Below are 57,671 nucleotides of genomic sequence, written 5' to 3'. Positions count from 1 at the left end.
TCTTCGACAAGCCGTTGCGGGAAAGCGAGACCTGGGTCTTCGAGTTCGTCGCGCACGACCCCACACAGCTCGACAGCATCGAGTACGCGCACGGCGTGCGTTGTTTCCTCGCGCAGAGCCTGATCGAGGTGCACTTCGACCCGGCGGCGCTGCCCGTGGACCCGCACGTCTACTTGCAGGACTGGGAAGAGGAGGAACCGCACCGGACCATCGACCTGGTACCGGACCACACGAACTCCGTGCACCACTTCGAGACTGACGTGTCGGTCAATTGGGTAGGTATCCGCTGGAGGTGGGCCTGAATGATCACCACTGAGTACGTACCCGGAGCGCCGGCCTGGATCGACCTGGGCACCTCGGACGAGGCGAAGGCGGCCGAGTTCTACAGCGGCGTGCTCGGCTGGGAGTACCGGCCCCTCGACACCCCGGGCACCGGCGTCTTCACCCACGCCGGCCGGGCGGTCGCCGGGCACGCGACCTCGCGGCCCGGCTCGTGGACCGTCCACTTCGCCGGGTCCTCGCCCGCCGCGGAGGTCCGGCTGACCGACCCGCACGGCGAGGAGTTCGGCGTGTGGCAGGGCCCCGCCGGGCTCGGCGCGGTGTCGGTCCCGGGATCGCTGACGTGGCTGGAGCTCCACTCCCCCGCCCCTGCCGTGTCCGCGGACTTCTACCGCTCGTTGTTCTCGTGGGAGATCCAGGTGGTTCCCGGTGCGCCGGGCCAGTTCCTGCAGCCCGCGGGCACGGGCGCGGGCCGGATGTTCGGTGCGATCGTCGCGGACTCCCAGGCCTTCTGGCTGCCGTACTTCGAGGTGGCCGATGTGGATCAGGTGGCGGCCGCGGCACCGGTGCTCCTCGCACCCCACGACCTGGACGGAGTCGGCCGGATCGCGGTGCTCGTCGACCCGTTCGGTGGCCGGTTCGGCGTCATGCGTTCCGTTACCTCCTGAAGGCTCCCCAAATCGGGGAACGGCGGTTAGCGTGCGCTGGTGCAGTTGCCGTGGAGAGCCGCGCCCAGGGCCGCGCTGTCGAGCCCGCTCACGTTGCTCGTGAGCATCGCGACGACGTTGCTGCTGGGCTTCGTGGTGGCCGCGGCCGCCCTGCACTCCTCCGCCGCGGGCAGCGCCGCTCTCGCCTACCAGCAGAGCCGGATGTGCCCGCACTCCGTGCATCCCTCGCTGGACGGGGACGGGATGCCGCTGGCAGCGGCCGCCGAGATGGCGGCGCGCAGCGACCTGGGCGCGGCCTACACGCCCATCGGCCGGCCCGACTTCAACGGGCTCGCGACCTACGGCCGCTTCGGCTATCGGCCAGACGCTCTGTCTCATCTGACCGCGGTCCAGGGCGGTGGCACCGGGTTGTGGGTGCCGCAGACGATCGCCACCGCCGCGAAGGTGCGCGTCGGTGATCGGCTGACGGGGTCGTCACTGGTGGTGAGCGCGATCTATGCCGATCTGACGCAGCCGGTGTCCGGGTGGTGGTGCTCCGAGGCGAAGCACGTCGTGCCGAACCCGCTGGGCGGTGACGGCGCCAGCACCTCGGTGATCTGGGTGGCACAGGCCTCCGACCTCGCGGCGCTGCCGCCGGAGTTCACGGGGTATGCGTCCGTGTCGCTGCGCTTCCCGGTCGAGCCGCCGGCGACACTCGCCGAGGCAGAGGCGTTGCGGGACAACGGCAACGCGCGGCTGGCGGCGCTCGGGCTGTCGTTGACGCGGACTGATCTGCTGTCCGGCGCCGTCGCGGCGGCACGGACCTCGGAGCGCAACGTCTCCTCCTCGCTGCTGCCGTTGGTGATCATCAGCGTGCTGGTCGGGCTCGCGGGCGTGGGCACCGTGACCGTGCAGTGGGCGCAGCGGCGGCACTCCGAACTGAGGTTGCTGTGGGTGCGCGGCGCGAGTCCCCTGGCGCTGGGCCTGCGCGGCGTGCTGGAGCTGGGGTTGCCGCTGGTGCTGGGCGGCGTGCTCGGACTGGTGGCCGCACGGCTGCTGCTGCCGTTGTACGCGCCGGGTGTCGTGCTGGCTCCCGGAACGCTCTGGGTGGCGCTGGGGTTCGTGCTGGCCGTGGTCGTGCTGAGCCTCGCCGTGACGGTGCTGGTGGCGTCCTGGCGCGCGCACCGGACGTTCCAGCGGCAGGCCCGTTCGCGGCGGCTCGGGCTGGTGCCGTGGGAACTGGTCGTCGCCGGGCTGGCCGTGCTCGCGTGGGTTCGCCTGTCCCACAACGGGTTGGGCACGTCGTTGAAGCCCGGCTCGCTGCCGCGCGTCGACGTGGCCGCACTCGCGTTCCCCCTGCTCGTCGTGCTGGCGGCGGCATTGCTCGCGACCCGGCTGCTGCGCTGGTCGCTGGGGTGGTCCCACCACGTGCAGTGGTGGCGGGTCCCGGCCGCCCAGCTCGCGTTGCGCCGGCTGGCCGCCGCCGTCGGACCGGTGACCGGCGTGCTGCTCGTGGGCGTGCTGGCGGTCGGCACCATCGCCGTCGGCAGCGCGGTGGCGGGGGCGCAGCAGTCGGCGCTGGACTCCAAGTCGGGTGTGTTCGTCGGCGCGAACAGCACGGTCCAGGTGTCGCAGGACATCGCGCTCGGCCGGGTCGCGCTGCCCTCGTCGTTGCGGGGCAACACGACTCTGGTCGGGGTGAGCACGGGCGCACTGGTCGTGGACCCCGCGACGTTCACCGACGCCGCCGTGCTGAACGACGCCGCCGAGGTGCGCTCGCTGCTCTCGGGCCTGAAGCGCACCGGTGAGGTCGCGCCCGCCCTGCGCATCGGCCGCTCGGCGAACCAGGAGATCCAGATCGCCGGCCTGCCGCTGCTCAGGCCCGTGGCGGCGCTGCCGTCGTTCCCGAAGCTCGGCACCCGCGGGTACGTCGTCGCCCGCGACTCGGTGCCCGCCGTCGAGCAGGTGGGCTCGTGGCACCTGTGGTCGACGCTTCCGTTGTCCGCCTTGACCTCCGCGCTGCAGGCCGACGGCATCCACTACACGAACGTCGCCGACCGCGCCCGCGTCCTCGACGGCCTGCCGTTCCTGACCGTCGAGTGGACCTTCGGCTTCGTGGCGGCGATCGGCGTCGTCCTGGCCGTGGTCGCCGCCGTGGCGCTGCTGCTGGCCGTCGAGGTCCGCCGCCGCCAGAACGCCGTGTCCGGCGCCCTGTCGACGCGCATGGGCATGCGCCCGTCCGTGCTGTGGTCGAGCCATCTCCTGGAGGTGGGCGCGCTGGCGTTGCTGGCCGTGGGGATCGGCGTGGTGGCATCGTTCGTGAGCGCCGGGGCGGCCGTACCGCGCCTGGACCCCGCTCCCTGGCTGAACCCGGCGCCGATGCTGCCGGACCTGCTGCCGCTGCTGGGGTCGATGGTGGCGTGCGGCACCCTGGTGGTCGTCGTGGCGGCTTGGCTTGCTTTGCGCGGTGTGCGCACCGCGCGGATGGGAGAACTGCTCAGGTGATCCGTGCTTGTGGCGTAGGGGTGTCCTACGGTTCCGTGCACGCCGTCACGGACGTGTCGCTGTCGATCGCGCCCGGCCTCACCGTCCTGTCCGGACCGTCCGGCTCCGGCAAGTCGACCCTGCTGCGCGTCCTGTCGCTGGTCGAACGCCCTTCCGTCGGCGAGGTGTACGTCCACGACGTGCCGACCTCGTCGTTGTCGTGGTCGGAGCTGCGGGTGTTGCGGAGCAAGGAGATCGCGGTCGTCTTCCAGAACCCGGCCGACAACCTGATCTCGCACCTGACCGTGGGCGAGAACCTGCGCGCGGCCGGTGCCGCGGACCACTCCCGGCTCGACCGGCTCGGACTGGGCGGGTCCGCGACCTGGCGGATCGGCGCGCTGTCCGGTGGCCAGCAACAACGTCTGGCGTTCGGGTGCGCGCTCGCCCGCGGCGCCTCGGTCGTGGTGGCCGACGAACCGACCTCGCAGCTCGACGCGCGGTCGGCCGATCTCGTGCTGGAGACGCTCGGTTCGCTGCCGGTGCCGGCCGTGGTGGCGTCGCACGACCCGCGGCTGGTGGCGCTGGCGGACCTGTGCGTACCGCTGGCCGCGTCGTGATCCGGGCGGCCGGGGTGCACCGGGCCTTCGGCGGGGTGTCCGTGCTGCGCGGGGTGGACCTGGCGGTCTCCTCGGGCGAGCTGGTGACCCTGAGCGGGCCGTCCGGGTCCGGCAAGACCGCGCTGCTGTCCCTGTTGTGCGGGTTCGACTTCCCCGACAGCGGGTCGGTGTCGCCCGGACTCGCCTCGTGGTCCGCGTGTGCCGTGCTGCCGCAGTCGCTCGGGCTGGCCTCCGAGCTGACGCTGGAGGAGAACGTCGCCCTGCCGTTGCGGCTGGCGGGCCGGGACGTGGCCGGCGTCGCGGAGTTGCTGACCGAGCTGGGGATCTCTCGACTGGGGTCGCGGTATCCGGGGCAGGTCTCGTTCGGGCAGCAGCAGCGGGCGGCGCTGGCCCGGGCCGTGGTGGCACGGCCTTCGGCGTTGCTCGCCGACGAGCCCACCGCGCACCTGGACGCCGCCAGCGCCGAGGCCGCGGTCGGGCTGCTGCGGCGGGTCGCGGACGAAGGTGCAGCGGTGCTGATCGCCACCCATCACGACGCCGTGCACGCCGTCGCCGACCGGGTGCTCGTGCTCGCCGACGGACAGGTCCGCTGACGGCTTCCGGCTGGTGCTGCGGCGGGTTCTCCCCACCGCAGCAAGCAGGCCTGTGTCAGACCGCGGGCGGCCTGTCCTCGTACGGCGTCGACAGCACGACGGTCGTCCTCGTCGACACGTTCGCCGACTCCCGGATCTTCTGCAGCAGCTCCTCCAGCGCGACCGGCGAGCCGACGCGGACGCGCAGGACGTAGGAGGCGTCGCCCGCCACCGAGTAGCAGGCCTCGATCTCCGGCAGGTGTTCGAGGCGCTTCGGGTAGTCGTCCGGCTCGGCCGGGTTGATCGGGAACAGCGAGATGAACGCGGACATCGGCAGGCCGATCTCGGCGCCGTCCAGCCGGGCCGCGTAGCCCTTCACGATGCCGCGCTGTTCGAGGCGCTTCACGCGCTGGTGCACGGCCGAGACGGACAGGCCCACGCGTTCGGCGAGGTCGGTGAAGCTGCACCGGCCGTCCGAGGCGAGTTCCTTCAGTATCGCTCTGTCGATCTGCTCGAGGGTCAAAGCACCACCAGGTCGTGAGGTCGGTTGTTGAAGGACTCGACGCCGTCCGGGGTGGCGACCACGATGTCCTCGATGCGGGCGCCCCAGCGGCCGGGCAGGTAGATGCCGGGCTCCACGCTGAACGCCATGCCGGCTTCGAGCGGCAGCGAGTTGCCGCTCACGATGTAGGGCTCCTCGTGCACGTCCAGGCCGATGCCGTGGCCGGTGCGGTGGACGAAGAACTCGCCGAACCCGGCGTCGGCGATGACGCTGCGGGCGGCGGCGTCCACCTCTTCACAGGTGACGCCCGGCTTCACGGCGTCCACCGCGGCCTGTTGCGCGGCCTGCAGGACGGCGTAGGTGTCCCGGACGTCGTCGTAGGCGGGCTCGCCCATCACGTACGTGCGGGTCGAGTCGGAGTTGTAGCCCTCGGCGACCGGGCCGCCGATGTCGATGACCACGACGTCGCCCGCCTCGACCACGCGGTCGGAGTCGCGGTGGTGCGGGGACGCGCCGTTCGGGCCGGAGCCGACGATCACGAAGTCGGCGACGGTGTGGCCCTCTTCGACGATCGCCAGCGCGATGTCGTGCGCGACCTCGCGTTCGGTGCGGCCCACGCGCAGGAACTCGCCCATGCGCGCGTGCACGCGGTCGATCGCGGCGCCCGCCTTGCGCAGCGCGTCGATCTCGGCGGCGTCCTTGCGCATGCGCAGTTCGCGGATGATCGGGCCGGCCAGCGACTGCGTGCCGCCGATCGCCTGGCCGAGCTTGATGGTGTGCAGGGCGGGCATCATGTCCGCCACGGCCGTCCGCGAGCCCTTGAGCGCGGCCTTGACCAGCGCGTACGGGTCCTCGCCGTCGACCCACGTGACGACCTCGACCCCGAGCTCGTCGGTGGGGATCGCCGCGTAACCCGGCTGCTCCAGCTTCGGCACGACCAGCGTCGGCGTGCCGCCCACGGGCAGCGCGAGGCAGGTGAGGCGCTCGAAGGAGTCGCCACCGGCACCGATCAGGTACCGCAGGTCCGAGCCGGGCGAGATGAGGAGGGCGTCGACGCCCGCCTGCTCGGCGGCGGCGGAAGCGCGGTCGAGCCGCGCGCGCAGCGCGGACACGTCGATGGGCCCGGTGATCGTTGCCATGGACCAAAGCCTAGTGCGTGGGTGGCGCTGCCTGCCGGGCGCGTTCGGCACTCGGCGGGACACCTGCTGAGCACGGTGCGCGCCCGGCAGGCGTCAGGAGCCCGCTCACTAGTAGCTTGTTCGTTCGTGAGCTCTCCCCTGGTGCTGCTGGACTCCGCGAGCCTCTACTTCCGGTCGTACTACGCGCTGCCGGACTCGATGACCGCGCCCGACGGCACGCCCGTCAACGCCGTGCGCGGGTTCGTCGACACGATCGCCCGCGTCATCACCGAACGCGGCGCCGCGCGCCTGGTCGCGTGCCTCGACGCCGACTGGCGTCCCGAGTTCCGGGTGAAGGCGCTGCCGTCGTACAAGGCGCACCGGGTCGCCGCGGACGCCACCGACGGCTCGGAGGAGGTCCCGGACACGCTGACGCCGCAGATCCCGATCATCCTCGACGTGCTGGACGCCGCCGGCATCTGCACCGCCGAGGCCGTGGGCCACGAGGCCGACGACGTGATCGGCGCGCTCGCCCACCGCGAGACGAAGTCACCCGTCGAGGTCGTCACCGGTGACCGCGACATGTTCCAGGTCGTGCGCCACGAGCCGACACCGGTGCACGTCGTCTACGTCGGCCGCGGCTGGAACAAGGCAGAGGTCCTCGGCCCCGAGGAACTGGCCGCCAAGTACTCGCTGCCCGTCGAGAACGCGGGCTCGGCGTACGCCGACATGTCCGTGCTGCGCGGCGACCCGTCCGACGGCCTGCCGGGCGTCGCGGGCATCGGCGAGAAGACGGCGGCGAAGCTCATCACCGAGTTCGGCTCGCTCGACGCCGTCCTCAAGGCCGTGACCGACCCGATGGACCGCAAGCTCACCACCAAGGCCCGCAACGCGCTCATCGCGGCCGAGGAGTACCTGGCGGTGGCGCCCGTGGTCGTCCGCACGGCGCTGGACGCCCCGGTCGTGCTGGACCGCGCCGACGAGGTGCCGCGCGTGCCCGCCGACCCCGAGCGGCTGCGTGAGCTCACGCAGCGCTGGGGTCTCGGCAGTTCGGTGCCGCGCCTGGTGAACGCGATGGAGCGTCGTCCTTAGAAGAACGTCGAGCAGAGCGGGGCGACGGGGCCGGCGAACAACGCGTCGGCCTCCGCGAACCGCGAGCCCTCGATCCGCTTGGCGGCCGCGAGGTCGGAGAACCTCGTGTCACCGAGGTAGACGGCTCCGAGCAAGTCGATCGGGATCGTGATGTCGGGCTGCGCCTCGACGCGTTCGGCGCCGTCGGGCGAGACGCGGTAGCAGCCGTCGTTCGCGGGCAGCAGCTTGTCGCGCACCTCGACGACGACGGGGTCGGCGCTGCCGTAGGTGCGGGCGGCGAGCATGCGCGGGACGTCCACGAGTCGCAGCCAGATCTGGTCGTAGACGTCCTTCGTGTACACGACGCGCGGGTCTTCGAAGAGCCAGTGGAGCGGGTCGTCGAGTGCGGCGTCGGCCTCGATCGTGTCGACCAGGTCGAGCCGTGTCAGGTAGATCCAGAGGTCGCGCCACGCGTCGGCGTTGGCGCACGCGAAGTCCTGGATCTCCATGTGGTGCTTGAAGTCCTTGTCCTCGGACACCTTGTAGCAGACGTAGCCGTCGTCGCCGTCTGGTCCACTGTGGACGACGGTGACCCGGTTCTCGGCCTCGGTCTTGCGGTCGAGCGCCCTGGCCCACCAGCCCGGCCAGCGGGAGATCTGTCCCGGCCGGCCCATGCCGACCTCGGCGTGCAGCTCCGGCAGCAGCTTGTCCGAGGTGTCGGGGTCCAGCATCCGCACGCGCCCGGTCGGCGAGCCCGGGATCACGGCCTTGCGCGCGTCGATCCGCAGGAACCGCACGCGTCCGGCCAGGCCGTAGCCGAAACGGCCGTAGATGCGGCCCTCCGACGCGCGCAGCGTCGCGACGGGTTCGGGGAGCGTCGAGAGTTGTTCGCGCATCAAGGCGCTCAGCACGCCACGGCGCGTGTAGTCCGCACGCACACCCACGCGTGACACGGCCGCGTGCGGTACGACGGCGCCACCGGGTACCACCATGGCGCAGGCGTACGACTGGGTCGTGCCGACCATCTCGTCGCCCTCGAACGCCGCCAGCACGCGGCCGGACTCGTAGGACGGCAGCGTCGCCGGCCACTGTTCGTCCGTGGGCGGGCCCCAGTGCATCGCACGGCGGAAGAGCGTGTTGTGGGCGCGGTACTGCGCTTCGTCGGTGAGAACGCGGATCTCCGTCACGCCCGCGATCGTTGCTCAGGCCGACGGCGAACGCACCTCAGTTTCCTGCGAGACGCGGAAGGCGCCCCGCAGGAGATCCTGGGGACGCCTTCCGGGAAGAACAGGGATCAGCCGGTGGGCTGGCCGACCTCGTACTCGCCGTCCTCGGTCTTGACGACGATCTTGACCTTCTTGTCCTTGCCGCCGACCTGCACCTTGCACTCGAACGAGGTGTTGGGCTTGACCTCGTTCTCACCGGTGCACGTCGCCGCGCCGACGTCCGAGATCTTGTACTCGTCCTTCAGGATCTGGACGACGCCCTTCTGGACCTCGGTGTTGTTGAAGATCTTCTTCTTGAAGAAGGCCGGCGACACGAAGCCGGTGAACAGCACGCCGCCCACGAGCAGGACGACGACGACCGCGGCGACCCAGATCGCGGCGCTGGACTTCTTCTTCGGCGGCATCGGCGGGCCGTAACCCGGCTGCTGCCCGTACGGGTTGGGCTGCTGCTGGCCCGGCATGCCGTACTGCTGCGTCTGCTGGCCGTACGGGTCCTGGGCGGGAGTGCCGTACGGGTTCGACTGCGGCTGCTGACCAGGCACGCCGTACTGCTGCGTCTGCTGCTGCGACGGGTCGAAACCCGGGTACGGCTGCTGCTGGCCCGGCTGGGGCTGCGGCGGGCCGTACGGGTTCTGTCCCGGGTTCTGCGCCGGGAAGCCGCCAGACGGCGTGCCGGGAGGGAAACCGCCTCCATAGGGCTGCTGCGGCTGTTGCGGCTGGCCCCAGGGCTGCTGCGGATCGTTCCCTCCGGACGGTCCGTACGGGCTGCTCATCTGTCGACCTCCGTGTGTACGACGTTGCGGCGAAATCCAATCACACCGTTGACGTCAGTCTTTACTCCGACTCGCAAAACCTTCGTCAGGGCTGGGTCACAACTCGGGGTCACATCATCGCCACCACTCCGCGGCGCAGCGCGTCGACGGCCTTGGCCGCGGCCGCGCCGACCGGGTCCTGGCGGCCGACGACGTCGCGGATCTGGTCCAGGAGGTCGATCACCTGGCGGCACCAGCGCACGAAATCGCCCGCGCCGAGCTCGTTGCCACCGGCCTCGGCGGCGATCAGGACCTTCTCCAGCGACTCGCCGCGCGCCCAGCGGTACACCGGCCAGGCGAAGCCGGGGTCGGGCTGGCGGGTGATGCGTTCTAGCTTGTGGCGGCGCTCGTCGTCCTCGATCTCCGCCCACAGCCGCACGGTCTTGAGCATCGCGTCCGCCACCGGGCCCTGCGGCAGGCGTGCCTCGACGGGACCGTCCCGGCGCGCCTCGTAGACCAGCGACGACACGACGGCGGCGAGCTCCTCCGGCTTGAGGCCCTTCCACACGCCGTTGCGGATGCACTCGGCGGCGAGCAGGTCGGACTCGCTGTAGAGCCTGGTCAGCCGCTTGCCGTCGGCGGTGACCTCCTCCGACTCGCTCAGGTAGCCGCGCTCGCGCAGCAACGCGCGGATGCGGTCGAACTGGCGCGCCAGCGAGTGCGTCGTCGCCGCGACCTTGCGCTCCAGCTGCTGGTTCTCGGCCAGCAGCCGGTGGTACCGCTCGCCCCACCGGGCGTGGTCCTCGCGCTGGTCGCAGCCGTGGCACGGGTGGGCGCGCAGGGCGCGGCGCAGCGTCGCGAGCTCGGGGTCGTCGTCCGCGGTGGTCTGCCTGCGGCCCCGCGACGGCACGGTGATGCCCGTGTTGCGGATCGTGGACGCGAGGTCGCGCCGCGACTTGGGCGAGCGCACGTCGACCTGCTTGGGCAGCCGGATGTGGCCCAGCACCTCGACCGGCGACGGGAAGTCCGCCGACGTGAGGCGGCCGGACCAGCGGTCCTCGGTGACGACCAGCGGCTTCGCCTCGCCCATCGGCTCCAGGCCGGGGTCGACGACGACGGCGAGGCCGCTGCGACGCCCGGACGGCACCGCGATCACGTCGCCCTTGCGCAGCCGTTCGAGCGACTTGGCCGTCTCGATGCGGCGCGCGTTCGTGTTCTGCTTCGCGAGCTGCTTCTCCCGGTCGCCGATGCGGCGGCGCAGCGACGCGTACTCCGTGAAGTCGCCCAGGTGGCACGTCATCGACTCGGTGTAGCCCGCGAGCGCCTCCTTGTTGCGCTCGATGCGGCGCGCGAGCCCGACCACGGACCTGTCCGCCTGGAACTGCGCGAACGACTGCTCCAGGATCTCGCGCGCGGACGCGGCACCGAGCTGGTGCACGAGGTTGACGGCCATGTTGTAGCCCGGCCGGAACGACGACCGCAGCGGGTACGTGCGGGTGGACGCGAGCCCGCCGACCGCCTTGGGGTCGATCCCCGGCTGCCAGACGACGACCGCGTGCCCCTCGACGTCGATGCCTCGACGCCCCGCACGGCCCGTGAGCTGCGTGTACTCGCCCGGAGTGAGGTCGACGTGCGCCTCGCCGTTGTACTTCACGAGCTTCTCGAGCACGACCGTCCGCGCGGGCATGTTGATGCCCAGCGCGAGCGTCTCGGTCGCGAACACGACCTTGACCAGCCCGCGGACGAACAGCTCCTCCACCGTCTCCTTGAACGCGGGCAGCAGCCCGGCGTGGTGCGACGCGATGCCGCGCTCCAGCGCCTCGCGCCACTCCCAGTACCCGAGCACCGTCAGGTCGGCCTCGGGCAGGTCCCGCGTCTTCTCGTCGACGATCCGGCGGACCTGCTCGGTCTCCTCCGGCGAGTTGAGCCGCAGCCCCGCCCGCGCCGTCTGCGCGACCGCCGCGTCACAGCCCGCGCGGCTGAACACGAACACGATCGCGGGCAGCAGCGACGCCGCGTCGAGCCGCTGGATCATGTCGATGCGCGACGTCGGCTTGAACCCGCTGTTGCGCGCCGGCCGCCCCGGACCGCCGCCGCGGTTGCGCCCGCGGCTGAACGGCACGTGGTACCGCACGAGCTCCTCGGTCTTGCGCAGCACCTGGGAGTTGATCCGCGCGTGCGTCTGGTCGCCCTCGAACAGGTCGAGCATCTGGTTGCCCACCAGCATGTGCTGCCACAGCGGCACGGGCCGGTGCTCGTCGACCACGACGGAGGTGTCGCCGCGCACCTCGACCAGCCACTCGCCGAACTCCTCGGCGTTGCTGACCGTCGCGGACAGACCGACCACCTGCACGTGCTCCGGCAGGTGCAGGATGACCTCTTCCCACACCGGGCCGCGGAACCGGTCCGCCAGGTAGTGCACCTCGTCCATCACGACGTACGCGAGTCCGTCCAGAGTGGACGAACCCGAGTAGAGCATGTTCCGCAGCACCTCGGTCGTCATGACCACGACCGGTGCGCCGCCGTTCACGCTCGTGTCGCCGGTGAGCAGGCCGATGTTCTCCGGCCCGTACCGCGCGGTGAGGTCGGCGAACTTCTGGTTGCTCAGCGCCTTGATCGGCGTCGTGTAGAAGCACTTGCGGCCCTCGGTCAGCGCGAGGTGCACGGCGAACTCGCCCACCACCGTCTTACCGGCACCGGTGGGGGCGCAGACGAGCACTCCGTGACCGTCCTCCAGGGCCTCGCAGGCCTGGCGCTGGAACGGGTCCAGCTCGAACGAGATCACGGACAGGAAATCGGTCAGCTTGGGCCGCTGGGCGTTGCGCCGGGAGTGGGCGTAGGCCTCGGCCGGGGACCGCGAAGCACTTGACACCCCTCCAGGCTTTCACATCACACCGACAATTGCCGTCGAGATAGATTAACTTCAACCAACACTGAAACGACAGAGGGCGATGTCCTCAGGACATCGCCCTCCACCTGCGGTTTTGTCAGAACGTGCGCTGCACCCGGTCCGCCACCAGCTTGACGAAGCGGGACGGGTCGGCGAGCTCGCCGCCCTCGGCCAGCAGCGCCAGCCCGTGGATCAGCTCCGCGGTGTCGGCCAGCCCGTCGCGTTCGCCGGTCGCGAACGCCTTGTGCAGCCCCTCCACCAGCGGGTGCGACGGGTTGAGCTCCAGGATCCGCTTGATCTTCGGCAGCTCCTGCCCCATCGCCTTGTACATCTTCTCCAGCGTCGGGGTGATGTCGTACGAGTCACCGACGACGCACGCCGGCGAGGTCGTCAGGCGGGACGAGAGGCGGACCTCCTTGACGCTGTCCTCCAGCTGCTCCTTCATCCACGTGAGCAGGTCGGCGAACTCCGCGGCCTTGGCCTCGTTGGCCGACCTCTCCTCGTCGGTCTCCAGGTCCACCTGGCCCTTGGCGACGGACTGCAGCGTCTTGCCGTCGAAGGCGGGGACCGAGTCGACCCACATCTCGTCGATCGTGTCGGTGAGGATCAGCACCTCGTAACCCTTGGCGCGCAACGCTTCCAGGTGCGGCGACTTCTCGACGGACACCCGCGAGTCGCCGGTCATGTAGTAGATGTGCTCCTGGCCGTCCTTCATCCGGGAGACGTACTCGGCCAGCGTGGTGAGCGACTCCGACGACTCCTCCGTGTGCGTCGACGCGAAGGAGCACACCTCCAGGATCGCGTCGCGGTTGTCCGCGTCGGAGAGCAGGCCCTCCTTCAGCGCCGCGCCGACCTCGCGCCACAGCTTCGCGTAGTCGTCCGGGCGCGTGCCCATCAGCGACTTGATCGAGGACAGCACCTTCTTGACCAGGCGGCGGCGCATCAGCTGGATCTGGCGGTCCTGCTGCAGGATCTCGCGCGAGACGTTCAGCGAGAGGTCCGCCGCGTCGACGACGCCCTTCACGAAGCGCAGGTACTCCGGCATCAGCTCGGCGCAGTCCTCCATGATGAAGACGCGCTTCACGTAGAGCTGGACGCCGCGCTTGCCGTCGCGCATGAACAGGTCCATCGGCGCCTGCGAGGGCAGGAACAGCAGCGCCTGGTACTCGAACGTGCCCTCCGCCTGCATGCGGATGGTCTCGAGCGGCGCGTTCCAGTCGTGGCTGATGTGCCGGTAGAACTCGGCGTACTCCTCCTCCGTCACCTCGGAGGCCGGGCGGGCCCACAGGGCCTTGCGCGAGTTGATGTCCTCGCCGCCCAGGCGCACCGGCCAGGTGATGAAGTCCGAGTAGCGCTTGACGATCTCGCGGATCTTCGCCGGCTCGGTGTAGTCCGGCAGGCGGTCCTCGTCGTCGGACGGCTTGAGGTGCAACGTGACCGAGGTGCCCTGCGGCGCGTCGTCCACGTCGTCGATCGTGTACGTGGCCTCTCCGGTCGACTCCCAGCGCACGCCCTTCTCGGCGTGCGGGTACTTCGTCACGAGGGTGACCTTGTCCGCCACCATGAACGACGAGTAGAAGCCGATGCCGAACTGGCCGATCAGGTCGGACGCGCTGCCGGACTGCTGCTCCTTGAGCTGCTTCAGGAACTCCGCGGTGCCCGACTTCGCGATCGTGCCGATGAGCCGGACGACGTCCTCGCGCGTCATGCCGATGCCGTTGTCCCGCACGGTGAGCGTGCGCTCGGCCGGATCGGACTCGATCACGATGTGCAGGTCGTCGACGTCGACCTGCATGTCCTTGTCGCGGAACGACTCCAGCCGCAGCTTGTCGAGCGCGTCGGAGGCGTTCGAGACCAGCTCCCGCAGGAACGTGTCCTTGTTCGAGTAGATCGAGTGGATCATCAGCTGCAGCAGCTGACGCGCCTCGGACTGAAACTCCAGCGTCTCCATGAATCCCTACCGAAAACCGTGAAACGAACCGAACAGCCCCATAATTTAGCGACCCACGACCGTGAGGGCGCCGGGAACCGTGTGAACCGAGATGGGCAACGCCTCCTGGCGTTCGCCGTCGGCGTAAGCGATCCAGCCGTTGCCGCCGGACAGCGAGACCTCGCGCGCGCGGAACGTCCGCACGGCCGGGTGCTCGGTGTGCTTGCCCGTGCGCAACGTGGGCAGCATCCGCATCAGCATCGTGCGGCTGGCGCCCTCGACGACCGTGACGTCGAACAACCCGTCGCCGGCGTCGGCCGTGGGGCACACGGGGATGCCGCCGCCGTAGTTCGCTGTGTTGCCGATCGCGACCAGCGTCGCGTCCAGCTCGAACGTGCCGGACTCGGTGGTCACGACCAGCGGCGCCGGCCTCAGCGACGCGAGCTCCGCGACGATCGCCAGGTCGTAGCGGCGCGGACCGGCGGGCCAGCGCATCGCGTTCGCCCGCTCGTTGACCGCGGAGTCGAACCCGGCGCACAACACCGTGGCGAACCACTGCCCCGTTGACAGCCGCCCGAGGTCGAGCTGCCTGCGGGTGCCGTGCACGACGTCCTCGACCGACTGGGAGCCCACGGCCGCGGCCAGGTCGTTCCCGGTGCCCGCCGGGACGATGCCCAGCGCCGTGGACGTGCCCGCGACCGCCTGGACGCCCAGGTGCGCGGCTCCGTCACCGCCCAGGACGACGAGCAGGTCGACGCCGTCCGCGACGGCCTGGTGCGCCATCGCCAGCGTGCCCTCGGCGTCGTGCGCGACCAGCTGCGTCAACGACGACACGTGCGGCCTCAGCGCCGCGGCGGTCGACCCGGCCATCCGGGCCGCCCGCCCCTTGCCCGACGCGGGGCAGACCAGTAAAGCAGCGCGCGTCACGTGGCGTCGTCGTAGTTCACGCGCTTCGGGGGATCCGCGGCGATGGCCTTCTCGCCGGGGTCGTTGCCCTCCGCGTCGGACGCGACGTAGTTGAACGGCGCCGCCTCGTCGTCGTCGAGCGCGTCCCAGCCCTCGGCCGCGCGGAGCTTCGCCTTGCGCTTGTCGTGCACGCGGGAGATCTGGATCGCCATCTCGAACAGCACCGACAGCGCGATGGCCAGCACGACCATCGAGATCGGGTCGGTGCCCGGGGTCGCGATCGCGGCGAACACGAACAGGCCCATCATCAGGCCGCGCCGCCACTTCGCCAGCCGCTCGTAGGACAGCACGCCCGCACGGTTGAGCATCACCACCACCAGCGGCAGCAGGAAACTCACGCCGAAGATGAACAGCATGGTGATGACGAAGTTGATGTACTTGCTACCGGTGAGCGCCGTGACCCAGTTGTCGCCACCGAAACCGAGCAGGACCTTCAAGCCCTCCGGCACCACCAGGTAGGCGAGCACCGCGCCCGCGACGAACAGCAGCGCGCCGGCGCCGACGAAGACGCGCGCGAACTTGCGTTCCTTCTGGTAGAGGCCGGGCGTGATGAACGCCCAGATCTGGTACAGCCACAACGGGCTGAGCAGCACCGCACCCGCCGCCGCGCCGACCTGCAGCTGCACGAGGAAGATCTCGAACGGCTCGGTCTGCAACAACGCGCACTCACCGTTGTTGGTGATCTTCGCGCGGTACTTCTCCAGGTCCGGCTGGCAGTACGGTCCCGTCAGAATGTCGCCGAGCGACGGGATCGGGCCGAGCCTCACCTGGAACCAGATGAAGCCGAAGATGGCACCCAGGCTGATGACCAGCATCGCGAGACCGAGCCGGTACCTCAGCTCGTAGAGGTGCTCTTTGAGCGACATCGTGCCGTCGGCGTTGCCCCGACGGCGCCTGCCGCGTTCCCGGCGTTCAGCGACCCACCGGAACGGACTTGCCACCGCGTCGACCGTCCTTACAAGTCAGGAGACCGGAAGGTCAGTTGTTCGCCTTGTTCTGGGTGGTCTGCTCGATGGGAGGCGCGACCTGGGGCTGCTGCACCGGCTGCGGCTGGGCGGGCGGGAGCTGCTGGACCGGCTGCTGCACGGGCTGCTGCTGCACCGGCGCGTCGTCCGCGTCCTGGTCGCGCAGGCCCTTGGTCTCAGCCTTGAAGATCTTCGCCGACTTGCCGAGCGAACGGGCCATGTCGGGAAGCTTCTTCGCACCGAACAGCAAGATGATCACCACAGCGATGATGATCAGCTCGGTGGGTCCGAGGTTACCCATTGGTGATCCTCCTGTCTGCCCCGCTACGACGATCGTACGCGGGGTTTGCCCTGGTGCGGGCCTGTTCCTTGGGCCGCCGTCCGGCGATGGCCACCTTCAGCGCCGCGGATCGCGCCTTGAGCAGACCGACGCCGTTGCCGACCCCGTCCCCCACCAGAGTGCGGGCGCGGGCGAATCGACGCAAGGATCGGATGACTCGGATGGCGATCGCGATGAGCGCGATCAGGCCGAGCGCGATCATCGCCAGGGTCGGTGTGGACGGCACAAGCACACGTTATACGTCTTGGGTGGACAGCAGGTGATCTGCCCGGCGCAATGCTTCTGCCGCTTGGCGAACAACTTCCTCAGCGAGTTCCGACGGCTGTTCGACGTGCACGTCACCGCCCAGCCCGAGGAGCAGGCGAACCATCCAGGACGGGTCGTCGTAGCGCATGAGGACACGCGTGCGGCCGTCCGAGAGCTCGGCCGAGTGGTCGACCGGGTAGTACTCGGCGACCCAGTGCGCGTCCGGTTCGAGAAGCAGCACGGCGACCTTCTGGTCGTCCCTGGGGTGGAACAACCCCTCCGACGTATCGGTCAGCTGGGCGTGCGGAGGAGGCGACGACGGCTCGTCGAGCACCCGCACGTCGTCGATGCGGTCGAGCCGGAACAACCGCACGCCGAGCGCCGAGCGGCACCATCCTTCGAGGTAGCCGCGCCCTTCGACGAGCAGCAGACGCATCGGGTCGACCACTCGGTCGCTCATCGCATCGTGCGACTGTGAGTAGTAACGGATGCTCACCGCCCGTTCGCGCTTCACGGCGTCCTGAACGGCGGCGCGGACCTCAGCTGTCTCCCCGCGCTCGAACGCGCCGAGCCCGACGACCATGCCCGCCGGCTGCGCCTTGCCGACCGCCGCCTCGATCTTCGCCAGCGCCCGCTGCACCGCGTCCGTGTCGACGACGCCCGGTGTGTCCGCCAGCGCGCGCAGCGCGACCAGCAGCGACGCCGCCTCGGCCGCGGTGAGGCGCAGCGGCCGGTCGAGGCCCGCGTCGAACGAGACGGTGATCGTCTCGCCCTCGAACGACAGGTCGATCAGGTCGCCGGGCCCGTAGCCGGGCAGCCCGCACATCCACAGCAGCTCGAGGTCCTTGCGCAGCTGCTTGGGCGTGATGCCGAAGTCGGCCGCGGCCTCCTTGACGGTGATCGCGGGCCGGTTGAGCAGGTACGGCACGAGTGCGAGCAGCCGCGGCAGCCGTTCGTTCGACGCGGTCACCGCGCTCCTTCCAGTGCGCCCTGCAGGCGGTCGCGGACCGACTTGGCCAGGACCTCGGGCTCCAGCACCACGACGTCGGGCCCGAACCCGGCGAGCCACTTGGCCGCCGAGTCGGGGAACTTCAGGTCGATCTCGACGACGTCGCCGCCGTCGCGTTCCTCGACGACCTTCGCGTGCCGCCGCAGGCCCTGTGCCCGGCCCTTGGCCACCCAGATCTTGGCGGGCGCCGTGTGGTGCGGATCGGCCTGCGTGCGCGCGATGAGGCTCATCAGGTCCGTGCCCTCGGGCACGGTGAAGGCGCCGGGCTTGCCGACGGTCCGGACCGCGCCCACGACGCGGGAGAGCCGGAAGCACCGCGTGTCGTTGCGTTCACGGTCCCAGCCGACGAGGTACCACTTGCCGCGCCACGCGACCACGCCCCACGGTTCGACCGTGCGTTCCTTCTGCCCGCCCGGCGGCGGCTTGCGGTAGTCGAACGAGACGACCTGCCCCGCCTGCACGGCCTGCAGCAGCGGCGGGAACGCGGGCTCGTTGGCCCGCACCTTGGGCTCGACGGCCGCGGGCGTGTCCTGGTCGACGTCGACCCCGGCGGCCCGCAGCTTGATCAACGCGCCGTGCACGGCGCCCGTGAGCTGCGGCGAGTCCCACAGCCGGGCGGCCAGCGCCACGGCGGCGGCCTCATCGGGTTCGAGGTCGATGTCGCCGAGCTCGTAGTCGCGCCGCGCGATCCGGTAGCCGTCCTCCGCTCCCTCGGCGTTGGACTGCCGCCCGGTCTCGAGCGGCACGCCGAGGTCACGCAGCTCGGACTTGTCCCGTTCGAACATGCGGAAGAACGCCTCGTCCGTCGGCGCTTCGTGATAGCCGGGGACGATGGCGCGGATGCGCTCCGCTGTCAGGTACTGACGGGTCGACAGCAGGCACAGCACCAGGTTGACGAGGCGTTCGGCACGTGCGATGGCCACGGACAGACCCTAACGCGTGCGCGCACCGAAACCTCATCACCACCTGTCGTCAACGGTCCGTTCAGAACAACGCGCGTAACTCGCGGACCAGTTCGACAGGTGCTTCCTCGGCCATGTGGTGGCCGCAGTCGAGGGAACGAACCCGCACGTCATCGGCCCATTCGGCCCAGATCGCCGACAGGTCGCCGTAGAGGTCGCCGAGGTCGTCCTTGGCCGACCAGAGGGCGAGCACCGGACACGTGATCCTGCGGCCCGCGGCCAGGTCCTCGTCGTCGTGGTGGCGGTCGACCTCCAGCCCTGCCCGGTAGTCGCCGCACATCGCGACCACGGTCTCGGGGTCGTGGATGGCCCGCTGGAAGTCGGCCCAGTTCTCCACGCCCATCGCGAGTGGCGTGTCGTGGTAACGGCCGCCGTACCAGAGGTCGGGGTTCTCGTTGATCATCGCGGCGGCGAGTTCCTGCCGGGCCAGGAAGAACCAGTGGTACCAGGCCTGGGCGAACCGGTCGTCGCAGCGGCTGAGGTGGGCACCGATGGGCAGTCCGTCCAGCACGGCCAGGTGCGTGACCCGGTCCGGGTGGTCGAGCGCCAGCCTGATCGCCGCGGCGGCACCGCGGTCGTGGCCGACGACGGCGAACTCCTCGTGGCCGAGCCCCTGCATCAGGTTCACGAAGTCGCGGGCCATCGCCCGTTTCGAGTAGTCACCGGGTTTGCTGGATTCGCCGTAACCGCGCAGATCCGGGCACACGACGGTGTGGTCGCCGGCGAGCAGTGGCGCGACCCGGTGCCAGGTGGTGTGGGTTCGGGGGTGGCCGTGCAAGAGGAGGACCGGTGGCCCTGCACCACCGGTCCTCACTCGCAGATTGGCCTCGCCAACGTCCCTGCAACGCAACGAGAATCCGTCGAACACCTGCTTCGGCTACCCCGCGCGGGAGCGGCCGACACGTGCTTTTTCGCCAGAGGCCCGGCGGGTGTTACACCGCGACGACGATCTCGGACTCGGGATCGTGGCGGAGTTCGCTCGTACCTGCGACGACGACGGTCGCCTGGCGCCACGGCTGTTCGCACAGCAGGAACGGCAACTCCTCGGCCAGCCACGCGCCGACGTGCCGTCGCTGCTCGGCGGAGTCACCGTCGCGGGCGGACAGCCGGCGTTCCTGCTCGTCCAGGTCGCCCTGCACCCAGATCGAGGCGTCGATCCACGGAGCGCACTGTTCACGGATGATCCCGGTGCCCTCGACCCACACGACGTCTGCCCCGGACGCGACGTGGATCGCGCCGGGGCGGTCGTGTTCGGCCCAGGCCACCGGCCGGAACGCCACCGCCTCGCCCCGGTGCAGGGGCACGAGGACGTTCTCGACCAGCAGACCTCCCCAGTCGAAGTACGCGTGGTTCCAGGCGACGTCGTCGGTGTGCACCACCTCGGACCCCGGGACGAGGCTCCGCAGCCGTTCGGCGAGAGTGGACTTCCCGGCACCACCGCGCCCGTCGACGGCGACGACGAGGGGACGCCCGGTGACGCCGGGCGCCTCCTCCCGCAGTCGCCGCACGACGTCGGTCAGTTTCGCGACCCGCCACTCCGAGGCCTCGGTCTCACCCGGATGCAGACGCAATCCCCGTCCCCTCTCAGGTGCGGCCGACGCGTCCCTTCTCGCCGGCTGCCCAGCACGTGTGTCCGACGCAGTCCACGGTGTCGAAACTTCCCGTGTCCGCGATCTTCCAGGACTTGCCGTCCTTGCTGGTGTCCGTCCCGGACGGACCGACCGCCACCAGCCCGTCGCCGCGGTAGGCGATACCCGACCGGTAGCCGATCGGCGCCTGCTCGCCCGCCGTCCAGCCGCGCCCGTCGTTGGTCGCGAACGCCGGCGTCGGATCGGTCGGCTTGAGGTAGTCGCCACCGATCGCCACTCCGCGCCAGGGCGTCTTGAACGCCACCGCGAACACCCCGGCCGCCTCGCCGGAGGGCAACGGCACCTCGCTCGCCTTCCACGACCGGCCGCCGTCGCGCGACTCCAGCACCCGTGCCTTCGCGCCGCCGCCGGTCGCGATCCACGCGTGGTTGCCGCTGGTCGTCACGCACTGCCCGGACGCCGCGAACGCGAACTCGCCCGGCAGCGCGTCCGGCATGCCCTTCGGGTCGTCGACGTGCCACGACCGTCCGCCGTCCCACGTCCGCAGCACCCGGAACTTCCCGTCGACGGGGTCGCTCAGCGCCAGACCGCGGAACCGGTCGAAGAACGCCACGCAGTCGTAGAACGCCTTCGGGTCGGTGTTGCGGAACTCCTCCCACCAGGTCCTGCCGCCGTCGGACGTGCGGTAGATCCGCGACGACTCACCCTCCCCGATCGACAGCGCCACGGCGTTGCGCGCGTCGAAGGCCTCGATGTCGCGGAACTCGAGCGCCTCGGTGCCGGGCGGGCCGACCGACTCCCACGTCCGTCCGGCGTTCACGGTGCGCAGGACGGTGCCCTTGGAGCCGCTCGCCCACGCGACCTGACCGGACACGGCGGACAGGCCGCGCAGGCGGGCGTCGGTGCCGGTCGGCTTCAGTTCCCAGTAGGTGTCCGTCGCCGACGCCACCCCGGGAAGAACCAGAAGTGCGGCGAGTGCCGCCGCAATGATCCTCATGCGGCCACTCTGGTCGAGCCGGTGATCGCTTCCTACCCCCGATCGGCGGTCAGGGCGCGATCCGGGCCAGGTCCACCCTGGACCCGATGGTGAGCTTGCGGTAGATCTGCCGCAGGTGGAACCCGACCGTGTGCGGTGAGATGAAGAGCTCCTTCGCCACCTGGCGGTTGGTGAGGCCGTCCGCGACGAGCCGGGCGACCTTCTGCTCGGTGCCGGTGAGGCTGTCCCAGCCGGTGCGGGGCCTGGGTTCCGGCTCCTGGTCGTCCTGGCGTCTCACCGTGGCGCGGCGCCGCCGGACGCCGAGCCTGCGCAGGGTGCGGCGCACTCGGGCGGAGTCGAGCTCGGCCTCGATCTCGTCGTAGCCGCCCAGCGCGTTGTTGAGTTCGAGGACCGCCTGCTCCCGGTCGGTGTCGAGGTGGACGGCCGCGATGTCCTCCGCGAGAGAGGCTTTCGTCCACGGGTCGGTGCACGTGTCGCGCAGTTCCGCCAGCGCGGCGGTGTCCTGTTTCACCAGTGCACGGCCGTGTGCGGCCGCGACGACCACCGACTCGTGCTTCGGGTTGGCACGGGCGAGGTCCTCGGCCGTGCTCGCGAACAGCTCGGCGAGGGCGTGGTCGTCGGCGGCCAGGGCGGTGCGCACGCACCACGCCGTCGCGGTGGGTGCCTCCATCAGCAGTTGCAGGCACAGCCCCGGGTCTTCCGCGAACGGGCGGATCTCGTCGATCGCCGCCGCCGCGCCGTCGCCGGCCGCGGCCACCTGACCCGCGATCAGCCGCAGCGTCACCGCGCACGGGTGGGGGTGCCCGGCGGGGATCGACTCCTCCAGCCGGCGCAGGCCGTCGGTGGCGGTGACCAGATCGCCGCGCCGGAGTGCGCAGAGCACCAGCACCGCGCCGAGCTGTGGCTGGAACAACGGCATCTCGGCGATCTCGGAGGCCGCGAGACCGGTGGTCGCGGCCGCTTCGGCGGCGGCGAGGTCGCCCTGGGCCAGCAGCACGGCCGCGCGCAGCGTGAGCGGGACCGAGGTCATCACGCCGGTTCCGTGCGCTTCCGCCGTGCCGCAGGCCTCGTCGACCGCGGCGAGGGCCTCGTCGAGCCGGCCGAGCCTGGTGAGGATCCACACCTTCGTCCACAGTGGATCGCTCTGCCAGATCCTGGTCAGCTCGTCGCGCACGGCCACGGCCGCCTCGGCGGCCTCGATCGCCACGTCGAGGTCTCCCTCGCGCCAGCTCGCCATCGCCCGCACGGTCAGCGCTGCGGCCAGCACGTCCGAGTTGAACTGGCCGGACTGCGCCAGCACCTGGTCCGCCATCCCGATCGCCGCGCCGAGGTTGTGCAGCGACAGGATGTTGAGCAGCAACAGCTCCGGCGACAGGTCGTGGCCGTCGGCGGCCGCCTCGGTGACCTCCAGGCCGACGGTGCACACCGTCGTGGCGTCACCGCGCAGCATCTGGGCGATGGTCTGCCAGGTGCGCAGCACGGACGCCGACTGCACGTGGCCGGGGTCGTCGGGGTGCAGCAGGTCGCGCGCCAGCTCCACCGCCTGGCTGAGCCTGCCCATCCGGACGAGGGCCGCGGCCGCCGTGACGCCGAGCGCGATCCGGTTCGGCTCGCCCTGTCCGGTGATCCTCAGGCCGTTGATCGCGAGCGCCGCGGCCGCCTCCGGAGACTCCGGCAGCAGGGTCTGCGCGGCCGAGTCGACAGCGCTGACGGCCTCCTCGTCCCCGGTGCGTGCGCAGTGCACGAGATGCACCGCGACGGCGACGGCGTCCTGGTGCTCACGGCCGAGCAGCATCGTCACCGCCTGCCGGTGCAACGCCGACCGCATCGGCTCCGGCACGGAGCCGAGCACGGCCCGCCACACCGGTTCCCGGTGGAAGACGAACTCGGCACCGCCACCGCGCAGGAACCCGGCCGCGAGCGCTTCGCGCAGCGGCCGCAGCAGCACGGCCACGGGCTCGCCCAGCATCTCCGCCAGGTCCTCGGGGGCGAAGCCGCAGCCGAGCACCGCCGCGACCTGGAGCACGTCCTGCGCCTGGGGAGACAGCGCGTGCAGCCGCTCGCCCATCATCCGCCGGAACGACCACGGCAGTCGCCCGGCCGGTTCCGGTGACACGGCGCAGGCGATGCCGCGCTCCATCGGGCCGGCCATCAGCCGGGCGACGTCGCCCACGACCTGCACCTGGTTGTCCCGCACCAGGTCCAGGACGGCCTCGACGACCTGCAGCGGGGTCGTGCCGGCGCTGTTGACCAGTGCGGCGACGTCCTGGTCCGGCACCGCGCCCAGCACGTCGGCGGCGATCGCCAGCGCCGCGTCGTCCGTCAGTGGCGTGAGTGGCTCGAGCCAGTCGCACGGAAGTACGCGCGCCATGTCCTGCAGCATCACGCTTGCGGCCGTGGCGAACTGTTCGGCGTGCACGGTGAGAAGCCAGCACACGGGCAGATCTTTGAACTTGGCCATCACCGTGCTCACGGCGCCCAGCACCGACGGCGGCGTCCGATGAGCGTCGTCGAGCGTGACCAGCACCGGTCCGTGCCGGAGCCGCTGGGCCAGCCGCGGCTCGATCTGGGCGGCCAGCGCGCTCACGCTGACCACGTGGGGGTGGTCCGCCCGGGAGCCCTCCGCCGGAAAGGCGCCCGGCGACAGGTCCAGCGAGGAGAAGCCGCGCAGCGCGGCCAGGGACGTGCCTTCGGCCACCAGCCTGGTGTTGCCCGTGCCCGCGGGGGACGCCACCACCAGCATCCGGGCCTGCCGGGACTCCGCCACAGCCTGAATGAATCGCTTGGTCCTCCGAGTTTCCTCGTCACGTCCGCGCAACGGGAGCGATACGGGCAGATCAACCGACTGCTCCCACGCCGCGAGATTCTCACCTAGAGGTGTGCACGACACTTATTTTCCCTGTCCTATGAGCACAGTGGGGAAAGATGAAAAGCGAACTTCTACGGCTCGAATAAATCTGGCTCGCGCAGCCAATCAAGACGCGGATGTCCACTCGGCGTGCGACTCACCGGCTCCACCCGAAAACCTCCCACCTCGTCCGCTGGGAGACTCGCGCGACGTCACCCGCCATGTCAACACCCGTGAGAGATCGCGAACAGGCGCGTTCTTCCAGCACCGCTCCACGACCTGCCGCAATCACCGCGTGGAATTCCACTCCCCCGTCGGACGATGCCGACAATCGTGACCAGCACGATCACGGCCTGATCACCGGAAGCACGCCGGGCCGTCGCGATCGGAATCCGAGGAGAGCGCTCCCATGGGGACGGTGTCCGAAGTGGGCCCCATTCGAGACGCCAGACGCCGGTCACGTCACCGAAAATCCGAGTGCCGCGCCCGTTCACACGGGATGCGAGTTGTGAAATGTCCGGCCGGGCAGCCGCCCGACTCGGTGGCCGCCTGTGCGGAACAAACGTTTGCAGCCGAGCGGATCAGTCCCGGACCCGCCGTGACGACAGTGCCCGGGAGGCGAAACGAGACGCTCCGCGCACCGCCGCGCCGACGAAGTCGGGGTCGAACGCGGAGACGTGACCCATGGCCGCGATCGCCGCGACGACCGTGCCGGCCGCTCCGACAACGGGTGCGGCAACGCCGAAAAGACCGATTTGCCATTCTTGTCGTTCGTGGGCGATTCCAGTCGCGCGGACCAGGCCCAGTTCCCGCGACAGCGCCGGCCTCGTCGTGATGGTGCCCGGCGTGAACCCGGGCAGCGGGATCGGCCGTCCGGAACCGCCGGCGAGCAACACCTTCCCCGCCGCGGTCGCGTGCAGGGGGAAGTGGTCGCCCAGCGCGGACGCCAGGCCGATCGAGCGCCGGTCGTGCACGAGGTCGACCACCTCGGCGTCGCACTGGCGGGGCACGACCAGCACGGCGACCTGCCGGGTCGCGCGGTGGAGGTCGCTCAGGCACCCGACGAGCCGCTCGCGGCCGGCCTGGCCGAGCGCGGGCCGCACGCCGAGCCTCGCCAGGTAGCGGCCTCCCAGCCGGTACCTGCCGCGGTCGATCTCCGCCAGCCCGGCTTCGCGCAGGTGGGCGAGCATCCGGTAGGTCGTGCTGCGGGGCAGGCCCGTCATCCGCCCGAGCTCGGCGCACGAAGCTTCGCCGCCGCTGGCCGTCAGCGCTCTCAGGACCGTGAGGACCCGCGCGGCGGTGCGGCGCGCGTCGGGATCGCGGTGCCCGGCCGGAGCGGTCACCGCGCCAGCTCCAGCGCCGCCACGTGGGCGATGCGCCGCAGCTCGGTGGCGGCGTGCTCCGGCCGGAACGAACCCGTCCTGCCGTGCACGGACAGCGCGGCGACCAGCGACCGGTGCGGCCGGTGCACCGCGACCGCCACACCGGTCACGGAGTCGTTCCACTCGCCGTGGTCGAAGGCCACTCCCCGGCGGCGCACCAGGGCCAGTTCCGCTTCCACGGCGTCCCGCCGCGTCAGCGTGTTCGGGGTGCGGGACTCGAACACGGCGCAGTCCAGCGGCTCGTGCCGGGATGCGAGCAGGATTTTGCCCGGAGCCGTGCAGTGCAGCGGCAGCCTCGAACCGGGTGCGATGGTCAGCTCCGCCGCCCGGCCGTGCAGCCGCTCGACGACCAGGGCGTGGTTCCCGTCCAGCACGCTGACCTGCACCGTCTCGCCCGTCACCGCCAGGAGCTCTGACAGGCACCCGACCAGCACCCGGCGGTCGGCGGCGGGCAGGGGCACCACCGGCGATCGGTCGCCCAGCCGGTACAGCCCTCCCCTCTTGGCCACGAGCCCCGCGCGGACGAGGAACCCGAGCATGCGGTGCACGGTGGTCCTCGGCAGGCCGGTCGCCTGCACGAGCTCGGCGAGCGAACTGCTGGTGTCCCGGTGCAGGAACGTGCGCAGCACCATCAGCACCTTGGCGGCGGAACCATCGCTCTCACGTGAGCCGTCGACGAGTTGTGCGCGCATCTGTTCTCCCCGGCGGACCGGTCCCGCGACCGGCCCGCCGATCTCCGTCAGCGCAGGGTCGCCGGAAGAACGCTCATCCGGCGGATCATCCACTCGGATTCCCACTCGTACGGCGTGGTCGTGCTCAGCCGGGCCTGCGGGAAACGGCGCAGGAACCCGCTCACCGCGATCTGGGCTTCGAGGCGCACCAGCGACGCGCCGATGCAGTAGTGCATGCCCAGGCCGAACGAGAGGTGCCCGTGCCCGCCGCGCGCGGAGTCGAAGCTGTCCGCCCCCTCCCCCGGTTCCCGGTTGGCCGCGGCGATGCTCACCTGCACGGGGGCGCCCTTGGGAATGAGGTAGCCGCCGAGCTCGATGTCCTCCAGCGGGAAGCGCCAGGTCGGGTGCGGGAACGGCGGGTGCACGCGCAGCGCCTCCTCGATCCACGACTTGATCTCGTCGTCGGTCTTCGGCCGCTCCTCCACCGGACGCCGCAACGCCTCGAAGAGGGACGCCGAGATCAGGCTGCCCGTCGTCTCGTAGCCCGTGATGATCATGCCCAACGTCCACACGATCACCTCGCCCTCCGTCACGGCGGCGTCGATGCCGTTGGAGGACGCCAGAAGCCCGGTGATGACGCCGTCGCGCAGCGGTGCGGGATCGGCCACCCAGCCCTCGACCGCGCCGTACAACGCCCGCACGGCAAGGGTCCTGGCCTCGTAGTCCGACGAGTAGAGCATCACGTCGGTGATGCTGCGCAGCTGCCGTTCCGCCTCGTCGGGCAGGCCCAGCATCTCGGAGATGAACGCCAGCGGGATCTTGTGGGTGTAGTCGGTGACGACGTTGACCTCGTTGTCCCCGAGTGCGCCGCGCTGTTCGAGCTCGTCGAGGAAGCCCTCGACCTTCACGCTGACGCGCTCGCCCCACTTCTCGGTGTTGCGCGGGCTCAGGACGGGCGCGTGCAGCCGCCTGATCCGCGCGTGGTCCTCCCCGTCACTCATGATCATGGCCCGCGCGTACTCGGGTGGCGGCTGGGAGCCGACCATCAGGCCCGGCTGCTTCATGAACTCGGGCACGAGGGTGATGTCCTTGCCCATCTTCGGGTGCGCGAGCGCGACCTTGACGAGCTCGCGGTCGCACACCACCCACGCGTGCTGCCCGAGGTAGGGAATCCGCACGACCGGGGCCACCCGCGCGGCGGCGAGCAGTTCCGGCATGCAGTCGAAAGGACCAGGATCGATGGGCATGGTCGTCTCGGGGGCCTGCAGCCCCGTGTTCGTCGTCCCGTTCAACGTGCGATACCTCCGGTGGGAATCTGGTCCTGGAAAACGACAGCGGACTCGATCAGGTCGGCGGCCCGCTTCGGCGCGTCGCTGTTGTTGAGGTCCACCGCGATCTCGGCGGCGCGACGCCGGTAGCGCTCGTCGGTCCGCACGGTGGTGACGGCGGCGCGCAGGCTGGACTCGGTGACAGCACGGGGTTTCACGACCACGCCGACGCCGGCGTACTCGACCCTTGCCGCCACGTCGGGGTTTTCCTCCGTCGCGGGAACGACGACCAACGGCACCCCGTGCGCGAGAGCGGCGTTGACCCCGTTGTAGCCGCCGTTGGTCATCATCACGTCCACATGCGGAAGCAGGTGGTGGTACGGCACGAACCGTTCCATCCGGACGTTGCGCGGCAACGGAAGCAGCCGCTCCACGTCCAGTTTGCTGCCGGTCGTCAGCACGACGAGGACGTCTTCGTCGGCGAGAGCGCGCACGGCGGGCACCAGCATCCGTTCGACGTCGTTGGCGGTGGTGCCCTGCGTGATCAGGACGACGGGCCGGTCCCCGGACAGCTCGTCCCACCACGACGGCGGGTCGAAGTGCTTCGGTGCCACGCCGAACAGGCCGCCGATGAAGTGGGTTCCCGGCGCCAGGTCGCGGCGCGGGAACTCGAACGACGCCACGGACCCGACCAGGTACAGGTCGGGGTATCGGGAGATGTTCTCCATCGCCCTCGTCTTCAACCGGGGCAGCCCGACCTGCGCGCGCACGCGGTCGGCTTCCGCGCGCAGGTCCCGCATGGACACCTGGTCGCCGGCGAACCTCAGCGCGGCGTTGCGCAGGCGGTTCCACGGGTTCGTGCTCGGCCCCAGGCCCATTCCCAGCGGCCCGGTGTCGCGGCTGCCCAGGATGTAGATGGAGTTCGCCAGCCACACCAGGGGAATCCCCGTCTTCTCGCTGGCGAAGCAGGCGCCGTAACACATGTCGTCGGCGAGGATGCGGTCGGCGGGAAACCGTTCCAGCAACGCCAGGATGTCCGCGAGCTGGCCGGGTGCGGTGCGGTAGAAGATGTCCCGGACCCCGACCTTGAAGCTCTTCAGCCCGGCCAGTCCGGCGTGCTCGGGAAACGCCTCCTCCCGGCTCCTGCCGCCGAAGTCGAGCCCTTCGGTCATCGGCTCGAAGCGCGCCCCGGTCCGTTCGACCTGTTCCCGGAAGACCTCACCGGTGTACCAGCGCACCTCGTGACCGCGGCGCGTCAGTTCGGTGGCTATCTCGAACAGGCTGACAACATGTCCTGGGGCCGGTGTCGTCGCGATCAGCACTCGGGTCAACGTCGCCTCCAGCGGCTGCTCCGGGGTGGCCGCTGAGCGGCTCGCGTCAGCATCGCCCTGTTCACGGCGCTGTCCGGCGTGTCAAGACAAACCCCGCGCGGTTGCGCAGGGGCCGGGCGGCTTCCGCCCGTCTCAATACCGCTCACGGACCTGCTAGGCCGTTCCCGACCGGCTCTGTCGGGGGATACGGGCGCACCTCCGCCGCGCCAACAATGGCGCCAGATCAATTCCTTGCCCGCCGCTAGCGCACCGGAAGGAAGTCCGCGGTGACAACGCTGCAAGAGGTCAACGGGCTCGACGCCATCGGTGAGAGGAAGAACGTCACCGTCATCGGCGCGGGTGTCGCCGGGCTGGTGACGGCTTACGAGCTGGAGCGTCTCGGCCACCAGGTGGAGATCGTCGAGGCCGGCGACAGGATCGGCGGACGCGTCCACACCCACCGCTTCACGGGCGAGGGCGAGGGCGAGGGCGAGGCCGGGCCGTTCGCCGAGCTCGGTGCGATGCGCATTCCTTCCGCACACCGCCTGACCCTGCACTACATCGCGGAACTCGGCCTGCAGGACCAGGTCCTGCCGTTCCACACGATCTTCTCCGACGACGCGGCGTACCTGCCGAGCTCGTCCGGCTACCTGCGCGTGCGCGACGCACACGACGTGCTCGTCAACGACTTCGCTTCCGGAGTGCCCGCCGGGCGCTACCGCGACGGCACCCTGCTGTTCGGTGCCTGGCTGGACGCGACCATCAGGGCCATCGCGCCGCGCCAGTTCTACAACGGCATGCACGGCGAGATCGGCACCGGTCTGCTCGACCTGGTCGACGAGGTCGACCTGACGCCGTACCGCCGCGGCCACAACGGCACCATGATCGACCTGCACGCCTTCTACGCGGGCAACCCGCGCATCCGCTCGCTGGTGCCGCCGCACCTGGAGCGCTTCCTCGACGACGTGCTCGACGAGACCAGCTCCGACATCGTGCGGCTGCGCGACGGCATGGACCTGATCCCCCGCAGCCTCGCGGCCCGCCTGCTCGGCAGGATCACCCTCGGTCAGGAGGTCACCGGGATCGAGGTCCGCGACAAGGACGTGGTCCTGAACCTGAGGCAGGGCACCAGGTCCTTCACCAGGATTTGCGACTACGTGGTGTGCACGGTGCCGTTCACGGTGCTGCGCGGGATGCGTCTCAGCGGGTTCGACGACGAGAAGCTCGACATCATCCACGAGACGAAGTACTGGCCCGCCACGAAAGTCGCCTTCCACTGCCGCGAGGCGTTCTGGCACGAGGACGGCATCCGCGGCGGCGGCTCCTTCACCGGCGGGCACGTGCGGCAGACCTACTACCCGCCCGTCGACGGCGATCCGGCGCACGGCGCGGTGATGCTCGCCAGCTACAGCATCGGTCCCGACGCCGACGCGCTGAGCGAACTCACCGAGCAGGAACGAATCGCGCTCATCACCCGGGAACTAGGCGTCATGCACCCCGAACTGCGCCGCCCCGGCATGGTCCTCGGCGTCGCCGCGAAGGCCTGGGGCGAGCACCGCTGGTCCCTCGGCGCGGCGACGATCCGCTGGGAACAGGACTCCGCGCTGCGGGAGGCGCAGCGCCGCGAGGCGACGAGGCCGCAGAAGGGCCTCTTCTTCGCCGGGGAGCACTGCTCGTCGAAGCCCGCGTGGATCGAGGGCGCGATCGAGTCGGCGATCGACGCGGCGCACGAGATCGAGTGGTGCGAACGACGGACGGGCGTGGCGTTCCCCGCACGCCGCCTCACCCGCACGGAGAAGTCCGCATGAGCGTCTTCGACCTGCCCAGGCTGCACTTCCGCGGTGTCGCCTCCACACGCCTGCCGACGGGGCCGCGCAACGGCCTCGTCGACCTGGCGACGAACACCGCCCTGACAGCGGACGGCGAGCCGTTCCCGGTGCACCGGCCGCCCGCCGAGTACCACGCCCACCTCGACGAGACGGGCCCCCGGTACGACAGCGCGGGCAGCGAGACGCCCGACGGGCCGTTCAGCGCCGCCAAGGGCCGTGACTTCGCCGGCAACGGGCACTTCTCGATCAACGCGCAGGTCGTCAGCACCGAACGCGTGGCAGGCCGGCCCGACACGGCGGATCCGGTGGTGGGACGGGCCGTCGACTTCTGGGGCCACTACAACGAATACCTGGCGACCACGGTCAACCGGGCGCGGATCTTCGACGTGGACCCCGCCTCCGACTGGACGACGACCCTCATGGTCGGCCAGGTCGGCTTCGGCCGCGACGGGCGGTCGCACGACGTCGGCTACATGGCGACCGGTGCGGTCAAGGGCTTCTCGCCGCCGCGCTGGCACGCCACCGGACGTGGCTGCGGGCACTGGCAGCTGGGCCGCTCGGTGGTGCACCAGTTCGTCGTCACCGACGAGGACCTGCGCTGGCTGGACGAGGTAGCGGTGTCGCCGGTCGCGCGACTTCTCCAGGAGGCCGGGACGGGTGGTCTCGTCGTGCAGTTCGCCCTCGACGGCCAGTCCGCACCACAGGCACCGGATCAGCCCTCCCAATGGCGTTTGCACGGCACGATCGCGCCGTGGCGGCCCGGGGAGCTGCGCACCTACCCGGCCGGACGGCTGCTCGTGCCGGATCGCGGCACCCGCAACCGCATGGGCAACCTCACGGTCGGGACCTCGCCGGGCAAGGTCGTGCTGAACATGATCACGGCGCCCGCACCGGCGGCCGCGGCCCGGGACCTCGAACTGCGCACGGTCCGCGACGACCGGCTGGTGGCCCGGATCCCTTCCGCGGCGTACACCGAGGACGCGGCACTGACCGCCGGTGTGGTCACGGTTCCCGGCCTGCTGTCCGAAGAGGACATCGCGGGTGACGCGTTGCAGATCGTCGCCTCGGACGGCGTGCTCCTGCTGCGGGAGCAGGAGATCAACCTCCAGGTCGACGACGCGAGCGTGTTCGTGGAGCACCCCCGCGGCGCCGATGACGCCGAGCACGACGTCGAGGTGGCGGTGCGGTCGTTCGTCCGCGGCCGTCCCGCCCCGGTGCGCGACATCGCGGTCCGGCAGTTCACCAACCCGGCGGCCCGTCCTCGTGGCCCGGTCGACGCGGTCGTCTCGCTCGACACCGACGTGCTCGAGACCGACGAGCGCGGTCACGGCCGGTTCACCATGCGCGGCAAGGCGGCAGGCACCGCACGGGTGCTGTTGACGGCCGAGCCGGCGCCCGCCGCGCTCGACCACGACAACGACGACAAGCTCGGTTTCTGGTCCGGTGCCGGGTACCTGAGCGTGCGGGTGCTGCCGGACGACTGGCACCTCGACGACGTGGAGCAGGCCGACTTCGACCTCGTCTACCGCGAGGTGTTCGCCTACTACGAACACCTCTTCTCCTTCATGGACAAGGAGGTCTTCAGTCTCGCGAACCGCAGCCGCACCGAGACCTACGCCAAGTTGATCTGGCAGATGTGCGATCCGCAGAACAAGACGAAGACCTACTACATGCCGCCGACGCGCGATCTCTCCGAAGCGAAGTCGCGGCTGTTGCTGAAGTTCCTCCGCACCCAGCAGATGCCCGGCCACCTGCTGCTGCCGGCCGAGACGACCGTGCCCGTCCGCAACCGCATCGCCACGCGCGGCCGGTTGGTCGAGGTCCTGCGGGAGGCGGCCCTGGTCGAGCTGGCCGTCATGCTGCAGTACCTCTACGCGGCCTACTCCGTGCCGACCTACGGCGCCGGCGCGGAGTACGTGCGGCTCGGCCTGTGGACCCCCGAACAGCTGCAGCTCGCCTGCGGTGACGGCGGGGAGACCCTCGACGAGGGCATCCGCAGCATGCTGCTCGGCATCGCCCGCGAGGAGATGATCCACTTCCTGCTGGTCAACAACATCATCATGGCGCTGGGCGAACCGTTCCACGTGCCGCGGGTCGACTTCGGCACCATCAACCACGAACTGCCGGTGCCGCTGGACTTCGCGCTGGAACGGCTGGGCCTGGGCAGCGTGGAGCGCTTCACCCGGATCGAGAAGCCCGAGCACCAGGTCGGTGATCTGCGGCCGCGCGACGGTGAGCCCCAGGCGCAGCGCCAGGAACACGGCTACGCCTCGTTGAGCGAGCTGTACGCGGACATCCGTGAAGCGTTGCAACAGATTCCCGGCCTCTTCCTGGTGGACAAGGGCAGGGGCGGTGGCGAGCACCACCTGTTCCTGCGGGAGTCGATCAACCACGAGCACCCCGACTACCAGCTGGAGGTCGACGACCTCCCGAGCGCCCTGTACGCGATCGACGTGATCACCGAGCAGGGCGAGGGCGGGGTGCTCGACGAGGACGCCGTCGAGGACTCCCACTACACGTCGTTCCTGCTCATCGGTGAGCTGCTGCGCAAGGCACCGGTGACGGGCCCGCACGGCGAGCTGTGGAACCCCGCGTACCCGGTGGCCCGCAACCCGTCCCTGAACCCCGCGAGCCCCGCCGCCGAGGCGGTGACGGACCCGGACGCCCGCACGGTCATGCAGATCTTCAACGAGTCGTACTTCATGGCCCTGCAGCTGATGGCCCAGCACTTCGGCGAACGCCCGGACGCGAGCCTGCGCCGGTCGGACCTGATGAACGCGGCCATCGACATCATGGCCGGGCTGATGCGCCCGCTGGCCGAACTGCTGGTGACCCTCCCCTCCGGGCGGCGCGGCACGACGGCCGGGCCCTCGTTCGAACTCCCCGACGTGCCCGCCGCGATCTCACGGCCGGACGTGGCCCGGCGCTCGATCGCGATGCGGCTGGACGACATCGCGGCCCAGTGCGCCAAGTGCGCCCTCGTGCCCGCGCGAGTCGGCGAGCTGAGCACGTTCTGGGCGGACCACTTCCGCGCCCAGGCCGGAGGGCTGTGACATGCGATCCGTGACGCTGCCCCGGTTCAGCCTCCAGGGCTGGACCGCCGAGGACATCTCCGACCCGTACCCGGTGTACCGGCGGTACCGCGAAGTCCGGTCCGTGCACGAAGGCGCGGACGACGGCCCGCCCACGTTCTACGTCTTCGGCTACGAGGACGTGGTGAAGGTGCTGTCCGACCGCAACTTCGGTCGCGTGTCACGCTCCACTGAGGACGGTGTGCCGCTGTCCCTGCCGGTGCCGCCGGAGTTCGCCGCGCTGCGCTCGGTCGTGGAGAACTGGCTCGTCTTCCTCGACCCGCCCGAGCACACCCGGCTGCGGTCGTCGCTGCAGAAGGAGTTCTCGGCCGGGGTGGTCACCGCGTTGCGTCCGCGCATCGCCCGCATCGCCCAGGAGCTGCTGTCGCGGCTCGCGGGCCGGGCCGACCTGGTCAGCGGTTTCGCGGCGCCGTTCCCGATCATGGTGATCTGCGAGCTCCTCGGTGTTCCCGCCCAGGACCACCAACGGCTGCGCGACCTGGCCGTGGCGTTGCAGGGGGCCAGCACCACCCGGACCGGCGAGTCGCGCCACATCGACGCGGAGGGCGCCGCGCGGGAACTCACGGACTACTTCCGCGACCAGGCGCAACGGCGGCAGCCGGGCGAGCACGACCTGATCGCGTTGATGCTCGGCATCCCGCTGAGCACGGAACGCGTCGTCGGCACGTGCGTGCACCTCCTGACCGCGGGACACGAGACGACCACCAACTCGCTGGCCAAGGCCGCGCTGATCCTGCGCGGCCACCCGGACCTGCTCGCCGACCTGCGCGACTACCCGGACCTGGTGCCCACCGCCGTGGAGGAACTGCTCCGCTACGACCCGCCGGTGCAGGCGGTGACGCGCTGGGCCCGCCAGGACGCCGTCGTCGGCGGCACGACCATCCCGGCCGGCAGCCGCGTGATCGCCCTGCTCGGCTCGGCCAACAGGGACCCGGCGCGCTTCCCGCGCCCCGACGCCGTGGACGTGCACCGGCCGGCGGACCGGCACCTCGGGTTCGGCATCGGCATCCACTACTGCCTGGGCGCGACGCTGGCCCGCGCCGAGCTGGAGATCGGCCTGCGCGCGCTGCTGGACGGCCTGCCGGGCTGGGAGAAGGCGCCCCACCAGGTCGAGTACGCCGACGACATGGTCTTCCACGGCCCCGCCCGCCTCGTCCTCGACCTGCCCACCAGCCCGGAAGGAACGCACCCGTGACATCGCAGACCGACGCAGTCGGCGGCAAGTACGACCAGTTCGCACAGGCCGGCACCACGGAAGCCCTGGGCGGCAACATCCACGCGGGCTACTGGGACGCCGGTGCCGAGCACGTGCCGATGGCCGCCGCGACCGACCGCCTGACCGACCTGGTGGCCGAGCGCCTGGCGCTGCAACCCGGTCACCGGGTCCTCGACGTGGGCTGTGGCAACGGTTTTCCGGCCGTGCGCATCGCCGAGACCCACGACGTGCACGTCACCGGCATCACGGTGTCGCAGCAGGAGGTCGCCAGGGCAGCCGGGCTCGCGGCGGAGTCGGAGGCGCAGGACCGCCTCAGCTTCCGGCTCGCCGACGCCGCCGGCCTGCCGGACGACCTCGGCACGTTCGACGCCGTCTTCGCGATCGAGTCGTTGCTGCACCTGTCCGACCAGGCCGCGGCGCTGACGCGGCTGCGCCGGTTCGTGCGTCCCGGCGGCAGGCTCGTCGTGGCGGACCTGTGCCAGCGCGAACCGTTCACCGGCGCGGGCGAGGCGGTGCTGACGGGCATGATCCGCACGCTGGAGATCGCCGGCATCAACAGCGAGCAGCAGCACCGGGCGAACCTGGAGCAGGCGGGCTGGGACCTGCTGGAGCTGCTGGACATCGGCGAGAACGTGCGGCCGAGCTACGAGCAGGCGGCCGCCGCGTTCCGCCGGATCGCCGACTCGGCACCGCCCTTCGCGGCCGCGGACATCATCACGGCCGCGGAGCTCATGGCGGCCTTCGGGGAGAACCCGAGCAGCGGCTACGTCCTGATCACCGCCCAACGGCCGTAGAAGGGGGTCCGCCATGACAGCCCAGCTGAGCAAGCCCGCCACCCTGCGCGCTCGCGGAAACGCCGGCCACCTGCACCGCATCGCCCTGTCCGCCGCGACCCGCCAGGGCGCGCACATGCGCACCGCGGACGTGCGCGCCTGGCTCGCGCAACGCCGCCAGGCCAACGTCCTGCAGGTCGAACGCGTCCCGTTCGCCGATCTCGACCAGTGGCACTTCGTGAGGTCCACCGGCGACCTCGTGCACGCGAGCGGCCGGTTCTTCGCGATCGAGGGCCTGCACGTGGTGGAGCACGACGGCCCGCACGGCGACGGCCCCTACCGCGAGTGGCAGCAGCCGGTCATCAAGCAGCCAGAGGTCGGGATCCTGGGCATCCTGTGCAAGGAGATCGACGGAGTCCTGCACTTCCTGATGCAGGCCAAGATGGAACCGGGCAACCCCAACCTGGTGCAGCTGTCCCCGACCGTCCAGGCGACGCGCAGCAACTACACCGGGGCGCACGGCGGGTCGAGCGTGAAGCTGCTGGGGCACTTCGCCGACCTCGACCGCGACCAGGTCGTCGTCGACGTCCTGCAGGCCGAGCAGGGGTCGTGGTTCTTCCGCAAGTCCAACCGCAACATGATCGTCGAGACCTCCGCGGAGATCGCCGAGGACGAGGACTTCCGCTGGCTCACCCTCGGGCAGATCGCGGAGCTGCTGCACGAGGACGAGACGGTGAACATGAACGCGCGCAGCGTGCTGTCCTGTCTTCCCTACTACGACCCGAATCCGGGCGCGCTGCACTCCGACGTCCAGCTGCTGTCCTGGTTCACCGGCGAACGGGCGCGTCACGACGTGCGGACCACGCGCATCCCGCTGGCGTCCGTGGAGGGCTGGAAGCGCGGCCCCGACGCCGTCGAGCACGAGGACGGCCGGTACTTCAAGGTCGTGGCGGTCGCCGTGCACGGCAGCAACCGGGAGCGGATCAGCTGGACCCAGCCGCTGCTGGAGTCCGTCGACATGGGCGTCTCGGCGTTCCTGGTGCGCGACTTCGGCGGCGTCCAGCACGTGCTGGTGCACGCCCGCGCCGACGGCGGCTTCCTCGACACCGTCGAACTCGCGCCCACCGTGCAATGCACGCCGCGCAACTACGAACACCTCCCCGCTGAGCAACGCCCGCCGTTCCTCGACGTGGTGCTGGGGGCCGAGCGGTCCCGCATCCGTTACGAGGCAGTGCATTCCGAGGAGGGCGGCCGGTTCCTGAACACCCGCTGCCGCTACCTCACCGTCGAGGCCGACCCCTCGCTGGTGCCGTCCGAGCCGCCACCCGGCTTCGTCTGGGCCACGCCCGCGCAGCTGACCACGCTGGCGCGGCACGGCCACTACCTCAACGTGGAGGCGCGCACGCTGCTGGCGTGCATGAACGCCGCCTCCGCCTGGCCACGGGGACTGGTGTGAAATGAAGAGGATCACTGTTCTCGGCGCGACGGGGTTCATCGGCTCGGCGGTGCTGAAGACCCTGGCACGTCAGGAAATCCGCCTGCGTGCCGTGGCCCGCAAACCGGCCGAGGTGCCGCCCGGCCCTGCCGAGGTCGAGGTGGTGACCGCCGACCTCACCGACCGCGCCGAGCTCATCAACGCGGTCGAGGGCTCGGACGCGGTCGTCTACCTGCTCCTCGGCGACGGCGGCTGGCGTGCCGCCGAGGACGGCTCCGCCGAGCGCGTGAACGTCGGTGTCATGCAGGACCTGCTCGACGTGCTGGGCCGCGACAACGGCATCCGGCCCGTGATCGTCTACGGCGGCGCGGCGTCCCAGGTCGGTGTGCCGCAACGGGAACCGCTCGACGGCAGTGAGCCGGACAAGCCCGAGACCGCGTACGACCGGCAGAAGCTGCGCGCCGAACTGCTGCTGGAGCAGGCGACTGCCGCCGGCCGGGTGCGGGGCATCAGCCTGCGACTGCCCACCGTGTTCGGCGAGAACACGCCGGGTGGTGGCCACGACCGCGGTGTCGTGTCCGCGATGGCGGCCAGGGCGCTCGCCGGGCAGCCGATCACCATATGGCACGACGGCACCGTGCGCCGCGACCTGGTGCACGTCGACGACATCGCCGCCGCGTTCGCCGCGGCACTCGCGCACCCCTATCCGTTGTCCGGCAGGCACTGGCTGCTCGGGGCGGGCCGTGGTGACGCGCTCGGCGACGTGTTCCGGCTCATCTCCGCCATCACGTCCGAGCACACCGGGGCCCCGCCGGTCGAGGTGACCTCGGTCCAGGCCCCCTCGCACGCTCCCGTGACCGACTTCCGCAGCGTGACCATCGACTCCTCCGCGTTCCGGGCCGTCACCGGCTGGCGCCCGGAGATCCCGCTGGGGGAAGGGATCCACCGAACCATCGCCGCACTCGCCCGAAAGGCTCGCCCATGACCACGCGTGTTTGGGACTACCTCCTCGAGTACCAGAACGAACGGCTCGACGTCCTCGACGCCGTCGAGAAGGTGTTCAACTCCGGGCAGCTCGTGCTCGGGGAGAGCGTGCGCGGGTTCGAGGAGGAGTTCGCCGCCTACCACGGCGTCGGGCACTGCGTCGGCGTCGACAACGGCACGAACGCGATCACGCTCGGGCTGCAGGCGCTGGGCGTCCAGCCGGGCGACGAGGTGATCACGGTGTCGAACACGGCGGCGCCGACCGTCATCGCGATCGACAACGCGGGCGCCACGCCGGTGTTCGTCGACGTCCGCGAGGAGGACTTCCTCATGGACACCACGCAGATCGAAGCGAAGATCACCGACCGCACCCGGTGCCTCGTGCCCGTCCACCTCTACGGGCAGTGCGTCGACATGGCGGCCATCCGGGCGATCGCGGACAAGCACGGTCTGAGCGTGCTGGAGGACTGCGCCCAGGCACACGGTGCCCGTCAGCACGGCAAGATCGCCGGCTCGACCGGTGACGTCGCGGCGTTCTCCTTCTACCCCACCAAGGTCCTCGGCGCGTACGGCGACGGCGGCGCGGTGATCACCCCGCACGACAACGTCGCCGCCCAGCTGCGCAGGCTGCGCTACTACGGCATGGACGAGATCTACTACACGGTCCAGACCCCGGCGCACAACAGCCGCCTCGACGAGGTCCAGGCGGAGATCCTGCGGCGCAAGCTGACCCGGCTCGACACCTACGTCGCCGGGCGGCAGGCGGTGGCGCGCCGGTACGAGGAAGGCCTGCAGGACACCGGACTCAGGCTTCCCGCCACGAACGCGGGCAACGACCACGTCTACTACGTCTACGTGGTCCGGCATCCCCGGCGCGACGACATCATCGAGCGCCTCAAGTCCTACGACATCCACCTCAACATCAGCTACCCGTGGCCCGTGCACACCATGAGCGGTTTCGCGCACCTCGCCGAGCGCACCGGCTCGTTGCCCGTCACCGAGGCGCTGGCGGGCGAGATCTTCTCGCTGCCGATGTACCCCTCGCTGTCGCCCGACCAGCAGGACAAGGTCGTCCACGCGCTGCGTCAAGTGCTGTCCACGCTCTGATCCCCGTTCGCACCGACCGCAGGAGCCCACATGGAAGTCCGCACGCTCGCAGTCGAAGGGGCGCTGGAGTTCAGCCCGCAGGTGTTCGCCGACGACCGGGGACGCTTCCTCTCCCCGTTCCAGGAGACGGCGTTCACCGACGCGCACGGCGAGCCCCTGTTCCCGGTCAGGCAGACCAACCACAGCGTGTCGAGCCGTGGTGTGGTGCGGGGGATCCACTACACCACCACGCCGCCGGGCTGCGCCAAGTACGTCTACTGCGCGGCCGGCTCGGCGATCGACATCGTGGTCGACATCCGGGTCGGCTCGCCGACGTTCGGCCGGTGGGACGCCGTGCTGATGGACCAGAACCACCACCGCACCATGTACTTCCCGGTCGGTGTGGGACACGCGTTCGTCGCACTGGAAGACAACACCGTCATGTCGTACATGGTGTCGAGCAGCTACGTGGCGGCCAACGAGCTCGCCCTCGACGTCCTCGACCCGGCTCTCGGGCTTCCCGTGCCGAAGGACGTCCCGCCGATTCTGTCCGAAAGGGACGGTGTGGCGATCACCCTCGCCCAGGCCCTGGAACAGGGTCTGCTGCCCGACTACGAGCTCTGCCGGCAGCTCGAGCAGGACCTGACGCGGGCGAAGGCCGGCTCGTTCCTCTGACCCCAGACCGACCACGACACGTTCACCTCATCAGGAGAAGCACGCCATGACCCAGACCTTGCCCCAGCCGCACGAAGTCGGCGCGCTCTACGACAAGCTGACCCTGAGCGCGATGCGCGACGGCAGCTTCAACACCAACGTGCACATCGGTTACTGGGACTCGCCGGAGTCGACGGCCTCGATCGACGAGGCGATGGACCGGCTGACGGACGTGTTCATCGAGCAGCTCCAGGTGGGCGAGTCGTCCCACGTGCTCGACCTCGGCTGCGGTGTCGGCGGCCCCGGCCTGCGGCTCGCGGGGAAGACCGGCGCGCGCGTGACGGGCGTCAGCATCAGCGCGGAGCAGGTCAAGACCGCCAACAAGCTCGCGGCCGAGACGGGCCTCGCCGCCAGGGTGGTCTTCGAGCACGCCGACGCGCTGAAGCTGCCGTTCCAGGACGGGTCGTTCGACGCGGTGATGGCGCTGGAGTCGATCTGCCACATGCCCGACCGCGACCAGGTCTTCCGCGAGATCTTCCGGGTGCTCAAGCCCGGCGGCCGGGTGGTGCTGACCGACATCTTCGACCGCTACCCGCGCAAGGAGGTCCGCAGTCCCGGCATCGACAAGTTCTGCCGCGACCTCATGTGCACCACGGCCGACATCGACGACTACGTCCCGATGCTGCACCGGGCCGGCCTGCGGCTGCACAGCATCACCGACATCACCGAGCACAGCACGCTGCGCCTGGCCGACGAGATCGAGAAGCTGGGCGGCTTCGAGGAACGGCCCGTGGCGATGGACGAGGGCAACTTCGAGTTCTCCGAGGACGCCTTCAAGCCGTCCGACCTGTCCGGCGCGGACGACTTCGGCTGCCTGCTGGCCGTCGCGGTCCGTCCCTGAAAGCACTGACGCGGCAGGGCGGCGCGACCGCCCTGCCCCTTCTCCCACGAAAGGCGCGGACACGATGACCGGCGAACTCGAGCGGACCGAGGTGCTGATCGCGGGTGGCGGCCCGGTCGGGATGGCACTGGCGATCGACCTGGCGTACCGCGGCATCGGCTGCCTGGTGGCCGAGGCCGGTGACGGCACCGTCCGCCACCCCAAGGTGAGCACGATCGGGCCACGCTCGATGGAACTGTTCCGGCGCTGGGGACTCGCGGACGCGATCCGCGACGCCGGCTGGCCGCCCGACCACCCGCTGGACATCGCCTGGGTCACCAAGATCGGCGGGCACGAGCTGCACCGCTACCGGCGGGGCACGGCCGCGGACCGCCCGGTCTTCCAGCACACCCCCGAACCCGACCAGATCTGCCCGGCGCACTGGCTCAACCCCGTGCTGGCACAGGCGGTCGGCGTGCACCCGGCAGGGCCGTTGCGGCTGCGGACGTCGATCAGCGGCGTGACGCAGACCGACGACCACGTCCACGCCGTCCTCACCGACCTGGAAACCGGTACGACCAAACAGGTGCAGGCCAGGTACCTCGTGGCCTGCGACGGCGCGTCGTCCCCCATCCGCCAGGCCTGCGGGATCGACGCCCCCGCCCGGTTCCAGCCCCAGATCTTCCGCAACGTGCTGTTCCGCGCCCCCGAGCTCAGGGCCAGGCTCGGTGACAACACCGCACTCGTGCACTTCCTCGTCCGCTCGGCTACGCTGCGCTTCCCGTTGCGCTCCCTGGACGGCGACGCCCTCTTCAACATGGTCGTCGGCGTCGAGGACGAGACGGCTCCCCGCGCCGACGCGCTGTCCCTGATCCGCGACGCGATCGCGTTCGAGACGCCGGTCGAGGTGCTGAGCGACGGCGACTGGCACCTCACCCACCGCGTCGCCGACCGGTACCGGGACCGCCGGGTGTTCCTCGCCGGCGACGCCGCGCACACCCTGTCGCCGTCCGGCGGTTTCGGCCTCAACACCGGCATCGCCGACGCGGCCGACCTGGGCTGGAAGATCGCCGCCACGCTCGGCTGCTGGGCCGGTCCCGGCCTGCTCGACAGCTACGAGGCAGAACGCCGGCCGATCGCCGAGGAGAGCCTGCGCGAGGCCAACGCGAACCTGCGGCGCACGATGGACCGGCAGGTGCCGCAGGAGATCGACCTGGACGGCCCGGAGGGCGAGCAGGCCCGCAGGGCCATGGCCGAACGGCTCGCGTCGAGCGGCGCGCACCGCGAGTTCGACGCCCCGGAGATCCACTTCGGACTCCGCTACCGGTCCGCGGTCGTCGTCGACGATCCCGGCCAGCCGGTGGACATCGCCGTTCCGGACGCGGCCTGGCGGCCCGGTGGTGATCCGGGCAGGCGCGCCGCGCACGCCTGGTGGGACGCCACGACGTCCACGCTCGACCTGTTCGGGCGCGGTTTCGTCCTGCTCCAGTTCGGCGGTGACGAAGGACTTCCGCGGTTCGAGGAGGCGTTCGCCGAACGCGGTGTGCCGCTGAGCGTCCACCGCAGCGGCGACGACGAGCTGGCCAAGCTCTACGAACGGGCGTACGTCCTGGTCCGGCCGGACGGCCACGTGGCGTGGCGGGGCGACGAGCTCCCGGAGGACCCGGCTGCCCTCGCCGACACGGTGCGCGGAGCCACGACGACGAACGGAGAAAGCCCGTGAAACCGGACGAGTTGCTGAGGGCACCTCGGGCCGAGATGCCCACCGAACCGGCGCCCGTCGACTCCATCCCGGCGGTGCTGGCGGCGGGCGCGGTGGCACCGGTCGTCACCGTGGACTACTTCGGCGGCACCAACTGGGTGGTGTGCGACCCGGACCTCGCCCGCGCCGCGCTCCTGGACGCGCGGCTCAGCAAGGACATGGCGCTCGCGCCGGAGTGGATGCGGATCCCCGGCGCCATGCTCGGCGCCCAGCCCCGCGCCGAGGTCGCCAAGGCCATGGTGATGAGCGAGGGCGAGGAGCACACCCGGATCCGCCGGTTGCACGCGAAGTTCTTCTCCCCCCGCAAGCTCGCGGCGTGGGGTGAGCGGCTGACCGTGCTCGCCGCGCAGCTGCTGGACGAGCTCGCCTCGGAGGACGGCGAGGTGAACCTCGTCGACCGCTTCACCTTCCCGCTGCCGCTCGGTTTCTTCAGCGAGCTCATCGGGGTGCCGCCGCACCTGCGGCCGGCGCTGCGCGAGGTCACCGACAACATCATCTACTCGGAGAACCAGGACACGCGCGCCGCCGGCGTGGGCGGGCTCGCCGGCACCGTCGCCCGGTGGGCGGCCGCCAAGAACGTCCTCGACGACGGGTTCATCACCGACCTTCTGGCGGCCGAGGCCGAGGACGCGGTCAGCCTGAACGAGGTCGTGACGTGGACGACCGGCCTGATCATGGCGGGCTACGAGTCCACGGCGAGCCTGATCGCCTCCTCGATCCACGAGGCCCTGCGGCGCCCGCCCGCGGAGCGGCCGCGCACCGAGGCCGAGATCGGCGACTGGGTGGAGGAGACCCTGCGGGTGCAGCCCCCGCTGCCGCACGCGACCTGGCGGTTCGCCACCGAGGACGTCGAGCTCGGCGGCTACCTGATCCCCGAGGGCGCGCCGGTGCAGGTCAACCTCGCGACGGCGAACCGCTGCCCGCACCGCACCGCCGGGGACGGGTTCGCCCCGGGAACCGGTGGCGACCACGTGAGCTTCGGCCTGGGCCGCCACCTCTGCCTGGGCGCGCCGCTGGCCCGCCTGGAGGCCAGGACCGCCCTCGGCGCGTTCCTGGCGCGCTTCCCGCACGCCCGCCTGAGCGAGACGAGCGAGGTGCGCTGGGAGTCCGACTGGATCATCCGGCGCATCAGCTCCCTGCCCGTCGTCCTGTCGCCCCAGTAGAAGGAAAGAGATGACGCAGACCCACGAAGGACCGCCGGCGGACGATTCGGTGAGCCAGATGCTGGTGCACCTGCGCGCGGCGCACCTGCTGCGCGCGGCGGTGGTGCTCGACCTGGCCGACACGCTGGAGGACGAGGCGCTCTCCGTCGCGGACCTGGCCGCCCGCACGAGCACCGATCCCGGCGTGCTCGGCAGGCTGCTGGCGGCACTGGCGAGCTTCGGTGTGTTCACCCTGACCGACGACGGCCGGTACGCGCACACCGCGCTGTCCCGGACGATGTGCTCCACCCACCCGGTGGGCCGCATCCTCGCCCAGGACCTGAAGTCCGACGCCACGTGGCAGGCGTGGAGCAGCCTCGCCGCCGCTGCGAAAGAAGGCCGCAGCCCGTTCGCGGTGGTGCACGGCACCGACTTCTACAGCTACATCAGCGAGCACGACCCCGAACAGGCCGCGAACTTCCACCAGGCCATGAACAACGCGACCGAGGAGGACAACGGCGACGTCGTCGCGGCGCTGGGCCTGCCCGCCACGGGCCTGGTGGTGGACGTCGGAGGTGGCCGCGGCGGCCTGCTGCGGGACGTCCTGCGCGCCGCACCGGACCTGCGCGGAGTGCTGTTCGACGTCGAGGGGGTCATCGCCGACGCCCTGCCGGAGCTGGTCAGCGACCCGCTCGCCTCGCGGTGCGAGACCGTCGCCGGGGACGCGCTGGTCGCCGTGCCCGAGGGCGCGGACCTGTACCTGCTGCGGTTCATCCTGCACAACTGGGGCGACGAGGACTGCGTCCGCATCCTGGAGTCCTGTGCGCGGGCCGCTCGGCCCGGTTCCCGGATCGTGGTGGTCGAGGTGCTGCTGGAGAAGTCCGGCACGCCCGACGCGTACACCGCGATGGCCGACATGGGGATGTTCGTGCTGTTCGGCAGCCAGGAACGCACCGAGGCCGAGTACGCGGGCCTGTTCGAGCGGGCCGGGCTGGAGTACCGCGGTTCGACGGCGACGGAGTCGCTGCACCTGTTCGAGGCCGTCGCACGCTGACGACGCGAGGGGCACGCTCTAGCCCGGAGCGCGCCGGCAGCACGTCTGACCGCGAACTCGCCCAGCGGCCTTTCGAGCCACACCATCAAACGACACGAGGGGCGCGCTCCGCACTGGAGCGCGCCCCTCGTCGTCTGTCAGAGCGAGGCGGTGAGGCGCTCCACGCGCTCGTCCACCACCGGAACAGATCCCGCACAGCTCCGTGCGTGGCACCTGCCCGACACCGCCGCACGCCAAAAACGACACGAGGGGCGCGCTCCGGTCCGGAGCGCGCCCCTCGTCACCGTTTGGTCAGAGCGAGGAGATGAGGCGCTCCACGCGCTCGTCCACCGCCCGGAACGGGTCCTTGCACAGCACGGTGCGCTGCGCCTGGTCGTTCAGCTTCAGGTGCACCCAGTCGACGGTGAAGTCGCGACCGGCGGCCTGCGCGGCGGCGATGAAGTCACCGCGCAGCTTGGCCCGCGTGGTCTGCGGCGGGGTGTCCTTGGCGGCCTCGATCTCACCGTCGTCGGTCACGCGCTCGACCTGGCCCTTGCGCTGCAGCAGGTCGAACACGCCACGGCCACGGCGGATGTCGTGGTAGGCGAGGTCGAGCTGGGCGATGCGCGGGTTGGACAGGTCCATGTTGTGCTTTTCCATGTACCGGTTCATCAGGCGGTTCTTGATGGCCCAGTCGATCTCGCGGTCGATCTTCGTGAGGTCCTGCGACTCGACGGCGTCGAGCGTGCGGCCCCACAGTTCGAGGACGCGCTCCGCCATGGGGTCCGGCGAGCGCTTGGCGCAGTGCTCGACGGCCTTCTCGAAGTACTCGCGCTGGATGTCGAGCGCGGAGGCCTCCTTGCCGCCCGCCAGCCTCACCGTCCTGCGACCGGTCAGGTCGTGGGAGATCTCGCGGATGGCGCGGATCGGGTTGTCCAGCGAGAAGTCCCGGAACTGGACGCCCTGCTCGATCATCTCCAGCACCAGGTTCGCGCTGCCCACCTTCAGCAGCGTCGTCACCTCGGACATGTTCGAGTCGCCGACGATGACGTGCAGGCGCCGGTAGCGCTCGGCGTCGGCGTGCGGCTCGTCGCGGGTGTTGATGATCGGACGGGACCGCGTGGTCGCGGACGACACGCCCTCCCAGATGTGCTCGGCGCGCTGCGAGAGGCAGTACACGGCGCCGCGCGGGGTCTGCAGCACCTTGCCGGCGCCGCAGATGAGCTGGCGGGTGACCAGGAACGGCAGCAGCACGTCCGCGATGCGGGAGAACTCGCCGGCCCGTGCGACCAGGTAGTTCTCGTGGCAGCCGTAGGAGTTGCCCGCCGAGTCGGTGTTGTTCTTGAACAGGAAGATGTCGCCGCCGATGCCCTCGTCGGCGAGCCTGCGCTCGGCGTCGACGAGCAGGTCCTCGAGGATCCGCTCACCCGCCTTGTCGTGCGTGACGAGCTGTGCCAGGTCGTCGCACTCGGCCGTCGCGTACTCCGGGTGGGAGCCGACGTCGAGGTAGAGCCGGGAGCCGTTGCGCAAGAAGACGTTGGAAGAACGTCCCCACGAGACGACGCGGCGGAACAAGTACCGCGCGACCTCGTCCGGGGACAGACGACGCTGCCCGTGGAAGGTGCAGGTCACCCCGAATTCTGTCTCAATGCCGAAGATCCGCCGCTGCATGCCTCAACAGTAGGCGACTCTCAGGCGGAGCAGGGTGATCCGTTCGGGCGGCACGCCGGTTGCGGTTTAGTGTCGGTGGCGTGTGGAAACGGGTCAGCGCTCTCGACAAGAAGCTCATGAGCTCCTCGGCCGGACTACGTCCGAGCAGGCTCGACACGGGTTTGAAGAGGCTTTCGAAAGCCGCCAACCACAGTCTGCTGTGGTTCGTCATCGCGGCGATTCTGGCGACGGGAAAAGGCCCGTACCGGCGTGGTGCGATGAGAGGCCTTGCGGCCATCGCGGGGGCCTCCACCAGCGCGAACCTGGTCGGGAAGTCACTTTTCCCACGCCGGCGGCCCGCCGCCGATCTGCTCGCGATGCGCCGCCGGCTGTCGAAGCGGCCGACGTCGTCGTCATTCCCGTCCGGTCACTCCGCGTCAGCGGCCGCTTTCGCCACGGCGGTGGCGATGGAATCGCCCAAAGCAGGCGCGGTGATGGCGCCGATCGCCGCCGCCGTCGCCTATTCACGCGTTCACACGGGCGTTCATTGGCCGACGGATGTCGCGGCCGGCGCGGCGGTGGGCGTCGGTGCCGCGTTGCTGACGCGCCGGTGGTGGCCGCTCGGGATGAACGAGCCCGCCTCGGCCTACGAGCACGCCGACCTGACGTCGTTGCAGGACGGCGACGGGCTGGTCGTGGTGGTGAACCCGTTCTCGGGCATCGGGCCGGACCCGACGCCGCAGATCACCGAGGAGTGGCCGAAGGCGCAGGTCGTCTCGGTCGAGGAGCTCGACGACCTGCCGGACGCGAAGGCACTGGGTGTGGCCGGTGGCGACGGGACCGTGGCCGCCGTGGCCGCGATCGCCGTCGAACGCGACCTTCCGCTGGTTCTCATCCCCTCCGGCACGTTGAACCACTTCGCGCGGGACGTGGGCATCACCGGCCTGCACGACACGGCGCAGGCGGTCGCGGACGGCGTGGGTGTGCGGGTGGACATGGCCCAGGTCAACGGGCAGTGGTTCGTGAACACCGCGTCGCTGGGCGGCTACCCGGACATGGTGCGGATCCGCGAGAAGCTGGAGAAGCGCTGGGGCAAGTGGCCCGCGGCGGGCATGGCGTTGTTCCGCGTGCTGCAACGCGCCAAGCCGCTGGACATCACCATCGACGGCGACAAGCACCTCGTCTGGCTGCTGTTCGTGGGCAACGGGCCGTACCGGCCGAAGGGCTTCGCGCCCACGATGCGGCCGCGGCTGAACGACGGCCTGCTCGACGTCCGGTACGTCCGGGCGGACCGGAAGTACTCGCGGACCAGGTTCTTCCTGGGCGCCCTGCTCGGCGCGTTGGAGCACTCGCGCATGTACAAGCACTTCGAGGTGGCCTCGTTGAACGTCGAGGTGCACGGCCCCCCGATCTCGATCGCGACGGACGGCGAGGTGCGCGAGCGGGCCAACCACTTCAAGTTCCGCTCGCGTGCGGCCGCGCTCGGGATCTATCGGCCGTAACCGTCAGATGTTCGACATTGTCGAACGTGCGCAGCTAGAGTGGGGTACGTGCCCGGACCCATCCAGTCCATTCAGCGCGCGGCCGAGGTCCTGAAGCTGCTCGCGCACGGCGGCGCGCACCAGCTGAGCGTCGGCGAGATCGCGCGCGCCCTCGACCTGGCGAAACCGACCGTGCACGGCATCCTGCGCACGTTGCAGGAGGTCGGGTTCGTCGAGCAGGAGGTCGAGGGCGGCAAGTACCGCCTGGGCGCCGCGCTGTTCCAGATCGGCACGTCGTACCTCGACGGCAACGAGCTGCGCGCCAAGGCGCTGAACTGGTCGGACACGCTGGCGATGCGGGCGCGCGAGGCGGTGCGCATCGGCGTGATGCACGGCAAGCACGTGCTCGTCGTGCACCACGTGTTCCGCCCGGACAACAGCCGGCAGACGCTCGACACCGGCGCGCTGCTGCCGTGGAACGCGACGGCGCTGGGCAAGGCGCTGGTCGCGTTCGGCGACAACTGGCCCGACGGCGACCTGCAGGCCTTCACCCGGCACACGCTCGATCCTGAGCAGCTGCACGCCGACATGAACGTGGTCCGCGACCGCGACTGGGCGTACGACCTGCACGAACTCGTCGAGGGTGAGGCGTCGGTGGCCGCCCCGATCCGGGACAGGCGCGGTGTGGTCGTCGGAGCGATCGGCGTCTCCGGGCCGGTCGAGCGGCTGTGCGACTCACCCGACCAGCCGCCGCGCCTCGAACTCGTGTCCTACGTACGTGAGGCAGCTCGCAGCGTTTCGAGGGAGCTCGGCGGGCTTTCCTGGTAGTACTGTGGAATCGTTCGACAATGTCGAATGGTTCACACAGAGGAGTGTGCACGGTGGCCTACATCGCGGCGATCGACCAGGGCACGACGTCGTCCAGATGCATCGTGTTCGACCAAGCCGGCGGGATCGTGTCGGTCGCTCAGCGCGAGCACCGCCAGATCTTCCCGAAGCCGGGCTGGGTGGAGCACGACGCGTCCGAGATCTGGACGAACGTGCAGGCCGTCGTGCGCGACGCCCTCTCTCACGCATCTCTCTCGCTCGGTGACATCGCCGCGTTCGGCATCACGAACCAGCGCGAGACGACGGTCGTGTGGGACAAGGCGACCGGCGAGCCCGTGCACAACGCGATCGTCTGGCAGGACACGCGCACCGACGCGTTGATCAGGCAGCTCGGCGACCAGGACAGGTTCCGCGAGCGCTCCGGCCTGCCGCTCGCGACCTACTTCTCCGGCCCGAAGCTGCGGTGGCTGCTCGACAACGTCGAAGGCCTGCGCGCACGCGCCGAACGCGGCGAGGTCCTGTTCGGCACCATGGACACCTGGCTGATCTGGAACCTGACCGGCCGTCACGTCACCGACGTCACCAACGCGTCGCGCACCATGCTGATGAACCTGGAGACCCTCGACTGGGACCAGGAGCTGGTGGACGCGATGGACGTCCCGCGCGCGATGCTCCCCGAGATCCGTTCCTCCTCCGAGGTCTACGGCACCTACGAGGGCGTGCCCGTCGCGTCGGCGCTCGGCGACCAGCAGGCCGCGCTGTTCGGCCAGACCTGCTTCGAGCCGGGCGAGGGCAAGTGCACCTACGGCACGGGCGCATTCCTGCTGATCAACACCGGTGACCAGCCGGTGCACTCGCAGAACGGCCTGCTGACCACCGTGGGCTACCAGATCGGCGACCAGCCCGCCGCGTACGCGCTGGAAGGCGCTGTCGCGGTGACGGGCGCGCTGGTGCAGTGGTTCCGCGACAAGATCGGGCTGATCTCGTCTGCGGCCGAGATCGAGACTCTCGCGCGCACGGTGGACGACAACGGCGGCGCGTACTTCGTGCCCGCGTTCTCCGGCCTCTTCGCACCGCACTGGCGCAGCGACGCGCGTGGCGTGATCGCCGGCCTGACGGGCTACATCTCGCGCGGGCACCTCGCACGGGCCGTGCTGGAGGCATCGGCGTGGCAGACGCGTGAGGTCGTGGACGCGATGAACGCCGATTCCGGCGTGGACCTCAAGACGTTGCGCGTCGACGGCGGCATGACGGCGAACAACCTGCTCATGCAGTTCCTGTCGGACGTGCTGGACGTGCCGGTGGTGCGCCCGATCGTGGCCGAGACGACGTGCCTGGGCGCGGCGTACGCGGCCGGTCTCGCGGTGGGCTACTGGGGCAGCACCGACGAACTGAAGGCCAACTGGCACAAGGCGGCCGAGTGGGAGCCGTCGATGGAACCGGCGGCGCGAGCTCGCGGCTACCGGAAGTGGAAGAAGGCGGTCGAGCGGACCGTCGGGTGGATGGACGAGGACGATGACTGACCTTTCTCAGCGTGACAGGGCTCGCGAAGAGCTTCAGCACGGCAAGTTCGACGTCGTCGTGATCGGCGGCGGCATCCTGGGCATCGCGACCACGTGGGCAGCGGCCCGTTCGGGACTGCGGGTCGCCCTGATCGAGAGCGGCGACTTCGCGGGCGCCACGTCGTCCGCGTCGTCCAAGCTCGTGCACGGCGGCCTGCGCTACCTCGCGATGGGCCCGTCGGCGGTGCCGATGGTGCACGAGAACCACAAGGAACGCCGCGCGCTGGGCGACCACCTGGCCCCGCACCTGGTGCGCCCGCTGCCGTTCCTCGTCCCCGTCTACAAGGGCGGTCCGCACAGCCGGTTCGTGCTGGGCGCGGGCGTCACGTTGTACTCCGCGCTGTCGGGCTTCGGCGACGGCATGGGGAAGGTGCTGTCGGCGCGCAGGGCTGCGGAGTGGGTGCCTGACCTGCGCGCCGACGGTCTGCGCGGTGCCGCGATGTACTACGACCACCAGATGAACGACAGCCGCGTGGCGATCACCGCCGCCCGCGCCGCCGCTGAGGCCGGCGCCGTGCTGCTCAACCACATCTCGGTCGTGGGCCTGCGCAAGACCGGTTCGAAGGTCACGGGCGTGGACCTGAAGGACTCGCTCGGCGAGTTCGGTGTCGACGCGAAGGTCGTCGTGAACGCGACCGGCCCGTGGCTCGACGTGCTGCGGCGCATGGAGGACCCGGCGGCCGACCCGTCGATCCGCCTGTCCAAGGGCTCGCACCTGGTGCTGAAGCAGACCTCGGAGTGGAAGGCCGCGCTGACGATCCCGGTCGACGACGTGCGCGTGTCGTTCGCGATCCCGTGGGAGGGCCACCTCCTGCTCGGCACGACCGACGAGGCCTACGAGGGCGACCCGGCCGCGGTCGCGTGCACCGACGCCGACGTCGACCAGATCCTCAGCGAGGCGGGCGTCGCGGTGTCCGGTCTGGACCGTTCACGGATCGCCTACACGTTCGCAGGTCTGCGGGTGCTGCCCGGCGGTCCCGGCGACACCTCGCACGCCAAGCGCGAGACGGTGATCACCGCGGGCTCCGGCGGCATGATCAGCGTGGCCGGCGGCAAGTGGACGACGTTCCGCAAGATCGGCGCCACCGTCCTGGCCCGCGTGAACTCCGAGCTCGGCCGCACGTTCGACGGCCCGCTGGACGGGGTCGCGCTGCCCGGTTCCGCGTCGCCCGACACCGTGGGTTCCGTGCTGGGCCACGCTTTCGACGCGCTGCCCGACGACGTGGTCCGCCACCTCGCCACGCACTACGGCACGACGTCGCACGAGGTCGTCGCCCTCGGCCTGGAGAACCCGGCGCTGCTGGAGCGCGTCCACCCGGACGGCCCGGACATCTGGGCCCAGGTCGAGCACGCCCGCCGCACCGAGTGGGCGTCCGAAGTGGACGACGTGCTGCGCCGCCGCACCACCGTGATGGTGCGCGGGCTCGACTCGCCCGAGGTGCGGTCGCGGGTGTCGGAGCTGCTGGCGTCCTAGTGGTGTGGCCCGGCAACGGGCCTGGTCACACCACTAGAGCCATGGCGCGTTCCACGAGGTACTCGGCCAGTTCGGGTTCCGAGTGGAACGCGCTGCGCAGCGCCAGCGTCCCGTCGCAGCCGAGCACGACCTCTTCCCGTGACACAGCACGGTGTTCGAGGTGCAGTCCCTCCAGGTAGGCGTCGATGATCGCCTCCCGCACGGGTGGCAGGTCCGCGACGGCCATCCGTCCCGCCTGCGCGAGTCCCACGAGCAGCTGACCGAGATCCGTGCCGACCGGGTTCGGGCACTGCCAGGTCACGTCGATCACCACGAACGACTCCGGATCGTCGAGCGGTACCAGCAGGTTCTGCGGGCACGCGTCGTTGTGCCCGTTCGCCTGGGGCAACGCTTCGAGCCGTGCCAGGAGCCCCGGCATCCGTTCCGCGAGGGCCGCGCAGTGCGGCCGCAGGAACGCGTCCCGCACGAGCCTTCCCTCGTACAGCACCCGCAACGCCCTGCCCGGCGCACCGCCGAACCTGCGCCCCGCCCAGCGGCCGAGTCCCAGCGCGGCCCGCCGGAACCTCGGCAGGTCCCACTCCACGTCCGCGCAGCGCACGTCCTCCAGCCACAACGCGATCCGGTCGCCGAAGTCGTCCACCCGCAGCACGCGCGGCCGGCGCATCCCCGGTGGCAGCACGAAGTCCGACAACAGGAACTCCGCCTCGTCGCGCCACGGGAGCTCGCCCACCACGTCCTTGAACTCGTCCGGGATGTGCGGCCGCCGCAGGACCTTCACGAACGTCGACTCCCCCGCCGACACCACCCGGTAGACCGCGGCCGTCGTCACGGCGACCGGGTTGAACGCCACCGGCACCACGCGGGTCAGCGGTACGGATCGGTGATCTCGCCGAGCATCTCCAGCGCCTCGCGCAGCTGTGCCATGCGGCGCTTGCCGATGTGCTGTTCCCATTCCGCCTCGATCCTCGCCATCTCCGCGTTCGCGACGGGGACGGCCTCCTTCGCCTTGTCGGTCACGCGCACCAGCCGCGCCCGGCCGTCCGTGGGGTCGGGCACGCGTTCGACGTAGCCGGCCTTCTCCAGCTGGTCCACCAGGAACCCGGCGGTCTGCTTGGTCACCTGAGCGGCCTCGGCGAGCTCGGTCAGCCGCGTCCCGTCCGAGCCCACGCGCATCAGCACCCGCGCCTGCGCCTGCGTGATCTCGAACCCCGCCGCGATGACGGCGGCCAGGATCCGGTTCTCCACCTCGCGGCTCGGGATGAAGAGCAGCAGCCCGATGTTCACCCGTTGGCTCCTCTTGTTTTAGTCAGATGCTCTGATTAAAGTAGTCAGCCTCTCGAACTAAATCAAGCGGAGGACGGCCATGGACGGCACCCAGATGTGGCAGACGATCGACTCCGAACGCGCGGCGACCGCGGACCTGCTCGCCGGACTCAGCGACGTCGAGTGGACCTACCCGTCGCTCTGCGAGGGCTGGACGGTGCGCGAGGTCGCCGCCCACCTGTCGCTCGCGCACCGGGTCGGCGTCGGCAGGGCGTTCAAGGCGTTCGTGCGGGCTCGCGGCAGCTTCAACCGCATGGTCGACCAGACAGCGCGCGAGGAGGCGCGCAGACCTGCCGCCGAGATCGTCGCGGAACTGCGCGGTGCCGTCGGGTTCCACCGGCTCGCGCCCGGCCAGACGCTCAAGAACGCGCTGATGGACACCATGGTCCACACCCAGGACATCGCGCTGCCGCTCGGCATCGAACGCCACATGCCTCTCGACGCCGCCGTGGTCGCGGCGGACGACCTGTGGCGGATCGGGTTCCCGTTCCACGCGCGCCGCAGGCTGGCCGGACATCGGCTCGTCGCCACCGACGCCGACTGGACCGTCGGCGAGGGCGCCGAGATCAGCGGGCCGATCGAGGCGCTCGTGATGCTGCTCGCCGGGCGCACCGCGACGATCCCGCGGCTGACCGGCATCACGGCCTGAGTTCGCGCACCATCCTGCGGCACACGTGGACGCGCTCGAACCGTTGGCGCATCTCGGCTTCCCGCTCGATCCGGGCGTGCAGGAACGCCCCGGCCGGCACCAGCCCGTGCTTCGCGGTGAGCACCGTGCCGAGCTCGTCGGCGGACGCGTGCACGTGCAGGCAGCTCTCCGACTCCGTAAAACCGTTGCGCGCGAACCAGTTCAGCGCGGGCTCGTCCTCACGGGCCCAGGCGTCGAGCGTCCGCACCCCGCACCGCTCCAGCCGCGGCACCGCCTCCGCCAGCAGTGCCGTCGCGATCCTCTCGCCCCGGCGGCCGGGATGCACCACCACCGTGTCGATGGTCGCCTCCGCGCCGGGCACCGACACGTCCAGGATTCCGGCCACCTCGTCACCGTCGAGCGCGACGAGCTCCAGGTCCGTGCGGCGCTTGGCCTGCCAGACGTCGTCGAAGTAGTTCGTCGCGAGAAATCCGAGCACCCGGCACCTCAGCCAGGACTCCTCGTCGGCCGGTTCGTAGTTCCTGATCTCCGGCGGCCGGCCCGGCGTGCCCCTGGACCTGCCCGATGCTCCCAGCAAGCGCACTTCCCCTGGTCGCCCCCGTGCGGCGTCCACCACGTCGTCCCCCAGTCCACTGCCCGCCGGACGTCTCCGGCACGGTCCAGGGTTCCTGATGCCGGGACCGCACGCACTCCTGTTTCCGCGTCACCGTTTGCCAGGAACATACTCGGTATGCATACTCGGTAGGTATGTCGGTCAAACACGGTCTGCTCGCCCTCCTGGAGCGCGGGCCCATGTACGGCTACCAGCTGCGGGCGGCGTTCGACTCGGCCACCGGCGGCACGTGGCCGTTGAACATCGGGCAGGTCTACACGACGTTGTCGCGCCTGGAGCGCGACGATCTGGTGGCCGCTCTCCCCGAGAACGAGGGCCAGCGGCCCTACGAGATCACCGCGCACGGCCGGGACGAGCTGAAGAAGTGGTTCGCCACGCCCGTCCAGCGCGGTGACCGCCCGCGCGACGAGGTGGCGATCAAGCTCGCCCTCGCCATCACCACGCCGGGCGTCGACGTCGCCAAGGTCGTGATGACCCAGCGCACGGCCACCATGCGGACGTTGCAGGAGTACACGAGGCTCAAGACCCAGCCGGGCGACCTGCCGTGGCTGCTCGTGCTCGACGCGATGATCTTCCAGGCCGAGGCCGAACTGCGCTGGCTCGACCACTGCGAGGCGAGCCTGCTGCGCTACGAGCCGAAGCCCGTCCCCGAGACGACCGATGTCGAGGTGCCGAGATGACCGTCCTCGAACTGCGCGACGTGCACCGCGTCCACGGCACCGGCGAGACGGCGGTCAACGCCCTCAAGGGCATCTCCCTCACCGTCGGCCCCGGTGAGCTCGTCGCCGTGATGGGCCCGTCCGGTTCCGGCAAGTCGACGTTGCTGAACCTCGCCGGCGGCCTCGACAGCCCGACCAGAGGCCAGGTGCTGGTCGACGGCACGAGCCTGCAGTCGTTGTCACGCAAGCAGCTCGCCGCCTGGCGCCGCAGGCGGATCGGATACGTGTTCCAGGACCTCAACCTCATCGCGAGCCTCACCGCCGCCGAGAACGTGGCTCTCCCGCTCGACCTCGACGGTGTCCGCAGGTCCCGCCACCAGGCAGTGACCGCACTGTCCGAAGTGGACCTCGACGGCTACGCCGACCGGTTCCCCGACGAGATGTCCGGCGGCCAGCAGCAACGGGTGGCCATCGCCCGCGCACTGATCGGCGAACGCCGCCTCGTCCTCGCCGACGAACCGACCGGCGCCCTCGACTCCCGCACCGGCGAGACGGTGCTCCGCCTGCTTCGCGGCAAGGTCGACGCCGGAGCCGCCGCCGTCCTGGTCACGCACGACGCCCGCCACGCCGCCTGGGCCGACCGCGTCGTCTTCCTGCGCGACGGCGTCGTCGTCGACGTCTCGTCCCGCGACCAGCCAGAAGAACTGCTGAGCACGCCGTGACCGGGTGGCGCGCAGCACTGCGCATCGCCTCGCGCGAGGCCCGCAGGTCGGCAGGCCGCTCGGCTCTCGTCGTCGCCCTGATCGCGGTCCCGGTGGCCGCGCTCTCGTTCGCCGCGACCGTCCACGACTCGACCACGCTGACCCCGGACGAGGACGCCGCCCGCCGCATGGGCGCCGCCGAGGCCCTGGTCAGCTGGCCCTACCGCGGCCCCGTCATCCAGGAGCCGACCAGGGACTTCGCCATTCCGACGACCGGCGCCGAAGGCCAGGAGCCGTCCGAAGAACGCCTGCGCGCCCTGCTCCCCGGCTCCGGACTGGTTCCCGTGGACCGCGGCGGTGTCAACATCCGCACCACGGCGGGAGTGGGCCGCGCGGGTGTCCGCATGCTCGACCTGACCAACCCGCTCACCCAGGGCATGATCACCGTCCTGGAGGGCCGCGCGGCGACCAGCGCCACCGAGATCACGTTGTCCCGCAGGGCGATGGACCGCACCGGCACCGCGGTGGGCGGCACCCTCACGACCGAGGACGGCCGCACGTTCACCGTCGTGGGCGTCATCGAGGAACCGGACAGGCTCGACAACACCACCGTCGTCGCGCTGCCCGGCACGTTCGAGCAGAGCGACCGTTCCTGGCTGGTCACCACACCGCTGCCGTGGGCGAAGGTCAAGGAACTCAACAAGTTCGGCATCGCCGCCCTGTCCCGCACCGTCCTGAAGAACCTGCCACCGGCCTCCGAGCGCTACCAGGAGCTCCGCGGCTCCAGCGAACTCACCGCCGACGTCCTCGTCCTGGTCGCAGGCCTGGCCGTGCTGGAGATGTCGCTGCTGGCAGGCTCCGCGCTCGCCGTGGGGGCTCGCCGCCGCAAACGCGACCTGGCCCTGGTGGCCGCGGTGGGCGGTTCCCCGGCCCACGTCCGCAGGATCGTCCTGGCCGACGGCGTGGTCATGGGCACGCTGGCCGCACTGGCCGGTCTGGCACTCGGTGTCCTGGCCGCGGTCGCCAGCCGCCCACTGGTCGAGTGGCTCCTGGCCGAACGCTTCGGCGCCCAACGCTTCTTCCCGTCCGCACTGGCCGCCCTGGCACTGCTGGCGATCGTCACCGGCGTCCTCGCGGCCCTGGTACCGGCCTGGATCTCGTCGCGCCAGGACGTGGTGACCGCCCTGGCGGGCCGCCGGGGCATCACCCGGTCCCGCCGCCGCTGGCTGGTGCTGGGCCTGGCCCTGGTCGTCGCGGGCATCGCCGTGGGCGTCTTCAGCGCCGTCCAGATGCAGATCGTCGGCATCCTGATCGCCCTGATCCTCACCGAGGCAGGCCTTGTCCTCTGCACACCCTCGCTCCTCGGTCTCCTGGCCCGGGGCGGCCGCAGGCTCCCGGTGGCACTGCGCATCGCCCTGCGCGACGCCTCCCGCAACCGGACAGCGGCGGCCCCGGCGATCTCCGCCGTCATGGCCGCCGTGATCGGCGCGGTGGCCGTGAGCGTCATGCTCACCTCCCAGTCCCAGCAGGAAGCGGGCCAGCTCGCGGGCACCATGGGCGACGTCACCGTCTACCGCCTGGACGACCTGACCAAGTCCAGCACCGCCGCCATCCCACCGTCGATCGCCACCGCCCTGCGCAACACCATGCCGGTGGCCGAAACCCACGAGCTCAAGCTCCTCTCGTGCGACGGCGGCCCCTGCTTCGCCCACATCCGCCCACCGGCGGACCGCGAATGCCCGTACGCCCTCGACGTCCTGCACCGAGACCCCACCGAGGCGGAACAACAGTCCGCCCTCACCGACCCCCGCTGCGCCGGCGTGGGCAGAACCCACCGCTACTTCGGCACCTACACCACCGCCAACGGCTTCCTGGTCGTAGCCACCCCGGAAGCCGCGAAAGCCTTGCTGCACCTCACCCCCGACGACGTGCCCGCAGCGCAGGCAGCCCTCCGCGAAGGCAAGATCGTCGTCAACGACCCCGGCCTCCTCTCCGACGACCAGCTCCTCCTGGCCACCGGCACCCAAGCCACCACGACAAAGACAAAGGGCTTCGCCACACCACAACGCCACCCGGCTCCGCTGGCCGTGATGACAGAAGAAACCGCCCGCTCCCTGGGCTACGACGTCTCGACGTTCACCATGTACGCCACCACAACCCGAATGCCCACCGAGGCAGAACAGGAAGCACTGACCGCGGCCCTC

At 70.7% G+C, this 57,671-nt stretch carries 50 protein-coding genes (1 of these 50 running past the window's edge); 26 read left to right on the top strand and 24 right to left on the bottom strand.

The window, feature by feature from the left end; genetic code table 11:
* The 5 genes in view from SK571_RS34105 to SK571_RS34085 are tightly spaced (at most 39 nt apart) and all read left to right on the top strand, a layout consistent with a single transcriptional unit that may run on beyond the window.
* Positions 1–302 carry the end of a hypothetical protein gene (locus SK571_RS34105; protein WP_319988225.1) on the top strand. Its footprint begins 565 nt before the window's first position, so 302 of the gene's 867 nt are visible here — the last part of the coding sequence; the start codon falls outside the window, past its left edge; it ends in the stop codon at positions 300–302.
* Positions 303–947, top strand: coding sequence for a hypothetical protein (locus tag SK571_RS34100; RefSeq protein ID WP_319988224.1), 645 nt, complete (start codon positions 303–305; stop codon positions 945–947).
* Between the two features lie 39 nt (positions 948–986).
* On the top strand, positions 987–3,431 hold the full coding sequence (locus SK571_RS34095) for an ABC transporter permease (protein WP_319988223.1): 2,445 nt from the start codon (positions 987–989) through the stop codon (positions 3,429–3,431).
* A 20-nt stretch (positions 3,432–3,451) separates the two neighbouring features.
* Positions 3,452–4,027, top strand: a complete 576-nt coding sequence (locus SK571_RS34090) for an ABC transporter ATP-binding protein (protein WP_319988222.1) — start codon at positions 3,452–3,454, stop codon at positions 4,025–4,027.
* Complete coding sequence (locus SK571_RS34085) at positions 4,003–4,620, top strand: ATP-binding cassette domain-containing protein (protein ID WP_319988221.1); 618 nt, start codon at positions 4,003–4,005, stop codon at positions 4,618–4,620. Before SK571_RS34090 ends, SK571_RS34085 begins: the two co-directional genes overlap by 25 nt.
* 55 nt (positions 4,621–4,675) lie before the next feature.
* Here SK571_RS34085 and SK571_RS34080 read toward each other — a convergent pair whose 3' ends face one another.
* Together SK571_RS34080 and SK571_RS34075 are read right to left on the bottom strand one after the other, a co-directional pair.
* A complete protein-coding gene (locus SK571_RS34080; protein WP_090070266.1) occupies positions 4,676–5,122 on the bottom strand; it encodes an Lrp/AsnC family transcriptional regulator in 447 nt (148 codons plus the stop codon).
* Complete coding sequence (locus SK571_RS34075) at positions 5,119–6,240, bottom strand: M24 family metallopeptidase (protein WP_319988220.1); 1,122 nt, start codon at positions 6,238–6,240, stop codon at positions 5,119–5,121. Before SK571_RS34075 ends, SK571_RS34080 begins: the two co-directional genes overlap by 4 nt.
* A gap of 126 nt (positions 6,241–6,366) precedes the next feature.
* Here SK571_RS34075 and SK571_RS34070 point away from each other — a divergent pair, with 126 nt between their 5' ends.
* Positions 6,367–7,311 (top strand): 5'-3' exonuclease, encoded by a 945-nt coding sequence (locus SK571_RS34070; protein WP_319988219.1) that lies wholly within the window; start codon positions 6,367–6,369, stop codon positions 7,309–7,311.
* Here SK571_RS34070 and SK571_RS34065 read toward each other — a convergent pair.
* From SK571_RS34065 to SK571_RS33980, 18 genes are all read right to left on the bottom strand, one after another.
* Positions 7,308–8,477 (bottom strand): GNAT family N-acetyltransferase, encoded by a 1,170-nt coding sequence (locus SK571_RS34065; protein WP_319988218.1) that lies wholly within the window; start codon positions 8,475–8,477, stop codon positions 7,308–7,310. The genes SK571_RS34070 and SK571_RS34065 overlap by 4 nt on opposite strands.
* Before the next feature lie 107 nt (positions 8,478–8,584).
* Entirely contained in the window at positions 8,585–9,289 is a 705-nt protein-coding gene (locus SK571_RS34060) for a DUF4333 domain-containing protein (protein WP_319988217.1), read from the bottom strand.
* A 109-nt stretch (positions 9,290–9,398) separates the two neighbouring features.
* Positions 9,399–12,140 carry a DEAD/DEAH box helicase gene (locus tag SK571_RS34055; RefSeq protein ID WP_319988216.1) on the bottom strand — a complete coding sequence of 914 codons (2,742 nt, stop codon included), beginning with the start codon at positions 12,138–12,140 and terminating at the stop codon, positions 9,399–9,401.
* Between the two features lie 115 nt (positions 12,141–12,255).
* A complete protein-coding gene (htpG, locus tag SK571_RS34050; protein ID WP_319988215.1) occupies positions 12,256–14,109 on the bottom strand; it encodes a molecular chaperone HtpG in 1,854 nt (617 codons plus the stop codon).
* 45 nt (positions 14,110–14,154) lie between these two features.
* Positions 14,155–15,015, bottom strand: a complete 861-nt coding sequence (locus tag SK571_RS34045) for a diacylglycerol/lipid kinase family protein (protein WP_319988214.1) — start codon at positions 15,013–15,015, stop codon at positions 14,155–14,157.
* The gene (gene tatC, locus SK571_RS34040; protein ID WP_319988311.1) at positions 15,012–15,920 is read right to left on the bottom strand and encodes a twin-arginine translocase subunit TatC; all 909 of its coding nucleotides are present in this window, start codon (positions 15,918–15,920) and stop codon (positions 15,012–15,014) included. The genes SK571_RS34045 and tatC overlap by 4 nt, the downstream gene beginning before the upstream one ends.
* A gap of 112 nt (positions 15,921–16,032) precedes the next feature.
* Positions 16,033–16,320 carry a Sec-independent protein translocase subunit TatA gene (tatA, locus tag SK571_RS34035; protein ID WP_090070250.1) on the bottom strand — a complete coding sequence of 96 codons (288 nt, stop codon included), beginning with the start codon at positions 16,318–16,320 and terminating at the stop codon, positions 16,033–16,035.
* Positions 16,313–16,585 (bottom strand): bacteriophage holin, encoded by a 273-nt coding sequence (locus tag SK571_RS34030; protein WP_319988213.1) that lies wholly within the window; start codon positions 16,583–16,585, stop codon positions 16,313–16,315. The genes tatA and SK571_RS34030 overlap by 8 nt, the downstream gene beginning before the upstream one ends.
* Positions 16,586–16,594: 9 nt before the next feature.
* Positions 16,595–17,575 (bottom strand): helix-turn-helix transcriptional regulator, encoded by a 981-nt coding sequence (locus SK571_RS34025; RefSeq protein ID WP_319988212.1) that lies wholly within the window; start codon positions 17,573–17,575, stop codon positions 16,595–16,597.
* Complete coding sequence (locus SK571_RS34020; RefSeq protein ID WP_319988211.1) at positions 17,572–18,537, bottom strand: helix-turn-helix transcriptional regulator; 966 nt, start codon at positions 18,535–18,537, stop codon at positions 17,572–17,574. The genes SK571_RS34025 and SK571_RS34020 overlap by 4 nt, the downstream gene beginning before the upstream one ends.
* 61 nt (positions 18,538–18,598) lie before the next feature.
* Positions 18,599–19,390 carry an alpha/beta fold hydrolase gene (locus SK571_RS34015; RefSeq protein ID WP_319988210.1) on the bottom strand — a complete coding sequence of 264 codons (792 nt, stop codon included), beginning with the start codon at positions 19,388–19,390 and terminating at the stop codon, positions 18,599–18,601.
* 118 nt (positions 19,391–19,508) lie between these two features.
* Positions 19,509–20,147, bottom strand: a complete 639-nt coding sequence (locus SK571_RS34010) for a uridine kinase family protein (protein ID WP_319988209.1) — start codon at positions 20,145–20,147, stop codon at positions 19,509–19,511.
* 13 nt (positions 20,148–20,160) lie between these two features.
* Complete coding sequence (locus SK571_RS34005; RefSeq protein ID WP_319988208.1) at positions 20,161–21,162, bottom strand: beta propeller repeat protein; 1,002 nt, start codon at positions 21,160–21,162, stop codon at positions 20,161–20,163.
* Between the two features lie 49 nt (positions 21,163–21,211).
* Complete coding sequence (locus tag SK571_RS34000) at positions 21,212–23,929, bottom strand: helix-turn-helix transcriptional regulator (protein WP_319988207.1); 2,718 nt, start codon at positions 23,927–23,929, stop codon at positions 21,212–21,214.
* A gap of 662 nt (positions 23,930–24,591) precedes the next feature.
* Positions 24,592–25,353 carry an IclR family transcriptional regulator gene (locus SK571_RS33995; RefSeq protein WP_319988206.1) on the bottom strand — a complete coding sequence of 254 codons (762 nt, stop codon included), beginning with the start codon at positions 25,351–25,353 and terminating at the stop codon, positions 24,592–24,594.
* A complete protein-coding gene (locus tag SK571_RS33990) occupies positions 25,350–26,084 on the bottom strand; it encodes an IclR family transcriptional regulator (protein WP_319988205.1) in 735 nt (244 codons plus the stop codon). Before SK571_RS33990 ends, SK571_RS33995 begins: the two co-directional genes overlap by 4 nt.
* A gap of 47 nt (positions 26,085–26,131) precedes the next feature.
* Positions 26,132–27,355, bottom strand: coding sequence for a cytochrome P450 (locus tag SK571_RS33985; RefSeq protein WP_319988204.1), 1,224 nt, complete (start codon positions 27,353–27,355; stop codon positions 26,132–26,134).
* Positions 27,352–28,653 carry a glycosyltransferase gene (locus tag SK571_RS33980; RefSeq protein WP_319988310.1) on the bottom strand — a complete coding sequence of 434 codons (1,302 nt, stop codon included), beginning with the start codon at positions 28,651–28,653 and terminating at the stop codon, positions 27,352–27,354. Before SK571_RS33980 ends, SK571_RS33985 begins: the two co-directional genes overlap by 4 nt.
* 275 nt (positions 28,654–28,928) lie before the next feature.
* On the opposite strand from SK571_RS33980, the gene SK571_RS33975 reads away from it, so the two are divergent.
* From SK571_RS33975 to SK571_RS33920, 12 genes are all read left to right on the top strand, one after another.
* Positions 28,929–30,449 carry a flavin monoamine oxidase family protein gene (locus SK571_RS33975; RefSeq protein ID WP_319988203.1) on the top strand — a complete coding sequence of 507 codons (1,521 nt, stop codon included), beginning with the start codon at positions 28,929–28,931 and terminating at the stop codon, positions 30,447–30,449.
* Positions 30,446–33,523 carry a ferritin-like domain-containing protein gene (locus SK571_RS33970; protein ID WP_319988202.1) on the top strand — a complete coding sequence of 1,026 codons (3,078 nt, stop codon included), beginning with the start codon at positions 30,446–30,448 and terminating at the stop codon, positions 33,521–33,523. Before SK571_RS33975 ends, SK571_RS33970 begins: the two co-directional genes overlap by 4 nt.
* A gap of 1 nt (position 33,524) precedes the next feature.
* Entirely contained in the window at positions 33,525–34,757 is a 1,233-nt protein-coding gene (locus SK571_RS33965) for a cytochrome P450 (RefSeq protein ID WP_319988201.1), read from the top strand.
* The gene (locus tag SK571_RS33960; protein ID WP_319988200.1) at positions 34,754–35,572 is read left to right on the top strand and encodes an SAM-dependent methyltransferase; all 819 of its coding nucleotides are present in this window, start codon (positions 34,754–34,756) and stop codon (positions 35,570–35,572) included. The genes SK571_RS33965 and SK571_RS33960 overlap by 4 nt, the downstream gene beginning before the upstream one ends.
* Before the next feature lie 13 nt (positions 35,573–35,585).
* Positions 35,586–37,007, top strand: coding sequence for an NDP-hexose 2,3-dehydratase family protein (locus tag SK571_RS33955; RefSeq protein WP_319988199.1), 1,422 nt, complete (start codon positions 35,586–35,588; stop codon positions 37,005–37,007).
* Position 37,008: 1 nt separating this feature from the next.
* On the top strand, positions 37,009–37,971 hold the full coding sequence (locus tag SK571_RS33950) for an NAD-dependent epimerase/dehydratase family protein (protein ID WP_319988198.1): 963 nt from the start codon (positions 37,009–37,011) through the stop codon (positions 37,969–37,971).
* Positions 37,968–39,077 carry a DegT/DnrJ/EryC1/StrS family aminotransferase gene (locus tag SK571_RS33945; protein ID WP_319988197.1) on the top strand — a complete coding sequence of 370 codons (1,110 nt, stop codon included), beginning with the start codon at positions 37,968–37,970 and terminating at the stop codon, positions 39,075–39,077. The genes SK571_RS33950 and SK571_RS33945 overlap by 4 nt, the downstream gene beginning before the upstream one ends.
* A gap of 30 nt (positions 39,078–39,107) precedes the next feature.
* Positions 39,108–39,731 (top strand): dTDP-4-dehydrorhamnose 3,5-epimerase family protein, encoded by a 624-nt coding sequence (locus tag SK571_RS33940; RefSeq protein WP_319988196.1) that lies wholly within the window; start codon positions 39,108–39,110, stop codon positions 39,729–39,731.
* 46 nt (positions 39,732–39,777) lie between these two features.
* Complete coding sequence (locus tag SK571_RS33935) at positions 39,778–40,611, top strand: SAM-dependent methyltransferase (protein ID WP_319988195.1); 834 nt, start codon at positions 39,778–39,780, stop codon at positions 40,609–40,611.
* A gap of 64 nt (positions 40,612–40,675) precedes the next feature.
* Complete coding sequence (locus SK571_RS33930; RefSeq protein ID WP_319988194.1) at positions 40,676–42,313, top strand: FAD-dependent monooxygenase; 1,638 nt, start codon at positions 40,676–40,678, stop codon at positions 42,311–42,313.
* Positions 42,310–43,515, top strand: a complete 1,206-nt coding sequence (locus SK571_RS33925) for a cytochrome P450 (protein ID WP_319988193.1) — start codon at positions 42,310–42,312, stop codon at positions 43,513–43,515. The genes SK571_RS33930 and SK571_RS33925 overlap by 4 nt, the downstream gene beginning before the upstream one ends.
* 10 nt (positions 43,516–43,525) lie before the next feature.
* Positions 43,526–44,548 (top strand): methyltransferase, encoded by a 1,023-nt coding sequence (locus tag SK571_RS33920; RefSeq protein ID WP_319988192.1) that lies wholly within the window; start codon positions 43,526–43,528, stop codon positions 44,546–44,548.
* Positions 44,549–44,839: 291 nt separating this feature from the next.
* On the opposite strand, the gene pafA is transcribed toward SK571_RS33920, so the two are convergent.
* Entirely contained in the window at positions 44,840–46,198 is a 1,359-nt protein-coding gene (gene pafA / locus SK571_RS33915) for a Pup--protein ligase (RefSeq protein ID WP_319988191.1), read from the bottom strand.
* 116 nt (positions 46,199–46,314) lie between these two features.
* Between pafA and SK571_RS33910 the strand changes: the two genes are divergently transcribed.
* Genes SK571_RS33910 through SK571_RS33895 form a run of 4 tightly spaced genes read left to right on the top strand, consistent with a single transcriptional unit; the run spans position 46,315 to position 51,522 of the window.
* Positions 46,315–47,679: a bifunctional phosphatase PAP2/diacylglycerol kinase family protein gene (locus SK571_RS33910; protein ID WP_319988309.1), complete on the top strand. Its 1,365-nt coding sequence runs from the start codon at positions 46,315–46,317 to the stop codon at positions 47,677–47,679.
* A 48-nt stretch (positions 47,680–47,727) separates the two neighbouring features.
* Entirely contained in the window at positions 47,728–48,486 is a 759-nt protein-coding gene (locus SK571_RS33905) for an IclR family transcriptional regulator (RefSeq protein ID WP_319988190.1), read from the top strand.
* A gap of 53 nt (positions 48,487–48,539) precedes the next feature.
* Positions 48,540–50,009, top strand: coding sequence for a glycerol kinase GlpK (glpK, locus tag SK571_RS33900; protein WP_319988189.1), 1,470 nt, complete (start codon positions 48,540–48,542; stop codon positions 50,007–50,009).
* Complete coding sequence (locus SK571_RS33895) at positions 50,002–51,522, top strand: glycerol-3-phosphate dehydrogenase/oxidase (RefSeq protein WP_319988188.1); 1,521 nt, start codon at positions 50,002–50,004, stop codon at positions 51,520–51,522. The genes glpK and SK571_RS33895 overlap by 8 nt, the downstream gene beginning before the upstream one ends.
* 25 nt (positions 51,523–51,547) lie before the next feature.
* Here the strand turns inward: SK571_RS33895 and SK571_RS33890 are convergent, their stop codons facing one another.
* Both SK571_RS33890 and SK571_RS33885 read right to left on the bottom strand, forming a co-directional pair.
* Positions 51,548–52,381 (bottom strand): hypothetical protein, encoded by an 834-nt coding sequence (locus SK571_RS33890; protein ID WP_319988187.1) that lies wholly within the window; start codon positions 52,379–52,381, stop codon positions 51,548–51,550.
* A 5-nt stretch (positions 52,382–52,386) separates the two neighbouring features.
* On the bottom strand, positions 52,387–52,806 hold the full coding sequence (locus SK571_RS33885) for a MarR family winged helix-turn-helix transcriptional regulator (RefSeq protein ID WP_319988186.1): 420 nt from the start codon (positions 52,804–52,806) through the stop codon (positions 52,387–52,389).
* Positions 52,807–52,885: 79 nt separating this feature from the next.
* Here SK571_RS33885 and SK571_RS33880 point away from each other — a divergent pair, with 79 nt between their 5' ends.
* Complete coding sequence (locus SK571_RS33880) at positions 52,886–53,494, top strand: maleylpyruvate isomerase family mycothiol-dependent enzyme (protein ID WP_319988185.1); 609 nt, start codon at positions 52,886–52,888, stop codon at positions 53,492–53,494.
* On the opposite strand, the gene SK571_RS33875 is transcribed toward SK571_RS33880, so the two are convergent.
* On the bottom strand, positions 53,484–54,071 hold the full coding sequence (locus SK571_RS33875; RefSeq protein WP_319988184.1) for a GNAT family N-acetyltransferase: 588 nt from the start codon (positions 54,069–54,071) through the stop codon (positions 53,484–53,486). The two genes, SK571_RS33880 and SK571_RS33875, sit on opposite strands and share 11 nt — an antisense overlap.
* 170 nt (positions 54,072–54,241) lie before the next feature.
* Between SK571_RS33875 and SK571_RS33870 the strand changes: the two genes are divergently transcribed.
* From SK571_RS33870 to SK571_RS33860, 3 genes are all read left to right on the top strand, one after another.
* The gene (locus SK571_RS33870; RefSeq protein WP_319988183.1) at positions 54,242–54,787 is read left to right on the top strand and encodes a PadR family transcriptional regulator; all 546 of its coding nucleotides are present in this window, start codon (positions 54,242–54,244) and stop codon (positions 54,785–54,787) included.
* Entirely contained in the window at positions 54,784–55,488 is a 705-nt protein-coding gene (locus tag SK571_RS33865; protein WP_319988182.1) for an ABC transporter ATP-binding protein, read from the top strand. The genes SK571_RS33870 and SK571_RS33865 overlap by 4 nt, the downstream gene beginning before the upstream one ends.
* Positions 55,485–57,671 (top strand): FtsX-like permease family protein (locus SK571_RS33860; protein ID WP_319988181.1); only part of this gene is annotated, 2,187 nt, incomplete at its 3' end. The genes SK571_RS33865 and SK571_RS33860, both read left to right, overlap by 4 nt.

Origin of the sequence: Lentzea kristufekii (assembly GCF_033949925.1) — a bacterium.
Classification (GTDB): domain Bacteria; phylum Actinomycetota; class Actinomycetes; order Mycobacteriales; family Pseudonocardiaceae; genus Lentzea; species Lentzea kristufekii.
The sequence above is the reverse complement of the archived record's forward strand: the minus strand, read 5'-3'. Positions and strand labels throughout refer to the sequence as shown.

What these genes read in the sequence shown, in the direction of transcription:
- SK571_RS33945 (WP_319988197.1), top strand. Translation starts at nt 37,968, where the DNA reads ATGACCACGCGTGTTTGGGACTACCTCCTCGAGTACCAGAACGAACGG.
- SK571_RS33930 (WP_319988194.1), top strand. Translation starts at nt 40,676, where the DNA reads ATGACCGGCGAACTCGAGCGGACCGAGGTGCTGATCGCGGGTGGCGGC.
- SK571_RS33880 (WP_319988185.1), top strand. Translation starts at nt 52,886, where the DNA reads ATGGACGGCACCCAGATGTGGCAGACGATCGACTCCGAACGCGCGGCG.
- SK571_RS34060 (WP_319988217.1), bottom strand. Translation starts at nt 9,289, where the DNA reads ATGAGCAGCCCGTACGGACCGTCCGGAGGGAACGATCCGCAGCAGCCC.
- SK571_RS33865 (WP_319988182.1), top strand. Translation starts at nt 54,784, where the DNA reads ATGACCGTCCTCGAACTGCGCGACGTGCACCGCGTCCACGGCACCGGC.
- SK571_RS33910 (WP_319988309.1), top strand. Translation starts at nt 46,315, where the DNA reads ATGAGCTCCTCGGCCGGACTACGTCCGAGCAGGCTCGACACGGGTTTG.
- SK571_RS33895 (WP_319988188.1), top strand. Translation starts at nt 50,002, where the DNA reads ATGACTGACCTTTCTCAGCGTGACAGGGCTCGCGAAGAGCTTCAGCAC.
- pafA (WP_319988191.1), bottom strand. Translation starts at nt 46,198, where the DNA reads ATGCAGCGGCGGATCTTCGGCATTGAGACAGAATTCGGGGTGACCTGC.
- SK571_RS34100 (WP_319988224.1), top strand. Translation starts at nt 303, where the DNA reads ATGATCACCACTGAGTACGTACCCGGAGCGCCGGCCTGGATCGACCTG.
- SK571_RS33990 (WP_319988205.1), bottom strand. Translation starts at nt 26,084, where the DNA reads ATGCGCGCACAACTCGTCGACGGCTCACGTGAGAGCGATGGTTCCGCC.
- SK571_RS33870 (WP_319988183.1), top strand. Translation starts at nt 54,242, where the DNA reads ATGTCGGTCAAACACGGTCTGCTCGCCCTCCTGGAGCGCGGGCCCATG.
- SK571_RS34075 (WP_319988220.1), bottom strand. Translation starts at nt 6,240, where the DNA reads ATGGCAACGATCACCGGGCCCATCGACGTGTCCGCGCTGCGCGCGCGG.
- SK571_RS33970 (WP_319988202.1), top strand. Translation starts at nt 30,446, where the DNA reads ATGAGCGTCTTCGACCTGCCCAGGCTGCACTTCCGCGGTGTCGCCTCC.
- SK571_RS33920 (WP_319988192.1), top strand. Translation starts at nt 43,526, where the DNA reads ATGACGCAGACCCACGAAGGACCGCCGGCGGACGATTCGGTGAGCCAG.
- SK571_RS33965 (WP_319988201.1), top strand. Translation starts at nt 33,525, where the DNA reads ATGCGATCCGTGACGCTGCCCCGGTTCAGCCTCCAGGGCTGGACCGCC.
- tatA (WP_090070250.1), bottom strand. Translation starts at nt 16,320, where the DNA reads ATGGGTAACCTCGGACCCACCGAGCTGATCATCATCGCTGTGGTGATC.
- SK571_RS33940 (WP_319988196.1), top strand. Translation starts at nt 39,108, where the DNA reads ATGGAAGTCCGCACGCTCGCAGTCGAAGGGGCGCTGGAGTTCAGCCCG.
- htpG (WP_319988215.1), bottom strand. Translation starts at nt 14,109, where the DNA reads ATGGAGACGCTGGAGTTTCAGTCCGAGGCGCGTCAGCTGCTGCAGCTG.
- tatC (WP_319988311.1), bottom strand. Translation starts at nt 15,920, where the DNA reads ATGTCGCTCAAAGAGCACCTCTACGAGCTGAGGTACCGGCTCGGTCTC.
- SK571_RS33935 (WP_319988195.1), top strand. Translation starts at nt 39,778, where the DNA reads ATGACCCAGACCTTGCCCCAGCCGCACGAAGTCGGCGCGCTCTACGAC.
- SK571_RS33950 (WP_319988198.1), top strand. Translation starts at nt 37,009, where the DNA reads ATGAAGAGGATCACTGTTCTCGGCGCGACGGGGTTCATCGGCTCGGCG.
- SK571_RS33955 (WP_319988199.1), top strand. Translation starts at nt 35,586, where the DNA reads ATGACAGCCCAGCTGAGCAAGCCCGCCACCCTGCGCGCTCGCGGAAAC.
- SK571_RS34005 (WP_319988208.1), bottom strand. Translation starts at nt 21,162, where the DNA reads ATGAGGATCATTGCGGCGGCACTCGCCGCACTTCTGGTTCTTCCCGGG.